At 43.6% G+C, this 57,671-nt stretch carries 55 protein-coding genes (1 of these 55 only partly in view); 16 read left to right on the forward strand and 39 right to left on the reverse strand.

What is annotated here, in order from left to right:
• The 4 genes from norV to R7Q41_RS02160 all read left to right on the forward strand — a co-directional run.
• A protein-coding gene (norV, locus tag R7Q41_RS02145; RefSeq protein WP_053350070.1) for an anaerobic nitric oxide reductase flavorubredoxin crosses the window boundary here: on the forward strand, positions 1-776 show its 3' portion. It extends 727 nt beyond the left edge of the window; only the last 776 of its 1,503 coding nucleotides appear in the window; its start codon lies beyond the left edge, outside the window; its stop codon occupies positions 774-776.
• 10 nt (positions 777-786) lie between these two features.
• A complete protein-coding gene (gene norW, locus R7Q41_RS02150; RefSeq protein ID WP_318144327.1) occupies positions 787-1,935 on the forward strand; it encodes an NADH:flavorubredoxin reductase NorW in 1,149 nt (382 codons plus the stop codon).
• Positions 1,936-1,977: 42 nt separating this feature from the next.
• Entirely contained in the window at positions 1,978-2,316 is a 339-nt protein-coding gene (locus tag R7Q41_RS02155; protein WP_005375231.1) for a DUF1971 domain-containing protein, read from the forward strand.
• A gap of 184 nt (positions 2,317-2,500) precedes the next feature.
• Positions 2,501-3,379 carry an NAD(P)-dependent oxidoreductase gene (locus R7Q41_RS02160; protein WP_017821261.1) on the forward strand — a complete coding sequence of 293 codons (879 nt, stop codon included), beginning with the start codon at positions 2,501-2,503 and terminating at the stop codon, positions 3,377-3,379.
• A 195-nt stretch (positions 3,380-3,574) separates the two neighbouring features.
• On the opposite strand, the gene R7Q41_RS02165 is transcribed toward R7Q41_RS02160, so the two are convergent.
• From R7Q41_RS02165 to malK, 17 genes are all read right to left on the reverse strand, one after another.
• Entirely contained in the window at positions 3,575-5,014 is a 1,440-nt protein-coding gene (locus R7Q41_RS02165) for a catalase (protein ID WP_017821260.1), read from the reverse strand.
• A gap of 291 nt (positions 5,015-5,305) precedes the next feature.
• The gene (locus R7Q41_RS02170) at positions 5,306-5,923 is read right to left on the reverse strand and encodes a glutathione S-transferase family protein (RefSeq protein ID WP_005375238.1); all 618 of its coding nucleotides are present in this window, start codon (positions 5,921-5,923) and stop codon (positions 5,306-5,308) included.
• A 14-nt stretch (positions 5,924-5,937) separates the two neighbouring features.
• Positions 5,938-6,972, reverse strand: coding sequence for an NADP-dependent oxidoreductase (locus R7Q41_RS02175; protein WP_170897551.1), 1,035 nt, complete (start codon positions 6,970-6,972; stop codon positions 5,938-5,940).
• 151 nt (positions 6,973-7,123) lie between these two features.
• Entirely contained in the window at positions 7,124-7,723 is a 600-nt protein-coding gene (locus R7Q41_RS02180; RefSeq protein WP_005385858.1) for a TetR/AcrR family transcriptional regulator, read from the reverse strand.
• Positions 7,724-7,773: 50 nt separating this feature from the next.
• Positions 7,774-8,094 (reverse strand): N(4)-acetylcytidine aminohydrolase, encoded by a 321-nt coding sequence (gene yqfB, locus R7Q41_RS02185; protein WP_318107676.1) that lies wholly within the window; start codon positions 8,092-8,094, stop codon positions 7,774-7,776.
• A 67-nt stretch (positions 8,095-8,161) separates the two neighbouring features.
• Complete coding sequence (locus R7Q41_RS02190; protein ID WP_031781000.1) at positions 8,162-8,557, reverse strand: VanZ family protein; 396 nt, start codon at positions 8,555-8,557, stop codon at positions 8,162-8,164.
• Positions 8,558-8,559: 2 nt separating this feature from the next.
• Positions 8,560-9,867 (reverse strand): oligosaccharide flippase family protein, encoded by a 1,308-nt coding sequence (locus R7Q41_RS02195; RefSeq protein WP_205391388.1) that lies wholly within the window; start codon positions 9,865-9,867, stop codon positions 8,560-8,562.
• A gap of 8 nt (positions 9,868-9,875) precedes the next feature.
• Positions 9,876-10,907: a glycosyltransferase family 4 protein gene (locus tag R7Q41_RS02200; protein WP_206958996.1), complete on the reverse strand. Its 1,032-nt coding sequence runs from the start codon at positions 10,905-10,907 to the stop codon at positions 9,876-9,878.
• A complete protein-coding gene (locus R7Q41_RS02205; protein WP_318144328.1) occupies positions 10,904-11,737 on the reverse strand; it encodes a putative capsular polysaccharide synthesis family protein in 834 nt (277 codons plus the stop codon). Before R7Q41_RS02205 ends, R7Q41_RS02200 begins: the two co-directional genes overlap by 4 nt.
• A 15-nt stretch (positions 11,738-11,752) precedes the next feature.
• A complete protein-coding gene (locus tag R7Q41_RS02210) occupies positions 11,753-12,973 on the reverse strand; it encodes an O-antigen ligase family protein (protein WP_395219570.1) in 1,221 nt (406 codons plus the stop codon).
• Positions 12,948-13,994, reverse strand: a complete 1,047-nt coding sequence (locus tag R7Q41_RS02215) for a glycosyltransferase (protein ID WP_170897549.1) — start codon at positions 13,992-13,994, stop codon at positions 12,948-12,950. Before R7Q41_RS02215 ends, R7Q41_RS02210 begins: the two co-directional genes overlap by 26 nt.
• A complete protein-coding gene (locus R7Q41_RS02220) occupies positions 13,969-14,796 on the reverse strand; it encodes a putative capsular polysaccharide synthesis family protein (RefSeq protein WP_206958994.1) in 828 nt (275 codons plus the stop codon). Before R7Q41_RS02220 ends, R7Q41_RS02215 begins: the two co-directional genes overlap by 26 nt.
• Positions 14,774-16,954 carry a GumC family protein gene (locus R7Q41_RS02225; protein ID WP_005385847.1) on the reverse strand — a complete coding sequence of 727 codons (2,181 nt, stop codon included), beginning with the start codon at positions 16,952-16,954 and terminating at the stop codon, positions 14,774-14,776. Before R7Q41_RS02225 ends, R7Q41_RS02220 begins: the two co-directional genes overlap by 23 nt.
• Positions 16,955-16,969: 15 nt before the next feature.
• Positions 16,970-17,503, reverse strand: a complete 534-nt coding sequence (locus R7Q41_RS02230) for a polysaccharide biosynthesis/export family protein (RefSeq protein WP_005375265.1) — start codon at positions 17,501-17,503, stop codon at positions 16,970-16,972.
• A 12-nt stretch (positions 17,504-17,515) separates the two neighbouring features.
• On the reverse strand, positions 17,516-18,721 hold the full coding sequence (locus R7Q41_RS02235; RefSeq protein ID WP_053307882.1) for an outer membrane beta-barrel protein: 1,206 nt from the start codon (positions 18,719-18,721) through the stop codon (positions 17,516-17,518).
• A 10-nt stretch (positions 18,722-18,731) separates the two neighbouring features.
• The gene (locus R7Q41_RS02240; protein WP_318144329.1) at positions 18,732-20,132 is read right to left on the reverse strand and encodes an undecaprenyl-phosphate glucose phosphotransferase; all 1,401 of its coding nucleotides are present in this window, start codon (positions 20,130-20,132) and stop codon (positions 18,732-18,734) included.
• Between the two features lie 422 nt (positions 20,133-20,554).
• Positions 20,555-21,673, reverse strand: coding sequence for a maltose/maltodextrin ABC transporter ATP-binding protein MalK (gene malK, locus R7Q41_RS02245; protein ID WP_005375271.1), 1,119 nt, complete (start codon positions 21,671-21,673; stop codon positions 20,555-20,557).
• Positions 21,674-22,345: 672 nt separating this feature from the next.
• Here malK and malE point away from each other — a divergent pair.
• From malE to malG, 3 genes are all read left to right on the forward strand, one after another.
• Positions 22,346-23,524: a maltose/maltodextrin ABC transporter substrate-binding protein MalE gene (gene malE / locus R7Q41_RS02250; RefSeq protein ID WP_005375272.1), complete on the forward strand. Its 1,179-nt coding sequence runs from the start codon at positions 22,346-22,348 to the stop codon at positions 23,522-23,524.
• Positions 23,525-23,603: 79 nt separating this feature from the next.
• Positions 23,604-25,178, forward strand: a complete 1,575-nt coding sequence (gene malF, locus R7Q41_RS02255) for a maltose ABC transporter permease MalF (RefSeq protein ID WP_005375273.1) — start codon at positions 23,604-23,606, stop codon at positions 25,176-25,178.
• A 12-nt stretch (positions 25,179-25,190) separates the two neighbouring features.
• A complete protein-coding gene (gene malG / locus R7Q41_RS02260) occupies positions 25,191-26,081 on the forward strand; it encodes a maltose ABC transporter permease MalG (protein WP_005375275.1) in 891 nt (296 codons plus the stop codon).
• 367 nt (positions 26,082-26,448) lie between these two features.
• Here the strand turns inward: malG and R7Q41_RS02265 are convergent, their stop codons facing one another.
• From R7Q41_RS02265 to R7Q41_RS02275, 3 genes are all read right to left on the reverse strand, one after another.
• Entirely contained in the window at positions 26,449-26,694 is a 246-nt protein-coding gene (locus R7Q41_RS02265; RefSeq protein WP_005375277.1) for a hypothetical protein, read from the reverse strand.
• A 171-nt stretch (positions 26,695-26,865) separates the two neighbouring features.
• The gene (locus R7Q41_RS02270) at positions 26,866-27,351 is read right to left on the reverse strand and encodes an acyl-CoA thioesterase (RefSeq protein WP_005375279.1); all 486 of its coding nucleotides are present in this window, start codon (positions 27,349-27,351) and stop codon (positions 26,866-26,868) included.
• Between the two features lie 145 nt (positions 27,352-27,496).
• Complete coding sequence (locus R7Q41_RS02275) at positions 27,497-28,402, reverse strand: DMT family transporter (protein ID WP_017821248.1); 906 nt, start codon at positions 28,400-28,402, stop codon at positions 27,497-27,499.
• A gap of 98 nt (positions 28,403-28,500) precedes the next feature.
• Between R7Q41_RS02275 and R7Q41_RS02280 the strand changes: the two genes are divergently transcribed.
• A complete protein-coding gene (locus R7Q41_RS02280; RefSeq protein WP_318144330.1) occupies positions 28,501-29,289 on the forward strand; it encodes a helix-turn-helix transcriptional regulator in 789 nt (262 codons plus the stop codon).
• A 203-nt stretch (positions 29,290-29,492) separates the two neighbouring features.
• On the opposite strand, the gene R7Q41_RS02285 is transcribed toward R7Q41_RS02280, so the two are convergent.
• From R7Q41_RS02285 to R7Q41_RS02315, 7 genes are all read right to left on the reverse strand, one after another.
• Entirely contained in the window at positions 29,493-31,184 is a 1,692-nt protein-coding gene (locus R7Q41_RS02285; RefSeq protein WP_033906768.1) for an ABC transporter ATP-binding protein, read from the reverse strand.
• Positions 31,181-32,791, reverse strand: coding sequence for an ATP-binding cassette domain-containing protein (locus tag R7Q41_RS02290; RefSeq protein WP_005375287.1), 1,611 nt, complete (start codon positions 32,789-32,791; stop codon positions 31,181-31,183). The genes R7Q41_RS02285 and R7Q41_RS02290 overlap by 4 nt, the downstream gene beginning before the upstream one ends.
• Before the next feature lie 264 nt (positions 32,792-33,055).
• Positions 33,056-35,236, reverse strand: coding sequence for a TonB-dependent receptor (locus R7Q41_RS02295; RefSeq protein WP_318144331.1), 2,181 nt, complete (start codon positions 35,234-35,236; stop codon positions 33,056-33,058).
• Between the two features lie 94 nt (positions 35,237-35,330).
• Positions 35,331-36,299, reverse strand: a complete 969-nt coding sequence (locus R7Q41_RS02300; protein WP_054701806.1) for a siderophore ABC transporter substrate-binding protein — start codon at positions 36,297-36,299, stop codon at positions 35,331-35,333.
• 53 nt (positions 36,300-36,352) lie between these two features.
• Positions 36,353-37,306: an iron chelate uptake ABC transporter family permease subunit gene (locus tag R7Q41_RS02305; protein WP_318144332.1), complete on the reverse strand. Its 954-nt coding sequence runs from the start codon at positions 37,304-37,306 to the stop codon at positions 36,353-36,355.
• Entirely contained in the window at positions 37,303-38,247 is a 945-nt protein-coding gene (locus tag R7Q41_RS02310; RefSeq protein WP_033906772.1) for an ABC transporter permease, read from the reverse strand. The genes R7Q41_RS02305 and R7Q41_RS02310 overlap by 4 nt, the downstream gene beginning before the upstream one ends.
• Before the next feature lie 760 nt (positions 38,248-39,007).
• Positions 39,008-39,928 (reverse strand): M14 family metallocarboxypeptidase, encoded by a 921-nt coding sequence (locus R7Q41_RS02315; RefSeq protein WP_054578652.1) that lies wholly within the window; start codon positions 39,926-39,928, stop codon positions 39,008-39,010.
• A 172-nt stretch (positions 39,929-40,100) separates the two neighbouring features.
• Here R7Q41_RS02315 and R7Q41_RS02320 point away from each other — a divergent pair, with 172 nt between their 5' ends.
• Positions 40,101-41,006: a DUF808 domain-containing protein gene (locus tag R7Q41_RS02320; protein WP_062730918.1), complete on the forward strand. Its 906-nt coding sequence runs from the start codon at positions 40,101-40,103 to the stop codon at positions 41,004-41,006.
• Positions 41,007-41,101: 95 nt separating this feature from the next.
• Here R7Q41_RS02320 and pyrC read toward each other — a convergent pair whose 3' ends face one another.
• Together pyrC and R7Q41_RS02330 are read right to left on the reverse strand one after the other, a co-directional pair.
• A complete protein-coding gene (gene pyrC, locus R7Q41_RS02325) occupies positions 41,102-42,130 on the reverse strand; it encodes a dihydroorotase (protein WP_154203975.1) in 1,029 nt (342 codons plus the stop codon).
• A gap of 155 nt (positions 42,131-42,285) precedes the next feature.
• A complete protein-coding gene (locus tag R7Q41_RS02330) occupies positions 42,286-42,450 on the reverse strand; it encodes a YqaE/Pmp3 family membrane protein (RefSeq protein WP_005375297.1) in 165 nt (54 codons plus the stop codon).
• Between the two features lie 267 nt (positions 42,451-42,717).
• Between R7Q41_RS02330 and R7Q41_RS02335 the strand changes: the two genes are divergently transcribed.
• On the forward strand, positions 42,718-44,535 hold the full coding sequence (locus tag R7Q41_RS02335; protein ID WP_318144333.1) for a hybrid-cluster NAD(P)-dependent oxidoreductase: 1,818 nt from the start codon (positions 42,718-42,720) through the stop codon (positions 44,533-44,535).
• Positions 44,536-44,635: 100 nt separating this feature from the next.
• Here the strand turns inward: R7Q41_RS02335 and nadE are convergent, their stop codons facing one another.
• Positions 44,636-45,466, reverse strand: a complete 831-nt coding sequence (gene nadE / locus R7Q41_RS02340; protein ID WP_053350088.1) for an ammonia-dependent NAD(+) synthetase — start codon at positions 45,464-45,466, stop codon at positions 44,636-44,638.
• 178 nt (positions 45,467-45,644) lie between these two features.
• Between nadE and R7Q41_RS02345 the strand changes: the two genes are divergently transcribed.
• Entirely contained in the window at positions 45,645-46,178 is a 534-nt protein-coding gene (locus R7Q41_RS02345; RefSeq protein WP_318144334.1) for a nicotinate-nicotinamide nucleotide adenylyltransferase, read from the forward strand.
• 14 nt (positions 46,179-46,192) lie between these two features.
• Positions 46,193-46,675: a hypothetical protein gene (locus R7Q41_RS02350; RefSeq protein WP_017635276.1), complete on the forward strand. Its 483-nt coding sequence runs from the start codon at positions 46,193-46,195 to the stop codon at positions 46,673-46,675.
• Positions 46,676-46,793: 118 nt separating this feature from the next.
• Here the strand turns inward: R7Q41_RS02350 and R7Q41_RS02355 are convergent, their stop codons facing one another.
• Positions 46,794-47,402 (reverse strand): hypothetical protein, encoded by a 609-nt coding sequence (locus tag R7Q41_RS02355; RefSeq protein ID WP_005375302.1) that lies wholly within the window; start codon positions 47,400-47,402, stop codon positions 46,794-46,796.
• 191 nt (positions 47,403-47,593) lie between these two features.
• Between R7Q41_RS02355 and R7Q41_RS02360 the strand changes: the two genes are divergently transcribed.
• Positions 47,594-48,703: a 1-acyl-sn-glycerol-3-phosphate acyltransferase gene (locus R7Q41_RS02360; RefSeq protein WP_137283074.1), complete on the forward strand. Its 1,110-nt coding sequence runs from the start codon at positions 47,594-47,596 to the stop codon at positions 48,701-48,703.
• A 74-nt stretch (positions 48,704-48,777) separates the two neighbouring features.
• Here R7Q41_RS02360 and R7Q41_RS02365 read toward each other — a convergent pair whose 3' ends face one another.
• A complete protein-coding gene (locus tag R7Q41_RS02365; protein WP_017821237.1) occupies positions 48,778-49,377 on the reverse strand; it encodes a hypothetical protein in 600 nt (199 codons plus the stop codon).
• A gap of 319 nt (positions 49,378-49,696) precedes the next feature.
• Between R7Q41_RS02365 and R7Q41_RS02370 the strand changes: the two genes are divergently transcribed.
• The gene (locus R7Q41_RS02370) at positions 49,697-49,969 is read left to right on the forward strand and encodes a YnjH family protein (protein WP_005375306.1); all 273 of its coding nucleotides are present in this window, start codon (positions 49,697-49,699) and stop codon (positions 49,967-49,969) included.
• An 88-nt stretch (positions 49,970-50,057) separates the two neighbouring features.
• Here R7Q41_RS02370 and R7Q41_RS02375 read toward each other — a convergent pair whose 3' ends face one another.
• Positions 50,058-50,357: a YfcZ/YiiS family protein gene (locus R7Q41_RS02375; RefSeq protein WP_005375307.1), complete on the reverse strand. Its 300-nt coding sequence runs from the start codon at positions 50,355-50,357 to the stop codon at positions 50,058-50,060.
• A 607-nt stretch (positions 50,358-50,964) separates the two neighbouring features.
• On the opposite strand from R7Q41_RS02375, the gene R7Q41_RS02380 reads away from it, so the two are divergent.
• Complete coding sequence (locus tag R7Q41_RS02380; RefSeq protein WP_005385033.1) at positions 50,965-51,426, forward strand: TetR/AcrR family transcriptional regulator; 462 nt, start codon at positions 50,965-50,967, stop codon at positions 51,424-51,426.
• Between the two features lie 112 nt (positions 51,427-51,538).
• Here R7Q41_RS02380 and R7Q41_RS02385 read toward each other — a convergent pair whose 3' ends face one another.
• Genes R7Q41_RS02385 through R7Q41_RS02410 form a run of 6 tightly spaced genes read right to left on the reverse strand, consistent with a single transcriptional unit; the run spans position 51,539 to position 56,120 of the window.
• Entirely contained in the window at positions 51,539-52,321 is a 783-nt protein-coding gene (locus R7Q41_RS02385; protein WP_005385036.1) for a heme ABC transporter ATP-binding protein, read from the reverse strand.
• Positions 52,321-53,358, reverse strand: a complete 1,038-nt coding sequence (locus R7Q41_RS02390) for a FecCD family ABC transporter permease (protein ID WP_005375318.1) — start codon at positions 53,356-53,358, stop codon at positions 52,321-52,323. The genes R7Q41_RS02385 and R7Q41_RS02390 overlap by 1 nt, the downstream gene beginning before the upstream one ends.
• A 9-nt stretch (positions 53,359-53,367) precedes the next feature.
• Positions 53,368-54,237 (reverse strand): heme/hemin ABC transporter substrate-binding protein, encoded by an 870-nt coding sequence (locus R7Q41_RS02395; RefSeq protein ID WP_182016438.1) that lies wholly within the window; start codon positions 54,235-54,237, stop codon positions 53,368-53,370.
• Positions 54,238-54,265: 28 nt separating this feature from the next.
• Positions 54,266-54,679, reverse strand: coding sequence for an ExbD/TolR family protein (locus tag R7Q41_RS02400; protein WP_005375322.1), 414 nt, complete (start codon positions 54,677-54,679; stop codon positions 54,266-54,268).
• Complete coding sequence (locus tag R7Q41_RS02405; RefSeq protein ID WP_017821236.1) at positions 54,676-55,374, reverse strand: MotA/TolQ/ExbB proton channel family protein; 699 nt, start codon at positions 55,372-55,374, stop codon at positions 54,676-54,678. The genes R7Q41_RS02400 and R7Q41_RS02405 overlap by 4 nt, the downstream gene beginning before the upstream one ends.
• Positions 55,374-56,120 (reverse strand): energy transducer TonB, encoded by a 747-nt coding sequence (locus R7Q41_RS02410; protein WP_318144335.1) that lies wholly within the window; start codon positions 56,118-56,120, stop codon positions 55,374-55,376. Before R7Q41_RS02410 ends, R7Q41_RS02405 begins: the two co-directional genes overlap by 1 nt.
• A 160-nt stretch (positions 56,121-56,280) precedes the next feature.
• Between R7Q41_RS02410 and hutW the strand changes: the two genes are divergently transcribed.
• Entirely contained in the window at positions 56,281-57,651 is a 1,371-nt protein-coding gene (hutW, locus tag R7Q41_RS02415) for a heme anaerobic degradation radical SAM methyltransferase ChuW/HutW (RefSeq protein WP_318107698.1), read from the forward strand.
• Positions 57,652-57,671 lie beyond the last annotated feature (20 nt).

Consider the following 57,671-nt stretch of genomic DNA (forward strand, 5'->3'; position numbering starts at 1 on the left):
TGGCGTGGGCAGACAATTATCAGGAAGATCGCATTACGATTTTCTACGATTCTATGTCAAACAACACTCGAATGATGGCTGATGCCATTGCGCAAGGCATTCACGATGTCGACCCTGGGGTCGCGGTCAAAGTCTTTAATGTCTCTAAGCATGATAAGAATGAAATTCTCGCCAATGTATTCCGCTCAAAAGGCATCTTGGTTGGTTCATCTACCATGAATAACGTCATGATGCCGAAGATCGCTGGCATGCTAGAAGAAATTACCGGTCTGCGCTTTAAAGCGAAAAAGGCCGCTGCATTCGGTAGCTACGGGTGGAATGGTGGCGCGGTGGATCGTATCCATGCTCGATTGACCGACGCAGGTTTTGAAACCGCAGTGAGCTTGAAAACCAAATGGCGACCAGATGGTAAAGCGATGCGTGAATGTCGCGAACATGGTCAGAACATCGCGAAATTGTGGGCAAAGCATGACCTGACAAGTCCCGTTATTTCGCCGGCGATTGCTGCGTCTGCACCACAAGTTCAATCACAACCCGCTGCGCCAGCGACAACACAGGCGGTAGTAGATGCTGCTCCTAGCAACCCTAGTACAGAGGCGCATCCTGCAGATTGTCAATGCATGGTTTGTACGGTTTGTAATTGGGTATACGACCCAGCTAAAGGCGAGCCTAATCAAGGCGTTGAACCGGGCACGGCATGGTCTGAAGTGCCAGATTACTTCTTGTGCCCAGAATGCCATTTGGGTAAAGACGTCTTTGTCGAATACAACGGGTAAGGGGGCGAATATGCAAGCACCTATTGTGATTATTGGTAGCGGCTTTGCGGCTTACCAATTGGTGAAAACAGTGCGTCGAATGGACGCACATATTCCGCTGCAAGTGTTTACTGCTGATGATGGCGCGGAATACAACAAGCCCGATTTGAGTCATGTATTCAGCAACAAGCAAACCGCCCGAGACTTGGTAGTTAAAAGTGGTGAGGCGTTTGCACAGGAACACAACATCGAACTGTTCGCCCATACCAAGGTTGAGCATGTCGACGTGCAAGCTCAGCAAGTGGTCGCCAACGGCCAAACCTATCCTTATTCCAAACTGGTGTTTGCGACAGGCGCGAAAGCCTTTGTGCCACCAATATCTGGCGATGCAGCACCTGAGGTGATAACGCTAAACTCGCTACAAGAATATCAATTAGCGGAAGAGCAAATTAGCCGTGCGAAACGAATTCTAGTAATGGGTGGTGGTTTGATCGGCGTCGAGATCGCCATGGATCTCGCAACCAGTGGTAAAGCAGTTACGGTGGTTGAGCCAAATCCCCGTTTGCTCGCTAACTTGATTCCTGAATTCGTCGCATTGCCGCTTGAAAATCAACTTAAGCAGCAAGGTATTCAACTTGCTTTGGAGACTGGAGTTGTCGCGATCAATCACTCGGATGATTCGCTGGTGGCAAGCTTGAGCAAAGGTAAAGCAATCGAAGCCGATGTAGTGATTTCAGCTGCGGGTTTACGTGCTAACACTTGGTTAGCGAAGGCTTGTGGGTTGAGTGTCAATAAAGGCATCGAGGTGGACGCTCGATTACAGACATCAGCAGCCAATGTGTTCGCATTAGGCGATTGTGCTGAGATCCAAGGTCGAATGATGCCGTACCTCCAACCGATCGTGCTAAGTGCCAATGCTTTGGGCAAACAACTACTGGGGCAAGAAGCAGAGTTGAAACTACCGCCTATGATGGTAAAGGTCAAAACGCCGAGCTACCCAATTCAATTGGCAGGCGATTTTAGTTCGGTGACGAACTGGAGCGTGCAGATTTCTCAAACTGGCATTGCCGCGAAAGCAGAAGATGAAAATAGCCGACTCATGTGCTTCGTCGTGACGGGAGAACAAGTTACGCAAGCATTTCCATTGCTTCGAGAGTTGTCTCAAGCCGCTCAGGCTTAACCGATTTTAACGAAAAGAATTGTAATTAGAGAGGGTATCATTATGTCGCATCTAAGAATTCCTAAAGACTGGACTGTTCAACGTTCAACGCCTTTCTTCACTAAAGACAATGTGCCACCAGCGCTACTGACTCATCACAATACCGCTGAGGGAGTGTTTGGACAGCTTTGCGTCATGGAAGGGCAAGTGACTTACTACGGCTTTGCTGATGAAAATGCCACAGAAGCAGAAGTAGTGGTGGTGATTAATGCAGGCCAGTTTGCTACAAGTCCACCGCAGTACTGGCACCGCATTGAGATGAGCGATGATGCTCAGTTCAACATCAATTTCTGGTCGAACAAGGACAAGAGTGGGCAAGCGATGTTCCATGCTAAGCAGTAGTGAACCTATGTAAGTGCTTTGACTGTTACGCTAATCGTCAAGTAAAGGGGTGTAGAAGGCGCAATAAACGGACTGCAATGCAGGATCATCGAGACCGAGGAAAGAGAAATCACGAGTAATGATTTCAATTCTTTAGTAGCATGTTACGAAACATTTCAGTCAGGTGAACTAAGGGAAGCGTGCAATGGAAAAACAACGAGTAGCATTTATTGGTCTGGGTGTGATGGGATACCCAATGGCTGGTTACCTAAGTAAAGCGGGCTTTGAAACCAAAGTATACAACCGCACAAAAGCGAAAGCCGACAAATGGGCTGAAGAATACCAAGGCGTAGCTTGTGAAACACCACGTGAAGCGGCGGAAGGCTGTGACATCGTTTTTACCTGTGTGGGTAATGATGATGACGTTCGTAGCGTTGTTTACGGTGAAGAGGGCATTCTGGTCGGCTTGAAAGCGGACGCAGTGCTAGTCGATCACACGACCACTTCTGCAGACCTAGCGGTTGAGCTGGCTGAAGCGTGTGTTAAGTACGGTAATCACTTTATTGATGCGCCAGTTTCTGGTGGTCAAGCGGGCGCAGAAAATGGTGTTCTAACCATCATGTGTGGTGGTGAACAAAGCATTTTTGACCGTGTGTCTCCGGCGATGGATGTGTACGCGAAGCAGATGACGCTACTGGGTGAAAACGGTCAGGGTCAACGCTGTAAGATGGTAAACCAAATCTGTATTGGAGGCGTTTTACAAGGTCTGAGTGAAGCTTTGTTGCTAGCACAAAAATCAGGCTTGGACATTGCTCAAGTTGTAGAAACACTTAAGCATGGCGCTGCAGGTTCTTGGCAGATGGAAAACCGCGCAAATACGATGGCTGAAGACAAGTTCGATTTTGGCTTCGCTATTGATTGGATGCGCAAAGACTTAGGTTTCTGTCTGCAAGAAGCTGAGCGAGTGGGTCTAGAACTTCCACTGACTAAGAAAGTGGATGAGCAATACGCAGACCTTCAACGTGATGGTTTAGGTCGCATGGATACATCAGTACTGATCAAAGCGGTAGCTAAAAATCAGTAGTTGATGAATCAGTAATAGATAAACAGTTCTTTGGTATCAAAGAGCTTAAAGAAATCTAAGTTAATCATAATGAATCACCTTGAGCATGTTTTGTGACTTGTGATTAAGGATTAGTGATTTGAAATCAGGAGGTACTGTAGAGTACCTCCTTTTTTTCGTCTTTAAATCACACAGTGTAATGATTGCAGCGTTCGCTTACTTGTTTAAGCCTAGTGCAATTTCAAGACCTTTGCCGTACGCTTCGTCCGCTTGGTATGCGTGTTGAACGTGGCGCTGTTGGATGAACTCTGGCACACCGTCCATTGCGCGAGCTGTGTTGTCGAACAGAGTTTGACGTTGCTCTTCGCTCATCAGACGGAATAGGTCACCCGCTTGGCTGAAGTAGTCTTCGTCTACACGGTGGTCGTAGTGATCAGCGTTGCCGTTGATGCGTAGAGGTGGCTCAGAGTAATCTGGTTGCTCTGCCCATTCTTGTTTGTAGTTTGGCTCGTAGCCTAGTGTTGAACCAAAGTTGCCATCAACGCGCATTGCACCATCGCGGTGGTAGCTGTGAACAGGGCAACGAGGCGCGTTCACTGGGATTTGATGATGGTTCACACCTAGACGGTAACGCTGAGCATCGCCGTAAGCGAACAGACGACCTTGTAGCATCTTATCTGGAGAGAAGCCGATACCAGGTACTACTGCAGCTGGGTTGAACGCTGATTGCTCAACTTCTGCGTAGAAGTTTTCTGGGTTACGGTTCAGTTCAAACTCACCAACTGGGATCAGTGGGTAGTCTTTTTGAGACCATACACGTGTTAGGTCGAATGGGTTGAAGTTGACTTCATCCGCTTCTAGCTCAGGCATGATCTGTACGTACATCTTCCATTTAGGGAAGTCTTGACGCTCAATCGCTTCGTAAAGGTCACGGTGATGGCTTTCGCGGTCTTTACCTACGATGGCTTCTGCTTCTTGGTCAGTTAGGTTTTTGATGCCTTGCTGAGTTTTGAAGTGGAATTTCACCCAGTAACGCTCGTTTTCTGCGTTGATGAAGCTGAATGTGTGGCTACCAAAACCATGCATATGACGGTAAGACGCTGGGATACCACGGTCACTCATTACGATAGTCACTTGGTGGAATGCTTCTGGTAGTGATGTCCAGAAATCCCAGTTGTTGGTAGAGCTACGCATGTTAGTGCGAGGGTCGCGTTTTACTGCGTGGTTTAGGTCTGGGAATTTTAGTGGGTCACGTAGGAAGAATACTGGTGTGTTGTTACCAACCAAGTCCCAGTTACCTTCTTCAGTGTAGAATTTTAGTGCGAAACCACGGATGTCGCGTTCTGCGTCTGCTGCACCGCGCTCACCAGCTACAGTAGTGAAGCGAGCGAATAGTTCTGTTTTTTTGCCGATGTCAGAGAAGATCTTAGCGCGAGTGTATTTTGTGATGTCGTGCGTTACTGTGAACGTACCGTAAGCACCAGAACCTTTTGCGTGCATACGACGCTCAGGGATCACTTCGCGGTCAAAGTGTGCCAATTTTTCAAGGAACCAAACGTCTTGTAATAGTTGAGGGCCACGAGGACCTGCAGTCATAACGTTTTGGTTATGTGCGACAGGGCAACCTGCTGCTGTAGTCAATTTCTTGTTTGTCATTTTTCTTCCCCCTCCAGGGTTCAATACCTTAGAAACTGTAGAGGAGGTTATTACGGAAAAGCTGGGGGAGAAAACTGATATTGCTTATCAATTCAATAGATGGTGACTATGGTCGAAACTATATTAGAATCAGAAATTTACTACATTAGCTTGATTGACATAACAATCGGCGTTCTCGAAAGCGATTTACTGGGGGGGAGCGCTATCCAGTTAGCGTGTCTGCGATGCTAGTAATATCGCCCCTTAAATGAAGTTTTACGTGTCATCAAAGGGGCGAAAGGGGGGAAGTAATTAAGAGTACTTCACTTCAAGTTGTTCAGCTTTTGCAAATGCTGGGTGTGTCGCGAGCTGTTTCCCATAACGTTCAATATTAGGGAAGTGATTAACTAAACCAAACTTTTGAACCAATTCGACAATGAAAGACATCATGATGTCTGCGCCAGTCAGACGCTCTTCTACTAGGTAAGTTTTGCCTTCTAAGGATTGCTCGAAGTAGCCTAGTACATTCATTGCTTCCTTGTCGGCATAGCCTGATAAAAACTGAGTTTCATTTGGCTCTTTGCTTACGAAGATTTTTAGCAACATAGGTAAAATTGCAGAGCTTTCTGCAAAGTGCATCCATTGCAAATATTCTGTGTGTGCTTTTGTACCACGCTCAGGAGCAAAGGCTCCGTCACTGTATTTCTCAATCAAATATTCGGTCATTGCACCTGACTCAATGATAATCTCGCCGTTATCTTCAAGAACAGGTGACTTTCCTAATGGGTGAACACTTTTTAGTTCTGGCGGTGCCATGAAGGTCACGGAATCACGGACATAGGGTACAATTTCGTAATTTACATCTAGCTCTTCAAGTAACCAAATGATGCGCTTTGAACGAGACTGATTGAGGTGGTGAAGTTTAATCATTTACATATCCCTTTTTATAATGGGTCGTTAATCTGTACTACAAGCTTGCCGAAATTCTTACCTTCCAACAGACCGATGAATGCTTCTGGCGCATTATCCAGTCCTTGTACTAGATGTTCGCGGTATTGGATCTTTCCTTCTGCCAACCATTGATTAATATCTTGCGCAAATTCACCGTAACGATGTCCGTAATCATCAAAAATGATGAAGCCTTGCACCTTGATTCGTTTGGTCAGGAGCTTACCCATTAGTAATGGAAGGTGGTCGGTACCTTCAGGCTGCTCTGTCGCGTTGTACTGAGAAATCAAACCACAAAGTGGGATACGCGCATTTGTATTCAGAAGTGGCATTACAGCCTCGAATACTTTGCCACCTACGTTTTCGAAGTAAACATCGATACCTTTGTCACAGGCATTTTTCAGTTGTTCTGCAAAGTCTTCAGCTTTGTGATCAATACACTCATCGAAACCAAGCACCTCTTTAGCGTAACGGCATTTTTCTTCTCCGCCTGCTATACCAACAACTCGGCAACCTTTGATTTTACCAATTTGACCAACTGTTGCGCCTACAGGCCCCGTAGCAGCTGCTACCACGATGGTTTCCCCTGGTTTTGGCTGACCAATGTCGAGTAAACCCATGTACGCGGTAAATCCTGGCATACCTGCAACGCCTAACGCGTAAGAAGGGTTTTGCGGTTCTTTACCAAGTTTAATGACCATCTCACCAGTTGAGATAGCGTAGTCTTGCCAGCCAACAGTGTAGGCAAGAACCCATTCACCCGCTTCGTAATCTGGGTGGTTTGATGTTTCTACCTGACAAACTGTACCACCGACCATTACGTCATCAATTGCAACAGGGTCAGCGTATGATTCGGCATCACTCATGCGACCACGCATGTATGGATCTAGAGATAAATAAACCGTTCTCAATAGCATTTCACCCTCTTTCGGAGTCGGTTTCGTTACCTCTTCTAAACGAAAGTTTTCTTGTGTCGGTGCACCATGGGGACGTGACGCGAGTACGATTCTGCGATTTGTTGCGTTAGTCATATCTATCTCACTTGTTGATTAGACCGGTCGTCTAGTATTTATTTCAAAATATCCCGCTTATTTAAAGCGGGAAGGTTTACTGTGTTAACACTGACGCTTTTTCTGACAGTGAAACGTGTGTAGGGTGTTCATTCTGCTTCCACGCCGCCTGTTATGGACAAGTGCGCGTATTCTGCAGTAAGTGTTGAGTATAGGTCAGACTTTGCGTCAATGCTGCCTGATCTTGATAAAGTTTGTTCAGCAAGCTAGCGCCATTCCAAAGGTAGTATATCTGCCTTGCTAATAACGCACTGTCACCATTGGGGATTGAGCCATCTTGAATGCCGATGTCTATGCAATCCGCTATCGCTTGAATGGTTTTGTCTGCTCCTTGGCGTAATGCCAAGCGCATTGACTCAGAGAGATCGGAGACTTCTGCACTTAACTTGACCAATAAACATTTGTTCGCATTACACACGTCGTCTTCTACTTTGACCATTTCTTCGAAATAGCTCATTAGGCGTTGGTAGCCACTCAGTTCAGTATTGGTAAAGCGTGCGTTTAAACGCTCAAAATACTTAGTAAAGTAGTCTTGAATCATCGCTTCACCAAATTGTTCTTTGGATTTGAAGTAATGATAAAACGAGCCTTTTGGCACTGCGGCCTTTTTTAATAGCTCTGAAAGACCAACACTCGTGAACCCTCGGTTTACGATCAACTCGTATCCGACGTCGAGAATATGTTGGCGTGTGTCATTCGTCTTTGCGTTCATGAAGTGTACTATAGAATGAATTAGACCAGTCGTCTAGTATTTGTTGTGGGTTATTTAATCAGCTCATACTCAATAACAAAGAGCGTGTCGGTATTTGGGTAGATTTCTCGAATTAACTGCTTGAGTTTTGGTAGTTCGATGGCTTCTTGTTCTGTATGAAACTCATTAATATCTTCAAAGTGAAGTGGTTCTACAGAACGTATCTTGATATCGCAGACTTTACGATCCGTTTCTAAGGTAAAAACTTCGACTTCTGTATTGGGAACGTAATGGCTTTCTGATTCATCTCGAATCGTTATCGTCTTTTTGCCTGACGTGATCAACGGGGTTAAGAATTCAAAAAAAGTAATCTTGGTTGGATGAGATGGCATGATGTACTCGTTAGTCTGGTTGTTTGGCGTAATTATATACCCAAATACCCCAGAGATTCCTGTCTTACTAGAACGATCGAGCGCGGATGAAACGAATTAACTTGGCACTAAAGTAACCTGAGATAACGCCTATCCAGTTGGTGCTGAGATCATCAAAACTAAATGATCGATTTGGAATAAAAAGTTGGCTTATTTCTTCCATTGAAACGATAGCCAACAGCAGTAGCAAAAGACGAATCCCAAAAATGTCGGTTTTATTCGAGCTCACCAGAGAAGGGAACGTGAAAACCGATAAAAAGCCGATCAATAAACTGAAAGTAAAGTGAAGCGTACTCGATCCGCCTAAGTAGGTTTCCATTTGCAGGTAAGCAGTATGGTGTAGGTCAGAGCTTTTCCACAAAGAGAGTGAAGCGGTTAGCATCAGGACTAAAACAAAACTCGTGCGTGCCAGTATTAAAGCCATAATTAACCTATTGGAAAGAAGCCTAAGTAACGTTTTACAAAGTACAGTGCAGCTAAATTCTGGATAGCCATGCCAATTGCCATTGCCCACGCTGCACCAATCACCCCAAACATTTGGCAAAGCGTAACAAGTAGGCAGATAGACACCGTACCGGAGGAAATTGTAATGTATTTCATGGTTCTCTCATGACCGCTCATTAATAATAAAAACCCTACTGAACCAGTCGCAACATTGACTAACTGCCCCAGAGAAAGGACGACTAATAGTGGCGCCGCGGCGAGAAACTCCTCACCAAAAAACTGCATTACAAACTCGGGGAAGAGGGTGCAAATAATTACGGGTACAATCGCTAAACCAACATTGGCTCGGCACGCCAAGCGGCTCAGGTTCTGCAGTTTGAGCATTTGACGCTCTTTGTAGAGAGAGGCAAACATCGGGGCGACCACAAAGTTAATGGTAATCAGCACAAAGCCAATCAGTAGTGATGTGCGTTGGGCTGCGGCTAACAAACCGATTTCCGCTGTTGAGATAAAAAAGCCCGCAATAACAAGGCTTCCCCATTGAAGAACATTCGTGAAGATACTGCCAACCCAGACTTGCTTGGCAGAAGAGACCATTTTTTTGTTTGGTACGAAAGCCGATGTTTGATATTGATCTGAGCCAAGCCAATTGGCACTAGATATGACCGCGACACCTATGCTCGCTAAAAGCAGTGCGGTCATTAGATTGTTGATATTTTGCTGACCGATATAGTCTAGGGCAAAGACAAAAATGACCATCAACATGCTTACCCCAAGCTGCAACGCAAACAGAGATGATACGACTTTTCTACATGCTTGAAGCACCCGACTGTTGGTTTGCGCAAGCACCAAGAAAGGTATGCAAAGCAAGCATAAAGTAATCGCATACATTGGTGATTGAGTCTGGTTTAGCTGTTCTGGAAACAGATTAAACCCTGCCAACAAAACGCCTATGGCGAGCAAGCAAAATGCCATACTTCGATAAAGTGCGGTTTTATAGTTTTGGCTTTGTTCAAGCTTCTCTTTGTTATTAAAAGCGATCGCATTGTAACGAACTAACGAGACATCAAAACCTAGCTGAGAAACGATGGCGAGTAGCGAGACTAGGTTGAATAAAAAGAAAAATTGACCGGCCGTCGAAGCGTCACTGGTCTTCGATACAATCAGAGTCAGTAAAAAAGCAAATAGCGCACTCAACACACGTGTGATTGCGGTTTTTAATCCAGTAGATAACAAGCTTTTTTTACCGCTGGGCATCAACAGTAATTTTTGTTGAACAGTGTGAAACATAGGGGCATTTAACCGTAAATATTATTGAGTGCGAGGCGCTGCTTTTCTTCACTGAAGGCATCGTTTAATTGTGCTGTATATTGGCGAAAATCGATCTCTTCATAATGATTGACACAATGCGCGATCTGCTTGGCCATTTCTTCAGGTGTGAGCGCTAAAAACGGGTAGTTGAGATCTTTGGTTGCGCCGATGGTCCGAATAACCATAGGAAGATGTAACTTGGATGCTTCTAGAATGGTTAACGGCATCCCTTCCCATGCTGCAGTGTGTAGATAAAGGTCTGAACCCTTGAGCTTTTCAACTACCTCATCGCGAGGCAGCATACCCGTTACATCCACATTTTCAGTACGTAATTTCTGTTCGAGTACGTGGTCACCGCCACCTATCCATGTGATCTCTATCGGGCGGTTAAGCGCATACCGATTAAGGAACTGCAATGTGTTGATAAGAAACTGAGGATCTTTTTGGGGCGCGACACGACCAAGTACAACGAGCTTCAGCGCTTCTTGCTTGTTTCGCTCTATACGATCTTCACTTTGATAAGACACGTAGTTGTTGAGCAATTCGGCACGTTTCGCACCAATGCTAATGGCTAGGTCACACTCTCGTTGGCTACAGCCTGCAACCACATCAATTTTGCTCAGTTTTACTTTCTCTAGTGCTTTATAGATCTGGCGTGCAAGCTCTGAGATATCTTCACGTTCGAAGGCATAACAGTGCGGTGTGTAAACCAAGCGTGCCTTGCCAAGCTTTAGAAATCGGCCGAGAAATCCTGCTTTACTCGAGTGCAAATGCACGACGTCGGGACCAAGTGATGCAATCATGTGGTTTGCATCGCGAATAAATTGAAGCAAGCCGCCTTCTACCCACTTTGTCTGTACGAAAATGTGGTGGTTGTTCTCATTGGTCAAGTCGTTTTCTCGGGCTCTGGCTAGCAAGAAATGCTGATAAGGCTCGTCTCTGGATGAGTGAACATAACTATAGAGGGCGGTTTGAACGCCACCTCCAAATGCTTCTGTAACATGGAGCACTTTCTTCATGATGATTTTGTCCCTGGTGTTTGCATCCATTTGTGTTTAAAAGCATCACGCTCTTGCTCTGAATAAACGTGGCGATACAAGGGAAGATCGTACATATAGAACAGTTTTGAGAAGTCGTAGTGATTCTTAAAGTGTTGGTGGATATTGGAGTACCACTTGTTTTTCGCTTCGTTGCTGTTTTTCAGTACGAAGTCTTGCAACTCAAGAAACTCACCGATTTCTTTATCAAGAGAACTGAGCTGTTCGCATTTGATTAGCATGACGTTGGCCTGATCGTTCTGGAATGTGAAGAAAGGTTGAGTGTTGTCCAGCTCTTGGCACATCACATCGATATTGAAATTACGCTTTAACTCGTTGTCGAACCAGTCCGCAAAATAGTTGAGATTGATATAGTTATCAAAGCAATGCTCGAGGTGCTGATACGTGACTTCCATATCTCGGTGAATTGCATCATTCTTTTTGCCTTCGATAAATTGCAAATGGAGGTCTTGAAAGAAACGAGAAAAGACAGTTGCGATTGGATCGCGGACCAGCGTAACGATTTTAATCTGCTCGCGTTTTTGTAAGATACGTTTTCGCTGCTTGAGCACTAAGCGATAGAGTGCGCGGTTTCGGAAGTCGAAGAATTTACTCACGTCTTTTTTATTGTGATACATGTGAAATTCTTCGTGATCATCAAAGGTGTGGATGTGATAGCTCGGGATATTTTTCTCCCCTAGCGTGTGCTCAATTGATGAGGAGCCAACTTTGCCCATTTGGTAAACTAAAACAAAATTATCAGCTTGGAGTTCTCGGTTCTTTTCAAATTGTCGAGAGATTGAATACTTCATCTATCCTATCCTTGATTATTCATATTCGTGGTGATGGTTTACCGGAAAAGTATGAGCAATGGCCCTTGAGTCGTTGCTAATGCTGATCATGACGGGTAATAAGAGTATTAAAATTATGGTGGTGTTTACCGCAACGAAAAACACCATGATGAGGGCGTATATCGCAAGTAATAGGCTTTTTCTGTTTTCATTAAGACTACGGAAGCAAAAGCGAATAAAAAGAAAATAACCACCAAACAGCAGACCGATACCAAGCAATCCGTATTCAATTGCGGTATCTAACACAAAGTTGTGGGTGTAGATCGCCAGCTCATCATAATTAAAGTAACTGATCATAAAGTTGGGTAACATTTTCGCGCCGACACCTAACACCGGGTGTTGAAATAAAATATCTAGCCCATTGGCAAGTAAAAGTTTTCTATGAAGATTCGATACCCAGCGGGCTTCACTTTGGTTGGCAAATAAGACGTCTTCTTGGGTTATTTCCAATGTGTCTGCTAGCGTTTCAAACCCAACGTAGAGTGTGGTTGTGACGGCAGTAAACACAATGAAGCTTAAGGCTAATAAAATCGTCCACGTGTACGTTTCGCTGAGCGATTTTCTCATTAAGTTTTTTACGAGCAGTTGGTCAAAGAAGAAAAGCAGACAAAAACCAAGTAGCGCTTTTCTTTCTTGTGACAACACCAGTAATACTAAAGCTACGAGCATCAAAAGGTGGAAAGCGCGAATTTTATCTCGATAAAGGTACAGTAGCGAGCACAGTACACCGAACCCGTATTTACTTACCCCGAGTAACTTAAACCCGCTTTGATAGCCCTGAGCAAAGTGCCATAAGGCAACGAGCGTACAGATGAAAAACAACAGATACGTGAAATAAACCATTACCCGTTCGTCATCAAACACGCCATAGGCGTACATTAGGCTCAGTAGGCACAAAATCGCTAACCATTGCACAGTTTCTATAACTAGCGGCATTAAAGGGACGCGATTTAGCAGACCATTTATGAACACATACCCAGTGAACAATACGAGGAACCCCATACAGGGATGCATGAGTTTTTCAGCTTTTCCTTCCAATACCACTAATGCAGTAAAACCAATGGACAAAAGGCTTGCGATGTCAGAAGGGGCTAGCGCTATTCCTCCAGCACGAAACTTCATAGGAATAAAGAACAATGTTAGTAAGCACGCAGCTATTATCGGAGTTTGGTTATTTATCGGTACAAAGTTCATCATAAATTTTGTAATAGCTGTTCCTAAAGTTATTCAAAGTAAACTGGTTACAACGTTCGACAAAAAAACAGGAAGCAGCTTCATAGGAGCTTTTACTACCCACTATGTGAAGTATTTTTGTTATTAAGTCATCGGATTGACCTTGTTTAAATAAATAAGTTTTATCTCCGATTACTTCATTTAGTCCGGGGACGTCCGAGCCTAGAACTGGTAACCCTTCAGCCATAGCCTCTACAGCCGCAAGACCAAAACCTTCTACTTTTGAAGATTGCACATACAGATCGAGACTAGATAAGAATCGAGGAATGTCAGATGTGATACCATACCAATGTATACGATGATCGCAGTTCAAATCTTTTGCTTTTTTTCTAAGAACTTGTTTTTTTTCTCCGTCTCCAGCTAGATGGAGGTGGTAGTTTTCTGGTAATTTAGCTATTGCACATATTAATGTATCGTGGTCCTTATAGTGATGAAGCCTACCAACCATTCCTATGTTTATAACTCCTTTTTTTTCTAGCGCCTTATATAATTTAGGTTGTCTAGAGAATCGATGAAGATCTACACCATTGAATATTACTTCATAGCGGTCTTTGTATGCTGGTATGAATTTAACTAATGCTTCTTGAACCTTGTGAGTGATGCAAATAGTTTTGTCATTGCTCATATAAAGAAGGTGCTCCATAAACTTAAATAATGGATAGTCCCTGCGTCGATTAGTTGTGTTATGTTCTGTTTGTATTTTCCTTTTTCCAAAGGAAAATAGAGCGAGGTATATAGAAGGAAATAAATGACTATGTACCAAATCTGGCCATTGGAGTATTTTCCATTTTTCAATTAGAGACAGTGACTTCCAAACATAGCACGTCACTTCACTTTCTTTCAGTTTTTCCTCGAAATCATTGTCTGGATTAAGAATGAGAACTCGTATTTTATATTGAGGCATATGCTGGACTACTAGATCTACAAGAAAGCGCTGTGCTCCACCATTGCTAGATAAGTCATTGATTATGTGTAGTATTTTCATTTAAATACTTTTCCTTGAGTGATAGGATTTCAGAGTTTGAAAAGAAACGTTGTGCTAATTTTGATGAGAACATTTCTTCAACGTACTCGGGTGTAGGTTGAAATTGCGTTTTGAATTCTTTCATTAGTGGCGAGTACCATTTGTTGTCTGATTGATTTTCATAAACAACATCCACGGGGTAACCTAAAAAGTCTTCAACTGCGGAGTTAGCCTTCGTTAGCTTGTCACTTCGAATGACCAACAGTGAGAAGTTATTGTTATGGTATGTTTGATAGCCTACTTCGTGATTAAAAGACTCGTTAAACACATCAATCCCTGTTAGTTGTTTGATCTCGTTGTCAAACCACTGCAGCGCATATTGATGATTCATGTGCTTATCAAATGCTTCTTGGAGTAATTGCGGTCGTTCGGTACGTATTGCGCTGTCATCCTTTAGATATTTGTCCGCCATCCAAAAAGGAAGTGCTTGAAAGAACATTGAGACATTTCGTCCGATCGGTTCACGCACCAGCGAGATAATTCGAACTTTTTTCTTACGCTTTAACATGCGGCTCATCGTTATGCGCTTTAGTCGTCGCTTTAACGCATTGATCTGAGGCTTATGCAATTGCGCTCTAACGGGGGATATTTGTTTTTGCGCATCGACGGTCATAAGGTCGTGCAAGTGAATCGAGTCAGGAATGGAATGCTCTAATGCACTCGAACCTACTTTGCCCATTTGATAGATCAATACCGGTTGTTCTTGGCTTTTCAAGGTTTGGTACCAAGATAGGTTTACGTTAGTAGGCGTATTTCTGGACATAAAGCGTCTCTCCTTCCTTGGCCTTGGCTTGTGTGATTAAGACGCCAAGAGATGGAACTGAGTGTTGTATTTGTTTAGATAACGCAAGGTTAACCAGTGATGATTTTGTTGATTCTGAGCGAATGACGGTGATCAGACCATTGGCATACTGACCAAGAATAAGTGCGTCACTCACTGACAGTAGGGGCGGCGTATCGATAATGATCCGGTCATACTTATTTTGAAAATGTTCGAGCAACTTTTTAAAGCGATCAGAAGCCAGTAATTCCTGTGGGTTTGGCGGAATTAGGCCGGCCGATAATACATCTAAGTTGGCTTCTTTTATATGTGTAACACAATCTTTGATTGGCGTATCCATCGTCAGGATATGCGTTAAGCCAGGGCTTGATTCAGCAATACCGAATCGCTTTGCGATGGAAGGTCGACGTAAATCGCAGTCGATGATCAACACCTTTTCCATTTTTGAAAACGACACCGCCATATTGATACTGGTCGATGTTTTTCCTTCTTCTGGAATAGCAGAGGTAAAGGGCAATATCTTTTGCTTCGTGTTGGTTAATCTGAGCAGAAGCGAGGTTCTGACCGAGCGGCAAGCTTCACTAAATAGCTTTTCTTCATCATCTAAATACGCGGTATAACTGACGCCGTTTTTACGCAAATTGCGTTTTTTGACCATAGGAATCACACCTAAACACGTAACACCAAGTTTTTCCTGCACATCGGCTGTGCTTCGGATAACTTCTCGCATCGTTTCTAAGATGATGACTAGAGCGCAAGCAATGGCAAAGCCAAAAAAGGTGGCAATCAGTACCAGTTTGATTCGTTGTGGTGCCACCGGGAATAGAGGAATGATGGCTTTATCAGTAAAGCGAGCAGTGACATTCTTGTAGTCGCTGGTGGCGTTGGTCTCTTTCTCACGATTTAAGAACGCTTCATAGAGTGCCTTATTAGATTCAACCTCGCGTTTTAACTGTTCGTAACGCGCTTTTTGTGACCCTAACGATTGGAAGTCTGACTTTTTGTTATCGAGCTCTGCTCGAAGCATGTCCTCTTGCGCTTTTGCAGCAAGAAGGTCTTGTTGCTTACTGAAGGAAATGTCACGGATGAGTTGCTGGGTTCTTGATTGAATTTCAGCAAGCTGTGCTTTCGCCTGAATCATTCGATCATGTTTAGGTCCGTAGCGCTGTGCCAGTTCAGAGAGATTTTTGGCTGCCTGTGCTTCCGACAATTTTAGATCGCGGATTTGCGCTTGATTAGCGAATTCATCAATTGACAACAAGCTGTCTAAACTTTGCGAAGATTTACGTCGTAACAGTTGGATTAACGTCTGCGCTTCAATACGCTTATTAACAGCGATATTCAGCTTGCGAGTGAGTTCTTCTAGCTCATTTGCGTAAATTTCATCAATACCGTTTATATCGATCAACCCTTCTTTTAACAAGAATTCTTGCAGCGCTTGCTCCGAGTTACGTAATCGCTCCTCCAATTTTTGAGAGTTATTTGTCAACCAAGTAGCCGCATTTTGTGTAACGACCAATTTGGCTTCAAAATTTGCGTCAATGTAGGCTTGGCCGACCGCGTTGGCGATTGTCGTCGCAAGCTTAGGATCGGTAGAACGAAAGCGAATTCTGACTAATTGGGTGTTACGTACTGGCTCAATATCGAGTTTACTTCTGAAAGCTTGAAGTGCCTGATAATAGGACTCTGAAAACTGGGCGGTTTCTTTTGGGCTTGGTGCCACATTCAGTAGGTCTTGAACAAAAGGAATCGACTTTATTTGGTCGATTTTTTTATTTAACCCCCCTGAGCTTGTGAATTCAGGTAATTGGGTGAGGTTCAGCTCTCTAATGACCTTATCTGCAATATGATTCGATTTTAAAATGGCGATTTGCGTTTGAAAGTACTCTTTTTTTGTCGTGTCGACGCCATATACTTCCTCGATTGAAAGGGCGCTTTTTTGCTCCTCTTGGATGAGTAGCGTAGCTGTAGCTTGGTATATCGATGCTTTGGAGTAGATATACCAAGTACAAGTTAATGAGAACAGAAGCGTGAATGCTGCGATGCTTAGCCAATTCTTTTTAATCGCTTTGAAGTGATGGCCAAAACGAATCAGTTCTACTTTGTTCATCTGGAGATTATTTGGATGAGTCCCGTTCATTTGATTCCCTGTCACTTAAAAGAAGCTCTGGTCAATAAATACAATGTCACCAGGTTCAACGTTGCGGTGCATACTGACTCCTTCCATCGTTTGACCTGTTTTATGCTTGGTGAGGTTAATGCCTTTGCGTGAGGCTCTGTCGGTCAAGCCACCTGCTAGAGCGATGGCCTTCTCTATGGTTAACCCTGGACGGTACTCAAATCCACCAGGTTTCCTGACTTCGCCATTAACGTAAAACAGACGAAAGTTATTGATGGTGACCATCACTTTTGGATTGATGAGATAATCGCCTTTTAAGCCCGTTTCTATTTCGTACTTGAGTTGTTTTGGTGTTTTTTTGATTGCTTTAATTCGGCCAAGGTAGGGGTAATCAAAGTAGCCATCTGACGTTATTAGAATATTTTTAATCGTAAGATCTTCTTCACCATAGACCTGCACGGAAATGGTATCGCCAGTATCGAGTAAGTAATCTTCCTCGTTTGAGTCAGCGTTGACCAAAGTGCTAAATAGCAACAACGCTACACTCATGAATTTGATGAATGCCTTCATTAATAATCCTTTTTACAGAGAAAACTGTGCGCTTAAAGTCCAAATATTTTGTTCGAAGCTATAATCCGATCGGCTAGAGTTTTTATCTTGGTATTGCCAATCGGCTTGCAGCTGTATCCAACGTTTGATCTGATAATCGATACCAAAAGATAGAGTGTACCGATCGTCGTTTCTGGAGATTCCCGTGTAATCATCTTGTTGATAAACAGCACCTAAGCGAGTTGCAAGGTAACTATTCCAATCGTGCTTCAGGTTCAGTCGGTAACGAGTTTGTAGGTTGTAATCGCCATCTTGATCGGGGTTAACCGCCGCTTGAGTGGTTTTCACGCTGACTAGAGTTTGTTCTTGAGGCAACCATTCAAAGCCGATATCCCAACTAAAGCCTTTAAATGTCTCTCGTTGAGCGCTGTCAAAATCTTTGATTTGATAACCGAGTCGAGCGATGCCTTTGGTTTTTCCTGTGACTTCCCATTCGGCACCGGTGTAATAGAAACTGGTGTTGTTATCTTTCGATGGCTGCGCAGAATTTCGGTGCTGATAATCGGTTACGATTTGGTTTGTTCCGACTAACCAATAGGTTCTTGGCGTCGCTCTTAAATAGAACTCCAAATGTGCATTGGGAGCTCGAAAATCGTTGTATTTAGTTTTAGCGTTTGGGCGCCCAGGCAAGCCTTCACGATAGTTTTGATAGGTTTTATCACTATAGCCTAAACCGAATTCGAGTCTGCCTTTGGCACCGTTAGATCCAAAGACATAATTGGTTTTTACATCGTTACGGTTGAACTCTATTGGTGAGTCGATTGCGCTACCATTACCTTCGGTAATATCTTCTCCTCGAACTTCATGCTGGGCGCGAAAACGGTAATCAACCACTAAACGATGACGATGATTAAATTCGAAAAAGTTGGAAAACTGAAAAGTGTGGTCGTCGAAGTCGTTGCGATCGTCAGATGAAAAGCCAGCTTTTAACTTATATAAAATATCTGCGCGATAGCGATTCCGTTCTATACGTGCTAATAAGCTTGGTTCTATACCCCAAATATTGACCGATTCTACATTGCCGGATTTTTCCGCTTTATTGATGTTGTCATCTCCCTCGTAGAAAGTTTTTACGAGGGGAATCAACTCTATACCAGACTCGGTTTGGTAAGCCATCGGTTCTGCGAGCAAGTCAGTAGAAAACAGACTCAATGCTATTGCCATTGTCAGTTTCTTCATAATCTCAACCTTAGTAAGCGTTAGCACCAGTGAAGCCTTTGAAAACGGTCATAAAGATGATTTTGATGTCCATCCAAACCGACCAGTGGTGGATGTAATCCAAATCAAATTCGACTCTCTTTTCCATTTTTTCTAAGGTGTCGGTTTCGCCGCGATAACCATTAATCTGCGCCCAGCCAGTAATGCCTGGTTTTACTTTGTGACGTAGCATGTATCGGTCAACAATCTGGCGATACTCTTCATTGTGCGCCACGGCATGAGGGCGTGGACCAACAATAGACATGGTCCCTTGCAGTACATTGATAAATTGAGGCAGTTCGTCCAAAGAGGTGCGACGTAGAAATCCGCCAAAAGGCGTAATACGAGGATCGTTCTTTGTCGCCTGTTTCACGTTGGAACCTTGATCCATGGTTGTCATTGAACGGAACTTCCAGACTCCAATCTTGCGTCCATCAAGACCGTAACGATGTTGTTTAAAGATGACAGGGCCTTTAGAAGTTGCCTTAATGCCAATCGCAATGACGAATAGAATAGGGGCGATTAAGACCAAAATAATGCTCGAAAACAAGATGTCTTCAAACCGTTTTACCCAAGAAGAAATTCCAGCAAAAGGTGTATCAAAGACACTTAGTGTTTGAACTTGGCCGATCTGCGCCCAACGAGAATGTAAAAGGTTATAAGTGAAGAAGTCGGGAATCAGATACGTATTTGCGGTGGTATCTGAGAATTGGTTAAGAAGTGACGCAATGCGCTCTTTTGCGTGCATTGGCATCGCGATATAGACGTAATCTACTTCCCCTTTTTTAGCTCGCTCAAGGGCGTGGTCAACAGCTCCTTTAATAGGATAATCAGAATTTGGCAGTCTGTCGGAAGATCGTTCGTCGTAAAAGCCATCAAAAAGCACGCCGTGTTCTGTGTGGTTTTGAATTTCGTTAGCTAGGGTAATGCCGTGAGGAGTTTGGCCGATGATGATCGCAGTGCGAGTGTTGAATCCTTTTTTTCTCAAATAGGCTAATCCGGTACGGAATGTTACTCGCCATGCTAAAAGCAGAGCGGGCGTAATCGCAAACCACAGCGCTAAAATTGTGTTATCAAATAAGGTATGGACTTCAGAAAAATACAGCACAATAAAGATAAGTGCAGAAGTCACCGCCCAAGCAACACAGACAATAAACATCTGCTCTTTAAACGAACTGGTTCGCCAAGAGCGATAAAGATTGCCGCTTTCTGCCATAAATAGAAAGGAGATGCCTCCAACGAAAGCCAATATGACGTAATCTTTCCCCATCGCAGTATTCATGTCTTTGAACACTAAAAGCAGCATAAAAGAGACGATGACAGCAAGATCTGAGATGCGATATAAAAAAGCGAACTCCATCTCATGAGAGCGGATAAGTCCTTTTTGTTTCATGACTCAGTTTCCCTTCTGACACGCTACCGCCCTTGGGTGTCTTCCCCAATTGCCGTGTCGTGAACGTTATTAGTAGTTAGTGCACAGAGCATTCTGTGGAATGCTGCTGAGTTTTTTGTCACGTGTAATTTCGTTGATAAGTGTAAAAATTTGCTTTGTTGAGGTAAGTGGAAATAAGAATGATATTTAGCCCTTTGGCTAAGTTTGGCGGGTTAGGAAAAAGCTGGTACTTACTTATGAGGAATGAGGAAAAGTATTAAAAATGAAGTATCAGTACAAAGACAATGGTTTATGTGAGGGTAGAAGAAACGGGTGATTTGATTCGTTCACGATTAATGATTTAGTATCGAATTGCTGATATTTATTAAGATAAAAAAATCCCTCTCACTTGAGAGGGATTTTTTTGAGTAAGGACGAATGAACTATTCGACTTCTACGCCGTTTTCTTTGTATAGGCGGCGGCATGCGCGACCATCACTGTGGAACAGGTGACAACGATGAGCTGGAATACCGATCTCGATTTTATCGCCAGTGTCGACTGCAAGCGTGTCCGGCTGACGGAAAATAACGTCGGCGTCCGCGCCTTCTAGATTTAGGTATACTTGAGTTTCGTTACCTAGCTTCTCAACAATCATCACTTCACCGTGAATACTTGCATCAGCTTCAGAAGCGGATAATAGGTGCTCAGGGCGAATGCCTAAAGACATTCGGTCGCCGCGGTTAACGGTTGTACCATCCACCGGAATCCAGAAAGATACGCCGTTAGATAGTTGAACTTTGACGCGCTCTGCTTCTACTTCATCAATGAATACGCTCATGAAGTTCATTTTCGGAGAACCGATAAAGCCAGCTACAAAGCGGTTTTGTGGGTAATGGTAAAGCTCAAGCGGCTTACCAACTTGCGATACATAACCGCCGTCTAGTACAACGATTTTATCTGCCATTGTCATCGCTTCTACCTGATCGTGCGTTACGTAGATCATGGTACAACCAAGTTGGCGCTGAAGTTTCGTGATTTGTGCACGCATGTTTACACGCAGTGCCGCATCCAAGTTTGATAGTGGCTCGTCTAGAAGGAATACATTTGGCTGCGATACCAATGTTCGGCCAATCGCCACACGTTGACGCTGTCCACCAGAAAGTGCTTTTGGTTGGCGCTCAAGCAAGTGGCCTAGTTGTAGGATTTCTGCTGCTTGTTCAACACGCTTGTCGATTTCTGCTTTGTCTGCTTTTGCTAGTTTCAAGCCAAATGACATGTTGTCATATAAGTTAAGGTGCGGGTAAAGAGCGTAAGACTGGAATACCATACCAACACCACGTTTGGATGGTTCGACGTCATTCATGCGCTGGTCACCAATATACAAATCACCTGAAGTAATGTCTTCAAGACCGGCAATACAACGTAAAAGGGTAGATTTACCACAACCTGATGGACCTACGAAAACAACAAATTCACCTTCGTTGATTGTTAGGTCTACGTTCTTAGAAATCAGTACGTCGCCATACGCTTTACAAACATTTTTTAACGTGACACTCGCCATGTAGCTCGTCCTCGATCAATTTTTTATTATTCACCGCTCATCATTATATGAATTATCTAGCGAGCAGTAACAGTAGGAATCGGTAAGTTCTTGCGGTTGGTAAGAAAAGTAGGGTAGCACTTCAATAAAATGTCCTGAATAGAAGTGCTACCCATCATAGCCAAGTACGAGTTTCTCTCCCCCACATTATTCGTATTGTCTCCCCCGTGAAATAATTACCACAAACAACACTAATAATGACATTCCACTCGTCTGGCAATGCAAAACCAGCAAATCTTTTTCCTAATACGTAGGCACTGCTGGGAAAGGGTTCTTACCATCCACTCTTGGATGACTGCAGTTTCTAAGATTGTGCGTAGTGCGACATCCTCCTAATAGAAATAATTGTAGGGGGAGTAGAAAGGGAGGAGTAAAAAAGGAGGAGGAAGAAAGCAGTTGGTCGGAAATCACATTATTGCACCACCTAAAGTTGAAACCGATCACAGGAACTATCCATTTTGTGATTTGAGTCTCTTACCCTTGGCGATTTAGATCACGAAAATACGTCATAATTGTAAGGGCGTAGGGATTAGGAGGATGAGACATATTGGATTATTTCAGATGATATATGTCGAAATACGGCTGAACCTCAATGGACTAGCCCTACATCAAAAATATAAAAAGGATACGAACATGAAAAAGTTAAGCGCTGTAGCACTAGGTACTCTTGTTGCTTTGGGTTCTTTTGGTGCTAATGCTGCCATCGAAGAAGGACAACTTACTATCTGGATCAACGGTGATAAAGGCTACAACGGCCTTGCTGAAGTTGGTAAGAAATTTGAAGAAGACACAGGCATTAAAGTGACTGTGGCTCACCCAGATGGCCTTCAAGACAAATTCCCTCAAACTGCAGCGACTGGCGACGGTCCTGATATCGTATTCTGGGCTCACGACCGTTTCGGTGGTTACGCAGAAGCTGGCCTGCTAGCAGAAATTAAACCTTCTAAGAATATTCAAGAAGGTATCGTTGATTTCGCTTGGGATGCAGTACGTTACGACGGCAAATTGATCGGCTATCCAGTTGCGGTTGAGTCTCTATCTCTAATCTACAACAAAGACCTAGTTCCAAACCCACCAAAGTCTTGGGAAGAGGTTGCAGCATTAGATGCAAAACTTAAAAAAGACGGCAAGTCTGCAATCATGTGGAACCTAAAAGAACCGTACTTCACTTGGCCACTAATGGCGGCTGATGGCGGCTACGCGTTCAAATACACTTCTGAAGGTTACGATGTTAAAGACGCTGGTATCGCGAAAGAAGGCGTTAAAGACGCAATGAGCTTCGTAAAAGGCTTAGTTGATAAAGGCGTAATCTCTGCGGATATGGATTACTCAGTGTCTGAGTCTGCGTTCAACCAAGGCAAAACAGCGATGACGATCAACGGTCCATGGTCTTGGGGCAACATTGAGAAGTCAGGCGTTAACTACGGCGTGACTACGCTACCTAAGTTCCAAGGTCAATCTTCTAAGCCATTCGTTGGTGTTCTAACAGCTGGTATCAGCACTGCGTCTCCAAACAAAGACCTAGCGGTTGAGTTCATTGAGAACTACCTACTAACAAACGATGGCCTACGTATGGTTAACAACGATAAGCCTCTAGGTGCGGTAGCGCTTAACTCGTTCCAACGTGAACTAGATTCAGATACTCGTATCGCTGCGACTATGGATAACGCGATGAACGGCGAAATCATGCCAAATATCCCTCAAATGAACGCATTCTGGGGTGCGGCTAAGAACGCAATCATCAACGTAGTTGACGGTCGTCAAACTGTCGATGCAGCTCTTGCAGATGCAGAAAAACAAATGACTAAATAATTAAGTAAGACCTTTTTAAGGAGGAGGCAACTCCTCCTTACTTTTCTATATTTATTCTATATTCGCTAGCAGGTTCCCTATGCAGTCAGTTCAAGGTACAAATGCTATGACAGCACCAGAAGCCAGCCTTCCGAGCAGCAAAAAAGTGTTCATGAAATGGTCACTTTTAGGCACAGTCGGCATCATCAATGGCTACGCAACAATCCTTATGTATTCTCGCGGTGAGATTGCGTTTGCACTACTTACGCTCATTCTTACCGCTTTAGCGTTGTTCATCTTTGGTAGTAAAAAGACGTACGCACACCGTTACATCTACCCTGGTATAGCAGGGATGATCCTTTTCATTCTTTTCCCTTTGGCGTACACCATAGGTTTGGCGTTTACCAACTATAGCGCGAAGAACCAACTCTCTTTTGATCGCGCTCAGAACGTACTTTTGGACCGAACTTACCAAAGTGGTGATAGCTACCCGTTCACTTTGTATAAAACGGAGCAAGGCCATCAACTTGTGGTTGAAAAAGATGGTGAGCTACTTGCAAGCCCGACTTTTCAGCTTGATAACCTTTCAGCATCGGAGTTTGATCTTTCACCAATTGAAGAAGTAACGGGTGAAAAAGAATCAATCAAGGCGATTGTTAAGAACCGCAGTGCGTTGAGCAGTGTCGATTTACATTTGCCAAGTGGTGATGATATCCGCATGAGTGGGCTGCGCAAATTTGCTGCAGTTGTACCTTTGTACACATTACAAGAAGATGGTGAAACGCTTTACAACAACCGGACTGAAGAAACGCTACGTCCAAATATGGAAGTAGGTTACTACCAGCCTGTCGATGAAAACGGTCAATTTGTTGGTAGCACAGTGTCACCAGGTTTCGTGGTGAACATTGGTACCCACAACTTTGAGCGTGTTTGGAAAGATGATGGTATCAAAGAGCCGTTTATCAGTATCTTTATCTGGACCATTGTTTTCTCTGCGCTAACCGTATTATTTACGCTTGTTATTGGTCTTGTCCTTGCCAGTGTGGTTCAGTGGGAAGCACTTAAAGGTCGCTCAGTTTACCGTTTGTTGCTAATCCTGCCTTATGCAGTTCCGGCGTTTATTTCTATCTTGATCTTTAAAGGTTTGTTTAACCAAAGCTTTGGTGAGATCAACATGTTGTTGGAAGGCTTATTCGGCATTAGCCCGGCTTGGTTCTCTGATCCGTTCATGGCGAAAACCATGATCTTAATTGTTAACACTTGGCTTGGTTTCCCTTACATGATGATTTTGTGTATGGGCTTACTAAAAGCGATTCCAGACGATTTATATGAAGCATCAGCAATTGATGGTGCGAACTTTGTCACGAACTTCACACGTATCACACTACCAATGATGTTGAAGCCGTTAACACCATTGTTGATCGCGAGTTTTGCATTTAACTTCAACAACTTCGTACTTATCCAGTTGTTGACTGGCGGTGGTCCAAACATGATTGGTACATCAGAGCCTGCGGGTTACACCGACCTGCTAGTAAGTTACACCTACCGAATCGCATTCGAAGGTGCTGGTGGTCAAGACTTCGGTCTAGCAAGTGCAGTAGCAACGCTTATCTTCCTATTGGTTGGCGCATTGGCACTTATCAACCTACGCGTAACTAAAGTAGCTCAGGACTAAGGAGAAATTACAATGGCAATGGTACAAGGTAAGTCATTAAAGTATCGTGTTTGGGCTACTCATATTGCAATGTGGGCATTCTTGGCACTGATTATTTTCCCTTTACTGATGATCATCGCGATTTCATTCCGTGAAGGTAACTTTGCAACGGGTAGCCTGATCCCAGACAACCCAACACTTGATCACTGGAAATTGGCATTAGGTTTCTCGGTGACTAATCCAGACGGTACAGTTACACCGCCACCATTCCCAGTAATGACATGGTTGTGGAACTCGGTAAAAGTGGGTGGTATTTCTGCAATCCTAATCGTGGCGCTATCAACCACATCGGCTTACGCGTTTGCTCGTATGAAGTTCAAAGGTAAGAACACCATTCTTAAAGCGATGATGATCTTCCAGATGTTCCCTGCGGTGTTGGCACTGGTTGCTCTGTACGCGTTGTTCGACAAACTGGGTCAGTACATTCCTTTCCTTGGTCTGAACACGCATGGCGGTCTGATCTTCGCTTACTTAGGCGGTATCGCACTGCACGTTTGGACCATTAAAGGCTACTTCGAAAGTATTGACTCGTCTCTAGAAGAAGCAGCGGCTCTTGATGGTGCTACACCATGGCAAGCATTCCGTTTGGTATTGCTGCCACTGTCTGTGCCAATCCTAGCGGTAGTCTTCATCTTGTCGTTCATCATGGTAATTGGTGAAGTTCCTGTAGCGTCACTACTGCTTTCTGATGTAGACTCGTACACACTTGCAGTGGGTATGCAGCAATACCTATATCCACAAAACTACTTGTGGGGTGACTTTGCCGCAGCTGCTGTACTTTCAGCAGTGCCAATCACTGCCGTATTCTTACTTGCGCAGCGCTGGTTGGTTGGTGGTCTAACCGCTGGTGGTGTGAAAGGATAATCTCTTGTGGTCTGAGATTGATAAGAATAACTAGAAAAGGGCGACCACATGGTCGCCCTTATACTTAGCACGGATATTACAATTTTGGTTTGGCCGCCGATCAGTAATATCTTGGCTTTTATTGGCGTTACGCATAGCTGGCTGTTAGCTTAGTTCCTTACGATTCAATCACTAACAGTTTTTGTAACCATAACCTGAGTTTAGACTCAGGTTTTTTTATGCCTGTTAAAGGCAATTGTGCAATAAGTAGATAGAGATTAGCGGCTTTGCAATGGATTACACAGGGCTTGAATAATGCCCTGCGTAGCACTTCACATAAATAACTAGAGCTTAGTAAAAAGCTAAATTGAGGTAGGGAAGGAAGAGATTAAAACTCTCGGCTGGAAGGTGCGCATCCAACGTATTGAAGCAGCGTGTACAAACTTTCTTGCTGCAGTGCGACGCGACGAAATAGATTAGCAAAGGTAACGTCACCGCCAAAGCAAGTTTGAATGTAATGATTAATTTCTGTTTCGTTATACCCCTCGACGTACATGGTTCTCACCCACTGGTACTCGACCGCTTTTAAATTGGTCAACGTCTCTTCACTTAAGGTCGTTTCTTTTAGTCTCAAGATCCAAACTCTATCCAACTCTAAAATAATGGATGGATTTAAGCAAAGCTAGGTGAAGGATTTATGACAGAGAAGGGCGAGCGTGAAACAAATGGCAAAACCATGATGTTGCTCCACACTCTGGGTCTAGGTAACGTTGAGGTACTTAATAGCGTTCTTAACGGATGCCAGTTACTTGAGATATTTAACGTGTGCTTCCATTTCTTCCCCAATCTCTTTACGCATGTTCATAAGACGGATAGCGGATTGCTCTAAGGCTTTGTCTTCATCTGACTCTGGAATCCATTTCGGTACATCGGTTGGTTTTCCGTTTTCATCTACAGCAACCATGATAACGATACAGTGAGTGGTGAGTCTGTTTTTCATTTGCTTTGGATCACTAGCTTGCACGTCAATCGCAATGTGCATTGAGCTTCGTCCGGTATAAATGACTTTCGCGCTAACTTCGACTAAGTTGCCGACATGAATCGGCGCAACAAACCGAATGCCGCCAGCATATGCGGTAATGCAATATTTACCACTCCACGCTGCAGAACAGGCGTACGCTGCCAAGTCGATCCATTTCATTACGGCGCCGCCGTGCACTTTTCCGCCAAAATTTACGTCGCTGGGTTCTGCTAAAAAGCGAAGGGTAATGTCTCTTTGACCACTGCTCATCTGTCTTTCCTTGATGGGTTATTGTTTTCCCAATTTAGCAGCAAGATGAATTTTCGGGAATAGCGAATGAAACAAAATATTAACTTTTATTCGAACGCTGGAAGTGACAAGCCACAGCGTAGTTCTGTGGCTTGGGGTGTAGATGTTAATTGGCGGTAGAGGCAATCTCAGAATTGGATAATGGTTTTCTCTGTCTTACTTTTATTTGCGACAAGATAACGCCAGAGATGACTAACAACCCACCAATAATGTGGTAAGCGTAAATTTTCTCACCAATTAGTGTTGAAGCAAGTATGACGGAAACCACAGGCATTAGGTTCATGAACATAGCACTTGAATCAGCACCAATTGAATCAATCGCTTTGACCCACATCAGCGGCGCGAAAATGGAAGCAGCAATACCAGCATAAGCGATTAATGGTAGCGCGTCTTGGCTTGGTAACAGTTGCTCACTAGAGAGCCAAAGTGGTGTGAGCATCAAAACAGAAAAGAAGCCCTGCATGTAAACCAGAGTCAAACTACTGAATGGCATTTTCCAGCGTTTTAGCAGAACACAATAAGCCGCGTATACCATGGCAGCAACGAGCATTAAGCTGTCACCTTGCGTTAAGTCTTGATGTAAAAAGTAAGTGATATCACCGTGACCAAGCATAAATGCCAAGCCGCCGAGCGAAATGACACCACCGACGATACTTAACATTGATATAGATTTACCGAGCAATGGGACACTTAAAAACACACTGATCAAAGGAACTAAAGAGGTGATCAGGGCCATATTAGAGGCCGTTGTTGTTAAACCGGCATAGTATCCAAGTGACTGGTTGAGAACCATACCAAGTAACGCAAGAAACGCCAACTTAGCTAAGTAAGGTCGAATAATGTGTCGTTGTTTGATGATTGCAGGCAGGCAAAATGGCGTTAGGAGTACCATTGCGACAAACCAACGGTAGAAACTCATCGCACTTGGTTCAATGGCGCTCGCAGCCATCTTGTTCACAATTGAGTTACCACCCCAAATCATAACGGTGAAAAACGGAAGTAAATAAATCATGAGAACCCTATAGCACAATTATTGATGGCGCTAGTCTGGCAGGTCTTTATAATAAAAAGTATCTCTTAAAAGACATCGTAAGCGATAGGAAGACAATTTTGAAAAAGAGCGCCAGAAATCTTCACCCCTCCTTATCAATCGATCGTGCGCCATCAGATGTATTTATGAATTTCGAAGCGTTTCTCTCTAATACAGAAACACGAATTCATAGCCACCCTTGGGGGCAAGTGCAACTGATCAGCGGTGGGATTCTGGAGATGGATGCAGAAGACACAAGATTTCTAGCACCTCCACATCTTGCTATTTGGGTTCCCGCCGGAGTTCGTCACACTAGCTACAACCGTAAGCCAATCGAATATTGTTCTTTGAACATTGCCCCTGAATTGACGGCGCATTTTCCAACCAAAACCAGTTTAATCAAAGTCACCCCCATCGTTTCTGCCATCATTGAGGACTTTCGTCAGCGTGACATTAACGTCGCGCAGAGCGATGAAGACAAACGCTTGGTGCGAGTGTTGTTGGATCAACTGGCGAAACAAGAAGTGGAACATCACTTTTTACCGACTACCGACAATAAGTATCTTGAACCGATTTTAAAAGCAGTAGAAGAATCGCCGACGGATGAGATCAGTTTGGCGGAATGGGCAGAGAAAGTGCACACCACTGAACGCACGTTAGCGAGGCATTGCCAGAGTGAGTTGGGCATGAGTTTTACTGAGTGGCGCTTACGTGTGCGATATTTACATTCTATGGAGTTGCTGCGTAAAGGGCAGACCGTAAAAGAAGTCGCTCTGACGTTAGGTTATAACCAAGCTAGCCCTTTTATCGCGATGTTCAAGAAATACTCCGGCATGACACCGGAGCAATACAAGAATCGATTGTTGTAAAAGTGTAGAGTCTATTTTAAAAAAATTGACAATGCGCTGTATGATGACCGACTCGAAAAGCTGATGGTATTGGAAAGACTTACGTCTATCTTGTGTCAGATTGAGTCAGAATTATAACCTTGAGAATTCGCTTTATTATTATTGCTTTACAACATGCCTGTAAGATTCTTTAGATGATACAATGTGCTAAAGTGACAAAAAACTCAATTGACACCGCTTAGATTTAAGTATTGATTGTTATTAGTTTCTTCAGCCGCCAATTTGTCCCTACTTTTCAAGGAAGTAGAGTTGTACTGTGCAACTATAACTCTTCTACCCTCAATCGTGAGTTCCAATGTGGGTGACCATATATTCTGATCGCGATGCGTCACAATAATCACGGTCGAGTTCAATGTTTGAATATGTTGAGCAATACTTTTTTCGGTTGCTTCGTCTAATGCTGCCGTCGCTTCGTCGAAAATGAGGATTGGCGCCTTTTTAATGAGAGCTCGCGCAATTGCGACTCTCTGTCTTTCACCTCCTGACAACCCTGAGCCTCTTTGTCCTACTGTTTGATGTATTCCTTTAGGAGATGAGTCAATAAGTTTGTCCAATTGTGCGTGTCTTGCAAAGCTCTCAACTTCATAATCACTTGCATTGGGATTACCTAACCGAATGTTATCCGCCAATGTGCCAGTAAAAATGACCGGTTCTTGAGCAACATAGGCTATATGCTGGGTGAGCACGTCATAAGGGATATTCTTTAGATCTATCCCTCCGAGCGAAATAAGACCTTGGTCAGGATCATCAAACCTTAGAAACAGGCCCAGTAAAGTGCTTTTGCCACTGCCACTGACTCCATTGATGACGACGGTATCACCTTGTTTGATCTCCGTGCTAGCATCTTCAAAGAGATCTAAATGGCCCACAAGGTTCAGTTCGAACTTATGGTTTTTGGGGGAGGTTGCAAATTGAGGATTAGGCTCAGGCAGAACAGGGACATTCGTTAACTGAGCGTAATTTTTAATTGAGGATTTTACGTCGTTAATCGCAAAGCCTGCCAACGCGAGTTCACCCAAAGGTGCAGCTGCACGGGTAATCAATATCAATAAAGCCAAGACTAATAAGGGTTGAGTAATCGGCTCTAAGACGAGATAGATGGCGATACCTGCAAGGGGTAAAATCGTTGCCAATCCTGATACTAAGGTTGCGATAGAAGCGTTACGATTAATAGTTGAATGAGCTTCTTCTTGTGCGTGCCAACTCTGTTCAATACGCTCGATTGAGCGCTCAGGCCCCGCTGTTGAGCGAAGTAACTCAAGGTGATCTATGAGCTCAAGTGTTGATTTAGTCGCTTGAAGCTCTGCGTCATGTCGGTCGCTATCTGAGCGACTTAGGTATCTTTGCGCCTTGTACTGAACGAGCAGTGCAACTAGTAACAGTACGGCACTGAGTAGTGCAATTTCACCTCCTCCAACGACCCCAATACCGATAATTAAAAATATGGGTAACATTGGAGCGTGTAAAAATGTTTGTAGCTGATGAGCAGGAATGGCCATAAAGCCAGGTATTCCTCGTTCTGCTAGTTGAGTGAGCTGAGTTCTATGCTGATCATTAAACCAAGCTAACTTTGCTTTACTGAGCGAATGACCTACTGATGAATAAAGATCCCCAGCCAGTTTCGCACCAGAGAGAAATCCAGAACGAGTTACAATAACGGTAACTATCACAGTTAGAACAGCAGCTATTATGACGTTCAATGGTGAAGCTTGTTCGACAATAGATATTGCAAGAAATGTGTAAGCCGTTGCCTCAAATAATGCAACTAGTCCCCAACCTATAGCGACTCGATATAGACGGTGCTTTGCACTTTGTGGAATTGTCGAATTGGAATAGAGGGTATTGTGAGCCGTCATACTTCTTCATCCTGTCGTTGAGCCTTTCTGTTGAGCATCAATGTAGTGTCTGCAAGTTTCGCGAGTTCTGAGTCGTGAGTAATTATGATCAATATCTTGTCTTGTGTTTTCGCAAACTTCGCGAGATTTCTGATCACAGTGAAGGCCGTATTTTTATCGAGAGCACTGGTTGGTTCATCCAGTAATAGAACGTTGGCTTGAGTTAGAAATGTGTTAGCTATTGCGACACGTTGTTGCTCGCCTCCTGAAAGCACGCTTGCATCAGAATTGAGGTCAATCTTTAATTGAGCTTGTTGCAAAGCTTGGTTCAGCTCGTCGTCACTTGAACTTGGCGTTGATAGTTTCAAATTCTGCCTAATGGTAGTTTTGAGTACACCGATATCTTGGGGTACATAGCGTATGGCGGAGTATCGGGATATCTCAGAGAGTTTAGACAGTTGATTGCCTCCTAAGGTAACGAAGCCTGAAAGAGGTGTTTCTTGACCTGCTAATAGACGTAGTAACGTACTTTTGCCTGCTCCGCTAGGCCCCATGATGGCTGTAAATGAACCCCGTGGGAAGTAGTGGGAGAAGTTATCAATAATATTAACAGTTCCATTAGCCACTACGATATTTGATGCTTGTAGTGATAGCGGTTTTTCTCCCGCGCTCAAACTGCCACTTTCTATTTGTGGTTGCTGTAAAAAGTCGCTGATGTTCTTTGCAGCATTCTTTCCTGCGTTAACGTAGTCCAATCCATGGCCAAGCTTCAGTGCGGGTGATACGACGGCCAAACCAAAAAAGAATAGCGACGCCATTGCCACGGGACTTAATTCATAGCCAATGGTATAGGCCATTGCGAAAGTCGAAACCGCTTGAAGTAATGCGGTAGCAATTGCTGCTGGAAGGGCAACGCTACCAACCCATTTCACTATGCCGTGAGTAAAGCGTCTTGTGGCATCATTATAGCTGTCGAGTGCTCCTGCTTGCGTGCCGTAAATTCGATTTACTCGGATACCTCTTGTGTAGTCGTTTACTGCGGTAACGATATCACCCATTATTGTCATGCGCTCTTTGCCATGTTTAGCGGCGAACCTAGGTAAAAAGAGTAGGTAGTACAATGATGCAATTAGACCAGGGAGCAGAGTAAGCATCGCTACCGGACCTGTGAGATTCAACATGATAAAAATAGAAGTTGCGGGTACGACAATGAATGTCACGAGTTCTGAAGGCAAATGCGCAACCATGTGGTGAAGCGTGCTGATGTCTTCGGAAACTATGCGACGCAGTTGATTATCACCATATTGAGAGATGGTCTTGCTTGGCAAGCGCGTCAAGTGCTGAGCAACTTGGCGACGTAATCGAGTGGAAAACTGCGACTCGGCATCATGAACTAACCACGAGCCCACTGATGAGGCAAGTGCGCTAGCCGCCCAAAGTCCTATGGCACCGTAAATCCATTGGTTTGCAAATTTATCGATAAGGTTTATCAAGCATAGCAGTGCACCAACTTTTGCCACAGCGGCAAGTGCTTCACAAAACGTTCCCAAAGCAAGCTTCTTAATCGATGGCTTTAAGGCTGGCATTAAGCTAGGCGTAACGTAATGTTGGCTGATTTTACTTATCATATTGTCACCTTATCTAGCCTATCAAGCGAAAATAAGGAGAACGTGGTAGAGCATATTGAGCTCTTATCGTTTTTCATATAAAGCCTATGGAAGTGGACGTTGATGGATTATGTTTTGAATTAACTTTGGCCGTAGGTGTTGCGAGCTCTTTGTCTGCTTGAATGTTGAAGATGAGTACTTCCTTTGATTTGTTGTGAATTTTCATGAACAGCCAAATGGGAGTAAGTCCCCCTTAGAAGGCAGGCTAAAGGGGAGGTGGAGGGATTAGAAATCCGCAGTAGCTGACAGCATCACTGTACGTGATGCGCCAAGAGCTAGGTCCGCATAGTGGGTGGTTGTCCAGTAATCTTTATCCAGTACATTGTTTACGCTAAGGCGCCAAACCACGCTTGTTTCAGCAATTTTTGAGTTGTAGCGTGCGCCAAGATCAAGAATAGTCTGTGCAGGTAATGCCTGAGTGTTTTGTGCATCAATGTATTGTTCAGACATATAGTTCGCTTGGCCGATAAGCGTGAGATCACGCATCGCAGGGAGGTTCCATTCTAATGCGAGTTTAGCTTGTAAATCGGGTAGCTTAGTTGCTTGTTTCCCCTCCTCTGTCACATCTGTTGCTTTTGTAATCTCTGCATCTGTATAGGCGATACCACCGATGAGTGTATAGTCCTTTGATAGTGTGCCGTAGAACCCCCATTCAATACCGCGATTGCGCTGTTCACCACCGAAAGAAAAAATGTTGGTATCCGGATCTTGGTACCCATTTGGCTTTTTAATCTCAAATAAACTGAACGTATGAGCAAAGCCGTCCAGGTCAAGCTTCACGCCTGCTTCAGTCTGTTTGGTTTTTTGGGGTTCAAAAGCCTCTCCTGCGTTTGCAGCGCTAGAGCCTGCTGTTTTCCCATTCGTTAAGCCTTCGGTGTAGTTACCATAAAGCGAAACTGAGCTCGAAACTTTGTATAATGCTGCAAGTGCGGGAGTGTAAGTACTTTCCTTAAACTTGGTGGTAGGAAGCGACATTCCGTTCATTATTATTCCAGATTCATAATCAATGCTCTGGTAACGCAAGCCGAGCGTGATTTGGTATTTCCCATCAACAAAAGATAACGTATCGGCAATGCCATAGCTGACCTGAGTTGAATCGATAGGTAAACCATAGTAGTTGTCGTAAACTGAATTTTCTGGTCCCCAAACAGGATCATAAATATTCGAGTTCCAAGGGGCTGGATTATTATTACCTGTTGGAGAATCATTTTTATCTTCTCTAAAGTAAGTACTATTCAGTACAAGGTGGTGTTCTACTGGGCCAGTGTCAAAGTTGCTACGAACACCTATCTCACCTGAAGTCCGTTTGTTCTCAAGCTTAACTGATCCGAGAGATACCTCTAGGTTACCCTCGTTATCGATGATTTTGATTCGTTGCGGTACATTTGAATGAAAATCTGTACGGCTACCACCCAATGCGCTGTATACAGTTACAGAGTCACTAACGCTTAGCTCCCCGCGAATCATCATCCCTTTATCTTCGCTATCATTGTAGGCCCAACTTGGCGTCAATAATGTGTCAGATGGAGGAGGTGATGGGATTTTGAGACCAGAAGCGATGCTTAACCCACGGTTTGCACCTTCAACTCGCTCTGTACTGTAGTAAAAATCTGCTTCAAGGAAAGCAATGTCATTACGCCAATCAAGGCTTAATGATGCAAGTTGAGTTTTGTTGCTTTGGTTGTTTATCGCGGTGTCTCCATCTTTAAATGCACCGTTGAAACGAATACCAAATTCTTCATTTGTACCAAAGCGACGTCCAATATCGATATGTCCTCCGAATTGAGTGTCCGATAAGTAGCTGCCGGTGAAAGATGTGATTGGTGTTTCTTGTGCTCTTTTTGTCACTAAGTTGATGGTGCCACCAACAGATCCATTCGGTGGCATACCGTTGAGCAAAGAAGCAGGACCTTTAAGTACATCAATACGTTGATACATTTCAGGAGAGGTTCGGTAATAAGGAGCGATACCATACAATCCATTAAGCATAACGTCGCTAATGTCTGAGTTGAAACCTCTTATTTTGAAACTTTCTTTGTTTAAGCCGGTTTCACCGCTGGTGAAAACAGAGGGATCAGAAGCTGAGATTACATCTGAGATATCGCGTGCTTGTTGGTCTTGAATGTGTTTTTCTGTGTATCCAATCGTATTGAAAGGCGTTTCCATGAAGTTTTTGTCGCCAAGCATTCCTATATTACTCGCGTGAGAAACTTTGCCAGCGGCATAAACTCTGTTTGCTTCACCATAAACTGTCATTGATTCATCTACGACTTCTTCAGCTTGAGCGATACTAATTGGTACGACAAAAGTACTAAATTGAAGTGAAATAAAGAGGGCGATATGACATGGGCTTGGTTTGTTTTTCTGTGAAGAGTCCATCGCTATCTGATGATAGTCATGAGTCATTATAGATTCCTTTTCTTTGTTTGGGCTAGCTCACATCCGTTCTGACGTCGATTGAGTGTTGAATTACTTAAGATCCAACTCATTGTTATTAGATTTAGCTTTGGTAACCTTTTAGGATGTCTTCAATTATGATTTTCAGAGATGTGATGCTTGCTGAAGTGATGTACCAAGCATCGGCATCAACAAAAACGACGTTGTCGTTTTTCCATGCTTTGGTTTGACGGAGTAGTGGGTTTGCTAAGTGTTCCGCATCAATGACAGGCTTTCCTTCCATTACTGCTGTTCGATCAATGATGTAAAGAATGTCTGGATCAGCTTGGCTAATGAACTCGCTAGAAATTGGCTGACCATGCAAACCTGTCTCCACTTTTTCACTCGCTGGTTTTACCCCCAGAACATCGAAAACGAAGCCATAACGAGACTCAACGCCAAATGAGCTGAAAGCACCATTGTTATGCATGACAACCAAAGCTTTTTCAGAACGCTCTTTCGTAACAGCGCGCACTTCTGCGACTTTTGCATCGATTTCGGCAACTTTCTGTTGGGCTAGCTCCTGCTTTTCAAAGATCTCACCAAGCTCTACAAGGTGTTTCTTAATGGTATCGACGTGATGGTCACGACTATTACGGTAGTTGATGTCAAAATGTAAAGTCGGAGCGAGTTGAGAGAGTTCTTCATACTGATTAGCATGTAGCGGAGTCATCAATACGAGATCTGGTTTTAGGGCATAGATCTTTTCCATATTAGGCTGAACTATCGCACCAAGATCCGCTATCTCAGGTGTGTCTTTGTATTTCGCTAGAAAGTGAGGAACAAAGTCTTTCACCATTCCTGAGATTGGAACATTTAGCTGATCTAAAAAGTCCACTTCGTTCATATCTAATGCTGCCACTCGTTGAGGGCGATGAGAAATAGTAGTTGCTCCGAGATTGTGTTCAATCACGATGAGCTTTTCTAATGGCTGAGTATCTTCAATTTTAGTTATTTCCGGCTCGCAACCTGATAAGGTTCCTAGAGCGCAGCAAGCAAGCGCGATACTCAAACGTAGGGGGCTCTTAAACATGGGGTATTTCCTTTTTGTCAGTGAGTTGTCTTTAAACAGGCGAGTAACAGTTTTCATATTTGGCTTCTTGTTCTTATCGTGATGGCTAGGAAATATCCCCCACAAAGGACATTCACCAAAATAGAGACGGTGGTTTTAAAGTTAAATAAGTGCTCTACCAGAAGTTGACCAGACAAGAACATGACAATTGCAATAGCACAAGCAACGAGCAATATGTGTCTGTAGTTCGGTGCGCTAGTAACGGAATAAGCAATATTGGCAATAAAAATTCCCATAAAAGCCGTTGGGCCAATCAAGCTCGTCGAAATTGCTACTAAAATGGCGATTACAGCAAAGAACTTTGGTACATATTGCTTATCATTTAGTCCTAATGACATCGCTTGGTCTCGACCTAGACCTATCACATCTAGCTCGCGTGACCATCTGTTAGCAAAGAGTACCAAAACGCTTAACGCAATACTGGAAAAAAGTAACGTAGAAGGTTTCGCTCGCTCAAACGAGGTATAGCTGAGCCCTTGAAGGATAGAGAATTCTCCAGGGCTTATTCTGAGCTGGATAAATTGAGCAAGAGTTGTCAGCACCATTGTCAAAACAAAGCCAATCAGCAGAACTTGGTGCATGTCATGTTTAAATCTATTGAGTACCCAAGATTGAATCGCTAAGGAATACAACAGAATGAGTATTGCAGAGACAGCGAAATTACCGACAACACCTAATGTAGCAATGCCAGAAGTGCCCCCTAGTAATAAGAGTAGGGTTTGCCAAACCAGATAAACCGACTCATATCCCATAATGGATGGCGTAAGAATACGATTACCAGCTAAAGCTTGGAAAATAACAGCAGAGATGGCCACGCAGCTGCCCCCAATAACTATGGCACCAAGTTTAATCAGCCTCTTAGGGATGACGTAATCAAAATCCCACCCAGAGCTTGTAAAGATAAAGGCGATAGACAGTATGCAAACGAGTATAATGCTCACTCGCATGTTTGAGTAATGTGATCTCATACTCGTGCTCCTTTCAAAAGAAACACAAGAAACATGACTCCCCCGATAGCACTGGCTGTTAATCCAATTGGGACTTCAAAAGGAAAGGCAACAACTCTGCCTATGACATCGCAAAAAATAAGTAACGAAGCGCCGCCTAGTGCAACGATTGGTAGGGTGTTTTTAAGGTGATCGCCATATTTTAGTGCGACTAGGTTAGGTATGACTAAACCGATAAAATGAATGGCACCTACGGTCACCACTGTTATAGCAACTGTCACGGAAACTAGCATTAGACCCAAGGCGGCAGTGAACGCAATATTAATTCCTAAGTTGGACGCAACATCTTCGCCCATTCCCATCACAGTAAACTTATGTGCATATAAGTAAGTCAGTAGGGTGATGGGTAAAATCAAGAAAATTATTTCATAGTGTTCTTGGACCACTTTGGAGAAATCTCCCATTAACCAACCGGACATACTCTGTAAGATGTTGTTTTGATAAGCATAAAACTCCGCTATAGCACTTAGTACACTACCAAACATAAGCCCAATCACAGGTATTAACGCAGAGTTACTGAATTTAATTTTTCGTACGATGGCAATGTAGATAAGGCCAGCGGCGAAGCAAAATAGTACGGCGAAGAGCATACGTTCAAGCTTGTCTGAGGATGGAAGCATGACGATAGATACCAAAATACCGAGCTTTGCCGCATCGATACCGCCTGTGGTGCCCGGCTCAACAAAACGATTTCTAACAATATGTTGAAGAATAACACCACATATTGCGAGACCAGATCCGGTAAGAATTAGTGCGATTAGCCTTGGTAATCTGCTAGCAGTAATCGGTAGCCAAGCTTTGTCATCCATGGTCAGCAATAACGACCAATCTAGTTGGTTTGCGCCGACGAAAATTGAAGTTAAGCACAGTATAAAAAACAGGCTTACTACGTGAATACTCATACAGAATCTGCCCCAAAATAAAGTGAGTTTCTCTTAACTTATGACTTGGGGATGGAATACGAATAATGAATATCTATTCGCATATAGGTTCTAAATTCCAACAAAACATAACCAAGTTATTTTTTATAAACATTAAGGTCACAATCCAGCCCTCAAAGTATCACTAGGCCATACCTAAAAATTCAACGTGCTGATTTGGCTTTAAAACTGGATTAACTAGCAAAAGAAAAGTGCCGCTTTCAATGCAAAGAGAAAGAGGTTCTCGATTTAAAATTAAAATACAAATGATAATTATTTTCATTATATCTTTGTTTTTTCGGTTAAGCAATGAGGTTTATATGTGTTTCTCTAAAAAGATCAATCGCGTATAAAAACAAGGCAATGGCTAATGCATGTGCTTTTGGGTAAGTGATTAAAAAATAAAGCCAAAGAGCATTAAGCTTTCTTATTGTTTAAGGATGTTTTTCGCTTCAGAAGCTCGTTGGTTGAGGTTTGATTTAAATGGTATGACGATAGTTTGTTCAGGAAGAGGAGTTAGTAGTGACGATGATGTCTAGATGTCATTTGTATTTTAGGATTTATTAGATACCGCATTAAAATAGCGTCATAAAGTCGTGATGCTTCGCATCTTCAGTGTTAGCGATGTTAATGCGGTAATTTCTAATAAACTAGCGGATTAATGTCTCAACTTGCTTTTGGAGCAAAGTAAAGCTGATTCACAATTCAAAGACATCGTCAGTTGCTTTATTGTTAACCTGTGTTATTCGAGCTTACTTAGTACGTAATTCAAACCACCAACTACGGCTGCAACTTGCGCATCGTTGCATTCTTCGTCGGTCACCGTTGGGCTGTCTGGGTACACTTCCGTTGTCGTGCCGTAAACGCAATTTGTTACGCCGCCACACAGGCCCAGTTTTACCATTGGGTAGTTGATAACGCCAAACTGTACGACGGGTGAACCAATGATTTCGCCGTTTTCATCTGCTGGTGCAATGTGAGTCACTTTTGCAACTGACTCAATGACCGCTTTTTGGAAGTCAGGCTGAGGGTTTTCACTATCTCCCACCGTGTAAAAGCCATCTGGGATCATACCTTCAATGTACTCAATACCATCACGAGCAGCTAAGGCTGGACGGAACTCAGTTTCGTCAGAATCTGTCGTTTCATGTAGATCAATGTGCATTAACACATCGCCTAAAGTTGCAACTAGCTTTATGAGGTTAGCGGATTCTTCGGCAGGACTATCCTTATAGAAAGAGCGGTTTGGATCAATCGCGTTTGGATTCCAGCGGTTGATCACCTCGTAACCCCAAGGGCTTACGCAGGGGGCAACGACAATATTGAAATGCTCTGCATAGCGCTCTGCTTCCGTTTCTACAAACTTTAATGCGCCATGTACACCGCTGGTTTCGTAACCGTGCACGCCGCCTGTGACCAACACAACAGGTTTAGTTGAATCCCAATTGCGTGTTTTGATACAAAACAGAGGGAAGCGTGCCTCGTTGTATGAGAGCGCACCATATTGTTCAACATCAAAATGCCCGCGTAGGGCATCGATTTTACTGACGACTTCATCTTGGTAGCTACGTTTTACTTCTTGCGTTGCTAACCAAGCTTTACGTTCTTCTTCGGTCCAAGGTTGGCCAGGAGTACCGATCGGGTAAATGTATCCACTTTTCATCTATACTTTTTCTTTTGACTGCTGAAAGGTATCACAAGACTAGACCCGTCTTATCTTTACGGCAATATAAAACACCATTTGGGGTGGTATTCTTTGCAAAATCATCACTTTGATGAGTGATTCATTGGTGTTACATTTTGTTACTTACTCAATTTCATATAAGAGACCAAAAATGGCTGGAGCAAGTTTACTCACACTGTTGGACGATATTGCCACGGTGCTTGATGATGTCGCCTTAATGTCAAAAATGGCGGCAAAGAAAACCGCAGGTGTGTTGGGAGATGATCTAGCGTTAAACGCTCAACAAGTGTCTGGTGTTGCATCTGAGCGAGAGATTCCAGTAGTTTGGGCGGTTGCAAAAGGCTCATTCAAAAATAAATTGATTTTAGTTCCTTCAGCTTTACTTATTAGCGCGATTATTCCATGGCTTATCATGCCATTATTGCTAATTGGCGGCTTATTTCTCTGCTTTGAAGGGGCAGAGAAAGTACTTGAGAAAGTGTTTCCTCACTCGCATCCGCACGAAGAAAAAGAGGAGCTAGTTAATACTGGCGAGTCGATAGAAGAGTATGAAAGGCGTAAAGTTTCTGGTGCAATTCGAACAGACTTTATCCTTTCCGCAGAAATCATCGTGATTGCGTTAGGTACCGTGACAGGAGCCAGTCTTGTTACGCAAATTTTAGTTGTCAGTTTAATTGCAGTAATTATGACGGTTGGAGTTTATGGACTAGTCGCTGGGATTGTGAAGCTAGATGATTTAGGCCTTTACCTTGAAAGTCGCTCAAACGGTAAAGGTTGGGTGGCGAAAGTCGGAGGGGCCTTGGTCGCTTTTGCACCAAAGTTGATGAAGTTGTTAACCATTGTAGGAACTGCTGCGATGTTTTTGGTGGGTGGGGGAATTGTGGTGCACAACGTGCCAGCCATTCATCACTTTGTAGAGCCGATTATTATGAACTTTAGTGGTCATTCGGTTGCTACAGCCATTTTGCCTATTTTATTGAACGGTATTATCGGCTTTGTGGCGGGGTTGGTTGTGGTTGCGGTATGGACGATGGTTGAAAAGCTTCGTGGTCAATAATCACATCTAAAACATGAGACGATAATAACAAGGGTCATGACTTCTTTTTACAAAAAGCATGACCCTGTTTTATGGGTGAAACGTCAGTAAAGTACTTACTTCACTTTCCACTCGATCTGTTCATTTGCTCGAATAGGCACAACGATATCATTGCCAAATGGCATCGTTTCTGGCACATCCCAAGCGGATTTTTCTAACGTTACTGTATCTGTGTTACGTGCAATGCCGTAAAAATCAGGACCGTTGAAGCTTGCGAAAGCTTCCAAGTTTTCCAACTTGCCTTCTTTTTCGAAGACTTCTGCATAAAGCTCTAGCGCAGCGTGTGCAGTGTAAGAACCAGCACAACCGCAAGCCGATTCTTTTGCCCCTTTCGCATGTGGCGCTGAGTCTGTACCTAGGAAAAACTTCTTGCTACCACTAGTTGCTGCTTCGATCAGCGCTTGCTGGTGGGTTCCGCGCTTAAGAATTGGCAAACAGTAGAAATGAGGTTTAATACCACCCACAAGCATGTGGTTACGGTTGAAAAGAAGGTGGTGGGCAGTGATGGTAGCCGCTACGTTGTCTGAGGCGTTGCTAACGAAGTTTGCTGCGTCGGCGGTGGTGATATGTTCTAGAACGATTTTAAGATTAGGGAAGTCATTGACGATAGGAGCGAGGACAGTATCAAGGAATTCTTTCTCTCGGTCGAAGATATCAATATCGTGATGTGTTACTTCGCCATGAACTAGAAGTAACATTCCGACTTCTTCCATTGCTTCTAAAACGTGATAAATGTTTTTCGCATTGGTCACACCGGAATCTGAGTTTGTTGTGGCGCCAGCAGGATAGAGCTTGGCAGCAACAATGTGTCCGGTTGCTTTAGCCTTACGTATTTCGTCTGGTGTCGTGTTATCTGTAAGGTAAAGCGCCATTAAAGGCTTAAACTGTTCGCCATGTTGCTCTTTGAGAATTCGGTCACGGTAGGCTAGGGCGAGCTCAGTTGTAGTAACAGGTGGGACGGTATTTGGCATAATCAGCGCACGGCCATTGTAGCGGCTGATGTCGCGAACGGTGTCTTTAAGAACTTCCCCATCGCGTAAGTGAACGTGCCAGTCGTCAGGACGAGTGATAGTCAGTGTTGTCATTAATTGCTCCCACCATTGAAAAGTTGTCTGATTGGAGCCTAAGCGCCGTATTTGCTTTTGAGCAAACGCTTGCGCTTAGGCGACAGGATGATAGAGGAATTGCCCTCATATTTCATCCCATTTTTCAATTTTATAAAGAGTGAGAGTGTAAGTGGTTACTTCATTGTTAACCAAAGCGCGTGGATCGTACCTGGTAGAAAGAAGAAACACGTCAATATTAGATTAATCAAAAAGTCTTTATTTAGACCTTTCTCCATAAACACCGCGACAGGCGGAAGAAAGATACATAACAAAATCAGAACCAGTTTTCTTGTATCCATAATTAAGCTCCAAATCGATAAATGGGAGTAGTGATAACTTGGGTGAATTATGTGTGTCGTATCACACTTTATCAAACGGTATTTGGTCAGAACGGTGTTAAAAAACGCGAATATTGAGTGTAGTAAATACTTGTCACTAAAACCAAATTTATAAGAATATGGTTTCGAGAAAGTTGCGATGGATGAAGAGGCAGTAGACTCTGCAACTTAATGTGATTTGAGTATACAATACCGCAACAAATAAAAAACACCCGTAGGAAGAAGGCCATGTCGCAACCCGTTTTATCCCAAATTAATGTTTTTCCGGTTAAGTCAGTTGGCGGATTATCGCTGTCGTCCGTATGGGTTGAGAAGCAAGGATTGAGCTTCGATCGTCGCTTTATGATTGCGAAAGCTGATGGCTCGATGATCACTGCGCGAAAGTATCCGCAAATGGTAACCATTAAGTCTGCCTTATTGTCCGATGGAGTGGTGTTTAGTAGTTTGGGTATGGAGCCACTTAAAATCCGTTACCAAGATTTCAAAATGCAGGAGACACCTGCAACGGTTTGGAAAGATACGTTTACTGCCTATACCACGACAGATGATGCAGATGACTGGTTTAGTCGTGTGCTGGGGCAGCGCGTTGAGTTGTTGTTTAGTGGTGAGCAATCGAATCGTGTCCGTGAAAAGCTAGGTCAAAACGTCAGTTTTGCTGATGGTTATCCGGTTTTAGTGATCAGCCAAGCTTCACTTGATGAGCTGAACCGAAGAAGTTCAGAGCTACACTCAATGGATCAGTTTCGTACTAACTTAGTTGTCTCTGATACTAAACCATTTGAAGAAGATTCATGGAAGCGCATACGAATCGGTGAGGTAGAGTTTGAGTCTCTCAAACCTTGCGAGCGCTGTATCCTGACTACGGTGAATACCCAAAGAGGCACATTCCGTGAGAGCAAAGAGCCGCTCAAAACCTTGCAACAGTTCCGTGCAAACGATGTCGGTGGTGTGTTCTTTGGCCAGAATCTTGTCGCGCGAAATGAAGGCATTATTCGTCAAGGCGATAAAGTTGAAGTATTGGAGTACAAAGAGCCGGAGTTTTACGTAGATAACTCGCCAGTGCGCATGAAGCTTACATGTGTTGAGCGTGAAGAAATTGCCCAAGACTTTGTGACCTTATGGTTAGAGCCAAACAAAGGTTCGTTGCCTAATTACTTGCCAGGACAACACCTGCCAATAGAGGTGAATATTGATGGTAAGAAAGTGGGTCGACGCTATACCTTATCATCCAGTCCTTCTCGCCCGGGTCGTTATGCTATTTCTGTAAAGCGTATCGCGGGTGGAAGAGTCTCTAACTCACTCTTGGACAACTTACAAGTCGGTGATGTTTTAGAGGCAGAACAACCTGACGGTCAGTTCCACCTTAAAACGCATGAAGCGCAGCCTCTGCTGTTACTCTCTGCGGGTAGCGGAGTAACACCAATGTTATCAATGGTGCGTTACTTAGCGGATCACAATCAGTTGGATAATGTGGTTTTCTACCATCAATGTCGCACCGAGAATGATATTCCTTGTCGCTCAGAGTTGGAGCAGTTAAAGCGTGAGCACCCAGGGCTAGAAGTAAAAGTCTGTTTAACGCAACCTGCTGTTGATTGGTTTGGTTTGAAAGGGCGTTTAAGTTTGTCACACATTAAGCAAATCAAAGATGTTGAACAGCGGCAGGTGTTTGTGTGTGGTCCTGATGGTTTTATGGAGAAAGCGAAAAATCTCCTGCTAAGAAAAGGGCTGCCAGAGGAAAACTACCATCAAGAAGCGTTTGGAGTTTCTTCTCTTACGTCAAAGCCAGAGAAAAGTCTCTCTATTGACTTTAATGGAACGAAAGTCGTAGGCAACAACCGAAAAACGTTGTTAGATCAGCTCGAAGATGCTGGGAAGGTCATCAGCAATAGCTGTCGTGCAGGCTTATGTGGTGCCTGTAAAGTTCAGCTTACGTCGGGTCAAGTACATCATCCGGACGTGCCCGCGTTGACTGATGAGGAACGTGCACTGGGAACCGTATTGGCGTGTTGTGCTGTGCCAGAGACGGACGTAACAGTAACCAACTAGGCGAGAGCAACTTTGTCCTTCGACAAAAACTGTTCCTAGACAAAAAAACGCTGCTATTTTTAGCAGCGTTTTGAGTTTTAAAGAGAGCTGAAAATATCGCTTAGTCGTAAATCGTCGGGATTGGCTGGCGTTTGTGCTGCGTTGCTTTGTAAATCGCTACCAGACGGTCACTAACTTGCTGTGGAACAGGTTTGCCCTCTAAGAAGTCGTCGATTTGCTCGTAAGTTAGGCTTAGGGCATCTTCATCTGCTTTTTGTGGAGCAAGCTCTTCTAAGTCTGCTGTTGGCACTTTCTTCACTAGTTGCTCAGGTGCACCCAATGTAGCAGCCACTTCACGAACTTGGCGCTTACTTAATCCGAACAATGGTGCCATGTCACAAGCGCCATCACCAAATTTAGTGTAGAAACCAGTGATGTTTTCTGCTGAGTGATCAGTACCAAGAACAAGGCCGCCTACGTAGCCCGCGATCTCGTATTGAGCAACCATGCGAGCACGCGCTTTTACATTGCCTTTTACGAAGTCGACTTTTGCTGCATCAGTTGGTAAAAGACCTGTACCTTCTAATGCAACGTGAGAAGCCGAATGAAGCCCATCAACACCTGCTTTGATGTTTACCGATACAGAATGGGTTGGCTGGATAAAAGACAGAGCGAGCTGAGCCTCATCTTCATCTTTTTGCTCCCCATAAGGCAGGCGAACTGCGATAAATTGGTAGCTGTTGTTGCCCGCTTCTTCGTTCAGTTGGTCTACAGCCAACTGAGCTAAACGACCGCATGTCGTTGAGTCAACGCCACCGCTGATGCCAAGAACAAGAGACTTACAGCCCGCTTCTTGCAATTTACGCTTAATAAAAGCGACACGGCGTTCAATTTCAAAATGCGGATCAATTGAAGGGAGTACGCGCATTTCGTCACGGATGGATTGTTCCATTTAGGGTTCCTTTTCCTGCAAATATTTCAGACTCTAAAGCACATTTGCTCAAATGGTGATAAACCATACAGTTGAGGCTCATTAAACGCGACTTTAGGGTCAAAAGCTGTAAAGATTAGTAGTATCATACCGAAATCATCAGATTAGAAAACTCTCTTCAACCAGGTAATCACCGGATATGAAAAAAATCGCCATTTTTGGTAGTGCATTTAACCCACCTAGTTTAGGGCATAAAAGTGTTATTGAGTCATTGAGCCACTTTGATCTTGTGCTACTTGAGCCAAGCATTGCACACGCTTGGGGCAAGAACATGCTTGATTACCCAACTCGGTGCAAAATGGTTGATGCGTTCATCAAGGATATGGGGCTTTCTAATGTTCAGCGTTCTGATGCAGAGCAAGCTTTATACCAACCTGGACAAAGTGTGACGACCTATGCGTTGTTAGAAAAAACTCAAGAAATCTACCCAACTGCCGATATAACTTTTGTCATTGGTCCTGATAATTTCTTCAAATTTGCTAAATTTAGTAGAGCTGAAGAGATTACGGAACGTTGGACTGTTATGGCATGTCCTGAAAAAGTAAAAGTCAGAAGCACAGATATTCGCAAAGCACTGGCCGAGGGTGAAGAGATCGGCGCCTATACAACACCTTCCGTCCGTGATTTATTGCTTAATAAGGGCTTATACAGAGAAACATTGTCTGGGAACTGAGAGGTCAGATTTTCATGGTCAGAGTCGTTTTATTTAGTGCATGTGCGCTGCTTGTGGTGACACAAGCTCATTCCGCGTGTAACTATTTTTCTGATCGTTCCGTGGTGTTTGAAGATAACACGCTTCCAATCTGTGAAGAAATTTTAGATTCCATCGGCGTGTTAAGTACTGAAGCATTGATTTGGTATGCAGCGGAAGCGAAGCTTGAAGGACCAACAGAAAACTATTGGGAGGAGTGGGCGATTAAGCCGGAAGACACCCCACTTCTAACTCAAAACTTAGAAAAGAATTACTTTGGTCTTGGTTTTTGGATGCCGGAAGAGCTTCGAGACGAAGAGAGTAAAATGGATACAGAAGAGTGGCTTCGTAGTCACGGGTTGATGTTCAGCGTCGGTTTTGGTGATAAATCCGACGGACAGCCAAGAATGCGGTTTGATTATCGTTGGCACGAATATTATGACGCTGACTGGATGATGCAGATAGAAGTACCTTTCTAGGCATCTCAAGCAAATGAAAAAAGGGCGTACATTATCAATGTACGCCCTTTTTGTTTTAATCTACTTTCTGTGTCCGTAATTCTACGTAATGCTGAACACGTAGCTTGTTGAAGAGCAGTTATAGCGCTTCTCCAAAGACTAAAAAGCAAAGCTGTTCATATTCTTCGGTGTTACCAGCAAAAAGAGAGTCAACAATTTGCTCTTCCTTCTTCCCAGACAGTTTCATTTTTCTTGCTTCACGTAGTGTTAGTACCAAGCAAAGCTCTTTAGAAATATTCATGTCACAGCCAGGAGTCCATTGATTGATGGTTCTCGTTAACGTTGAGTGCGCTAGTTTAGGAGACAGCGTCAATACTTCATGTCTTACTACTGTCAGTAGATCGGTTTGCAGATCCGAGCGTTCGGCAGTTGTTGCTAGCTTCTCGACGAGCGCTTTTAGTAGCGGTGAAGGCTTCACAAAGCCCGCCTGTTGTGAGAAGTCGTCATTTAAACGCACAGAAAAATCACAACGATATACACGAGAATTAGGTAAAAAGGTGAGGGAGCTCAAACATCCTTGAGGAATCCAAAAATATTGGCCTGGTTCAATGGCATACTCCTGCTTACCCAATTTAATGACGGCTAACCCTTCGATGACAGACAGTAGACTGTGCTTCAGTGCTTTTTTACGCGCAGCTACATCAAGGAAGGGGTATTTAGCGTCGTGAAATTCAATTGCGTAGTTCATTATGAGTACCAGTGTTTTTTGGCGCTAAGGGTAACGTTAAACCCATATGATTCCAACCTGCTGAGAGAATTTTTTAGCATGATAAATGGTGGCTTAACTGGTATGACCATGTTAAAAGTATGGGTTGAAATGCTGCTTGTCAGCAAAACTATGCGTAAAATGTGCCAGCTTTTTTTGATATGTAATGAACAATGACAGCCAATACCGATCCTTATATTGAAATTCGTCCTTACAACGACGAAGAAATTCCAGCAGCGCTGGATCGTCTAATCCAAGATGATGAATTTATCACTGCTATCCTAGAACATCGCTTTGCTAATAAAGCAGCATGGTTCAAAACGCTAATGAGCCCGATCCTGCGCATCTACCTGAAAGCCAAGTGGAGCAAGCTTGATTCTGTCGAAGCAATTCAGATTGAAGTGAAGAAGTATCTGAAAGATACATTGCATAAGACAACGGATGGCGTCACTTTTTCTGGTTTGGATAAGCTGGATAAAAACACGTCATACCTATTCGTTTCTAACCACCGTGATATTGCGATGGACCCTGCGCTCGTAAATTATGGCTTGTACCAAAGTGGGCACCGTACAGTTCGTATAGCGATTGGCGATAACCTGCTGAAGAAGCCATGTGCGACAGAATTGATGCGACTCAATAAGAGCTTCATCGTTAAGCGCTCTGCTAAAGCGCCTAGAGAAATGATGAAAGCATTGGGACAACTGTCAAGCTATATCAAACATTCGCTTGATACTGGCAATTCAATTTGGATTGCCCAAAAGGAAGGCCGTGCTAAAGATGGAAACGACTTTACTGATCCTGCGATTTTAAAAATGTTCCATGTTGAAGGTCGTAAACAAAAGATCAGCTTTGGTGAGTACACGCGTTCTCTGAAAATCGTTCCTGTCTCGATTGCCTATGAAAATGATCCATGTGACATTGCCAAAGCAAAAGAGCTGTACGAAAAAGCAGAAAATGGCCGCTATGAAAAAGGCGAATTTGAAGATATCGAAAGCATCATTCAAGGTATCGTTGGCTATAAAGGCCGTGTACATGTTGCGTTTGGTGATGTGATTGAGCAAGAGTTTGAAACGCCGGAATCTCTTGCTGGTGAAATCGACCGCCAAATTCACAACAACTACAAGTTGTACCCAATCAACTTGTTAGCTGCTGGGCATGAAGATTCGAGCATCATTACGGAAGCAGTTAAGCGTCATCTCGCGGATAAGTTGGATCAGCTACCTGAAGGCGCAAGATCTTATTTGGTGGCGAGCTATGCCAATCCTGTGAATAACCAAGAGTAACTTTCGTCACTGAACTCTGTTGATTCAGAATGCCTTAAAGCCTCGGCCTGCCGGGGCTTTTGTTTATCTGCTCTTTAAGGTGCGACGGCGCCACCAAGGGTTAAATTGCTAGGCCATTTGGTGATCCTGTTACCACCTAAATAGATATTCCCTTTCACCGTCATTGTGTCTGGAAATACTTTCAGCGCTGATCCTCCAATATAAAGATTACCATCAACCACCAATCCTTCAGGAAGTTCAGAAATGGGAGTGCGAATAACACTTAGATCACCTTTTACTCGAAGTTTAGCTGGAAGCGCTTTTAACGGTGTATCTGTCAGATTTAGGTAACCGCCTAGTTTGATGCCTTTAGGCCAGTTTTCGATCTTACTACCTAGTAGGTTTGCATAGCCTTTTATCTTTGTTCCTGAGCGAATAACTTTGAGTGCGCTGTTAGTTGCTTCCAGACTGCCTTCAACATCAAGCCCTTTAGGCAAGGTTTTGATAGGGGTTTGTGAGATGTTTAAGTTGCCCTTTACCACTAGGCCAGAGGGTAGTTGGGTGTAAGGCTTGTTTCTAAGATCAAGATTGCCGTAATTATCGATGTGACCAAACTTAGAATAGTAATCTAGCTCATATGCCAAAGGAGACGAGCAGAGTAGGATTGAAGTAAGGCATAGGGAAACAAAACGCATAGTCAAAGAGTTAGTTAAATACCGAGATCAACAGGTGCTTATCTTATACTTAAATAAACCTATTATGCATTTTTTGCTCACAGTTTTTGATTCATAACTTAAATATTCAAATTAGAGATACACGTTAAAAGTGTGCGCTTCTTTACTGAGCTAAGTAACTTCAAGCTTACTAAAATGAGATAAATTAAATGATTGAATGTGAAGCAGACCCATGTGTAGAGGTGAGAAAAATATCAGTAGATATTTGAATAATATGAGATTCTTCCAAGAACTTCACAAGGGTCCTTGTTAGTATTATTGAGGTTTGAGGGAGATTTTCATGAAGTTAAAAAGTGTATCTATTTTTACCGCTGGTGTTTTTGCAGTACTGCTGTCGGGTTCCGTTTTTGCTAAATCGTACAGTACACCAGAAAACAAAGCGCTAATAGTTGCTGACGGTAAGGTAGGTCAGCGTATCTGTTACTACGATGATAAAGCCTACACCACAGGGGCCGTGATTAATGTTGAAGGCGTATTACTGATGTGTACCGCTGAGAACGATTTTGAAACCAATGGCTCGTTAAAGTGGGTCGTGTTCAAAAAAGATAAATAAACGCGCCGAAGTTGTCTGTTTCATTTAGAGCGGTTTAAGATTAAGAGATTGGAAAAATAAAAAGCGAGCATCATGCTCGCTTTTTTCATTAACGCGCGAGTGAGCGAGTTTTTAACTCAAAGATAAGTTTTTCAGCACTTACTTCAAATTTGAATCGAGCCGTCGCTTGGTTCGATTCTTCGGTTATTTCTGAAACATTGTATTCAACATCAGCACATACTGATTTAGCGAGCTCGATGTATTTTTGTAGTTCAGACTCTAGCTCTGTTTTTGTCTGTGCGAAAACCGTTACGTCGGCAACTTCGTCACCTTCTTTGATGATAAAGCCAATCTCGCCAGCACAGCCGCAGGCCTCACATACTTGGTTTTTTTCTAATTCGACACTCATAACGAATCCTCTTGTAAATACTAAGGGTATTCTATCAGGTATTTGATCTGTATCTACAAAAATGACGACTTTTGCGTAAAAAAGGAACAGAATAGGCACTTGTTAAGTAAGGGTTAAAGATTGGATTACTAAATCATCAAGAACGTTAATGTGATATATATCAACATTTAAAATCAATTAACGAACATAGTGACGAGATTTTGCTCAGTCCAGTTGAACTAATGGTTAATTTATAAGACTATTTCTTGATTGATTATTTTTAATAATTATCATTCTTGGTCTTTGAATAGTTTCGATGAATAATTGGCGCAAGGTTTTGATGAGACTAACTTTTCGCCTTATTTTGAGTAGCATGTATTGACAAAAACATAACTGAAAATTACACATTACGCAGTGTAAAGACGTTATGGTTTGGAACTCGACATGATATTAAATAGTCGCAATACATATACCCAAAGCGCTTTAAAGTGCAGCGCTTAGCAACCTGATTTCTAGGTTTTCGCTAATCGAACCGCATCGGCGAGCCGGGTATAATGCTAAGAATGATTTCATTCTGGCCTCATTTAATAGTGAGTTAGATGGATTTACAAAGAGAAGAGCTTAAAATATGCCAAAGCGTAGTAAAGAAGATACCGAAATCACTATCCAAAAGATCATGGATGCCGTTATTGATCAGCTACTCAGATTAGGTTACGACAAAATGTCGTACACGACGCTAAGCCAGCAGACAGGTATATCGCGTACCGGTATTAGCCATCACTTCCCTAAGAAAACGGACTTCACCGCCGCACTGGATGGCCGTATCTTTAAAATGTTTATTGAACACTTAGAGTTTGATAAAGGATTAAATGCATTTTCACAAAGTTGGATTAAAGCGCTGGAAGATGCTGAGTTCCTCGCGATTTTACGACTGCTATTCCATCACATTGTCACCGCTGAAAATGCGCAAGAATTTGCTGCTAATGGTATTGACCGCTTATACAAAATGGTTGAAAGCCAGTTTGGTGCGGGTGGTGACAAAGAGCTTGAGTGGTTGATTGGTCGTTCATTGATCCAAATGAGCAAGTAATAGCGTTTAAAGCAACAAATTCTGCCAATATAAAAGCAAAGGCCCGCAACTCTCATATTGCGGGCCTTTGCGTATCAAAGTGTTTTCGAGACGGCTTTAGAGGAGATACGCTTTATGCTGCGGCATGCACTTGAGGGAAGTCTAGCGTCGGATGTTTTGTCACAATAGAGCGATAGCCATAAACTTGTTCAATGCGCTCTGACGTTAGTGCATTCCATGGCGTGTCATCACAAACTAGTTTCCCGTTATGCAAGAGTACAAGGCGGTCCGCGTACTGAGAGGCTAGATTCAAGTCATGTAACACCACAACCACCGCAGCGTTCTGTGCTTTTGCCGTTTCACGAGCAATTTTTAACGTGTTGTGTTGATGGGCGAGATCCAACGCTGAGGTAGGTTCATCAAGCATTAAGATTCGTTTTTCGCCAGATTGATGTAGTTGTGTCATCACTCGTGCTAGATGCAGTCGTTGCTTTTCTCCACCAGATAAAGACGGGTACAGGCTTTCTGCTAAATGCAATACGTCGGTTTGTTCCATGTAATGTAAAGCCAGTTTAGTGGTTTCTTTATTGGACAGTGATAGCGGTATTGCCCCCAGCTCTACGACTTCTCTGGCTAGAAATGGGAAGGTTAAGGTGCTGTGCTGCGGGAGCATTGCAATATGTTTGGCGCTTTTTTCAGGCTCCCAATCATGCTTTTGTTTACCGAAGTAGGTGATGTGATGATTCGAAGAGATCTCACCGCATAGAAGCTTGAGTAAAGTACTTTTACCTGCGCCATTGGGGCCGAGTAGGGCGGTCACTTCACCAGCTCGGATATCAATGTTGATGTCATCGAGCACCACACGGTTGCCATATGTCATCGAAATGTTTTTCCCCGATAAAACGATCTGGTTCATTACAAAATCTTCCCTTTTTGCTGGAACAATAAGTAGATGAAAAAGGGCGCGCCAATCAATGCGGTCACGATTCCAACTGGTAATTCAGCTGGTGCCACGGCAACACGAGCAAACATATCTGCGGCAGTAAGAAGCAGTGCTCCCATTAAGGCAGATATTGGTAATAGCGTTCGATGGTCAGGCCCAGCGAGCATGCGCCCTAAGTGAGGAATCACGAGCCCAATAAAGCCAATTGCACCACTGATGCTCACCGTAATACCAACACCCAGTGCAGAAAGTAAAATAAGCTGACGTTTGAGTTTTTGAACCGGAACTCCTAAGTGTCTTGCTTCTGATTCCCCTAACAACAGAGCATTCAGCGCCATCGACTTCTTCTGGAACCAGAGTAATAGGATGACGAGTGTTACAGCAGATAGAGCAATCCCTGACCAATTTGCACCAGCTAATGAGCCCATCGACCAAAGCGTCAAGTCTCGCAGCATCTGATCATCTGCGATAAAGTTCATGTAGCCAATCGCAGCACCCGAGAGCGCACTGATGGCAACGCCGGCTAACAACATAATTGTAACTGAGGTACCAAACTTACTTGTGCCGAGTTTATAAACGAGAATAGTCGTTAGTGCACCGCCAAGGAAAGCAAAAAGAGGCAAAGCCGCTAAGTTCATTAGTTGCGGATAGTTTTGGCTAAATTCAGCAAATACAACAATAGCGAATGCACCACCAAGAGCAGCGCCAGCAGACACACCAATGATACCTGGCTCGGCTAATGGGTTACGGAACAAGCCCTGCATAACCACACCACAAATTGCCAAAATGGCGCCGATGAACATACACAAAATGGTGCGAGGCAATCGGATTTCGTTAATGACCAACTGAATGTGAGGAGCGAGATCAGAACTGCCTCCCGTTAGGCTACGCAAACTGTCAGCAAAGCTAATGTTCATTGGGCCAACGGTAATAGAGGCGATAGCAATAAATGCTAAAAATCCACTAAGCACTGATAACGTCGTTGAAAGGGGGATACGTCTTAACAACATGTCATGTCTCTATGGGTAAAGCAGTGCATTCAAGCGTTTAGCTTCTGCAAGGCTTTTAAGGCCCAAACCACCTACCAGAGCATGGCCATCAATCGTTATGATGTCTTTGTTCTTTCCAGCGGGTGTTGCAGCAAGAAGCGGCATTGCTTTTAAAATTGCATCGGCACCACCCAACGTTTCATAGCTGCGACCACTAACAAGAATCACGTCAGGCTGCATCTCTACCATCGCTTCTGTGGATAGAGGCTTGTAAGACGAGAGTTGTGTAGCGGCTGGGTTTTGTCCGCCGGCGAGTTGAATAATTGCATCGGGTGTCGTTTGTGAGCCCGCAACATTTGCAGGTCGCCCTTCATGGATCAGCAGAAAGAGCACTTTCTTTTTCTTTGCTTGATCAGGCTGGTTTGCATTGAGTGCTTGTACTTGCGCCTGGACATCTTGCTTTAAGCTTTCAGCTTGAGCTTTGCGATCCATAAGGTTCGCAATTTGATCAATACGTTGATAAAGGCCCTCGACATTTGCATCAGTATTAACGATTTCTACCTCTACGCCAGCCGATTTCAATTGGCTCAATGTTGTTTTCGGCCCCATCTCATCAGAACCAATGACTTTTGTCGGACGTAAGGCGAGCAACCCCTCCGCTGAAAGACGACGATGGTAGCCCACTTTAGGCAGTTCCATTCCTTTTGGTAATTGACTGGTGACGTCGATAGCAACCAAGCTATCTTTAGCGTCGAGTTCAAGCAAGAGTTCAGTGACGGCGCTGCCTGCGCTAACAACGCGCTCTGAGGATGGCGTTTCATTGGCAAAAAGTTGACTACTCGCAAGTAGGGAAATGGCTGCCGTGACAACAGCATGAATAGTGATGCGTGTGTTCTTCATTTTGAAAGGATCTCTATCTTACTTATTTTTATGATGGCTCTTCAGTGAGTAACTGAGTTGCTTGAATTCCGTTTTCTTGTAAAAAGCCGAGAAGTTGTACTAGCGACTGAATATTCGCGGTTTTTTCTGCTCCAATTACAATCGGTTTATCGCTTGACTTACTCTCTTCTAACAGCGCGAGGGTAAAGTTGTCCCAATCGATATATGTCTTGCCGTTAATAGCCCAGTAAGGCTCGTCTTTAAGAATATTTACCGTGATGGATTGCTTATCGACATCTGCAACAGCCTGAGATTCTGTGCTCGGTAAATTGACGTCTAATGAATCGAGTTTGACCGCTGCGGTTAACATCAGGAAAACCATGACGATAAAAATAATGTCTAACAGCGGTGTTAAATCGGGGGTTAAACCGTTACGACTATTTTCTTGTGGTGTTTTAATCATTGACTTGCGGCCTCAATCTTCCCAGAAGAGCGCAGTGTTACTTTTGAGTGGTCTGGCGATACATGCTGTAACGAGATGCCTTCAAGCCATAAGTTGACGTAGTTTAAAGTGTGCTCAAGCTTGGCGATTACACGATCCGCCCACAAACCAATGATCTGCGCTCCTGAAATGGCAGGAAGTGCGATAATGAGACCCGCGGCAGTGGTGCGCATAGCAAGACCTAGGCCGTCAGCCAAATCATTCGGAGTGATATTCCCCGTTGAAACCGCGATGCCTTTAAACATGTCAATTAAGCCAAGTACCGTACCAAGCAAGCCAATTAAAGGGCTGATGACGCCAATCAGCGTCAGCAAACGAAGGCCGGAATGCAACTGATGGCGTTTTTCTTGCAGCCAAATACCTGCGGCATCTTCTCTTAAAGATTTCGAAAACGAATGATGAGCAAGCAACATCGCAACACCACGGTACAGAAGCGGCCGCTTATTCGACAACTCTTCAGCAAGTGCTTCAAGTTCGCTCCCATTTGTTGGGTCTAATCCTGTGAGCTTTTGGCGAATGGCTCGCTTTCCTACACCAAGGCTAATTAACACATGGAATAATCGCTCGGCGATGATCATCACGGTTAGAGCTGAGCAAATGATCAAAGGCCATGTCATCAGCCCAAATTGAGTTTGTAATTCTTGTAGTTGTTCCATTATCCATCCAACTTAAAACGAACAGGTACGTGTACTCGGTGAGCGACTTTTAGCCCACCTGAAATATGTGGTGTAAATTGCCACTGTTTGATCGCACGAAGTGCTGAGGCATCTAGCGACTCTGTGCCGGAAGACTCAATCAAAACCTGTTTAATCTGGTTACCATTCTCATCTAGCCATATCTCATACAAGGCTACACCTTCAATACCGCGTCTTTGTGCAGACCTTGGGTAACGGGGTTGTGTTGGTTGACTCACAAACGTTGGTTTGTCTACCAAGACAGGCTGAGACGTTGCCCCTTTGGATTGGCTCGCAGGTGCGGATTGTTGAGCTACCGTCTCTTTCTTCACTGGTTCCGTTTTTTTCTTTGGTTTCGCTTCGGGCTGAACCTTTTGCTTTGTTACGGTTTTGGTGGGCTCGACCGCTTTAGGTTTAGATTGTTTAACCGGTTCAGGTTTTTTCTCTACTACCTTCTTCTTAACAGCGTCTTTCTTGACGACCTGTTTTTTTACAATCTTCTTTTCTGGTTCAGGTTGGTCTTGAGGCTGCTGCTCTTTTGGTGGTGCTACATTTTCTGGTGTAGATTTTTCGACAGCTGGAGGAGCAGACACAAGATTTAGACTTACCGAACTTGCTGGGTTTCCAGCCGGCATCGCGAACACCTTTGTCTCTTGAGAAACAAAAAGAAGTGCGGCATGGATGGCAAGGGAAGCACCTCCTGCAATGACATATCTTTGTACGTTCACGGAATATCTCGGGAAACTATGAAAACTTGGGCAGATTATTACTTACAATGGAAATAAGATCAATTATCAATTGCATTATCATTACGCTCAAATTATGATTCTTGCAGAATTTTCAAGATCAGCTTCCATCCCTTACATGATGGGAGTTAAGCGAGTATATATGAGCGTCGATATCGATAAGCTTGATGAATCAGTGTTGGGCAGTGATAGTCCTGATCCATTGCGATTTGCTTTTGTTAAGAAGCATTCTGTACATGCCGGGGGAGCGAGCGTACCTGTGCCCTCGTCTCAACAACAGGCGATTTTTTCGAGTATTACGGCTAACTCAATTAAAGCGACCAATAAACGCTGTCTTTATATTCATGTTCCGTTTTGTCGCGTTCGTTGCACTTTTTGTAACTTCTTTCAAAATGCTGCAAGTCGCACACTGGTTGATGAGTACTTTGAAGCATTAATGCAGGAGCTTAGAGAGAAAGCGGCATTACCTTGGACACAAAATGGTATTTTTCACGCCGTATATATCGGGGGCGGAACGCCAACGGATTTATCTCCAGTACAGGTTCGTGTGTTAGGCCAGGCTATCCGAGACCACTTTCCTTTGGCTGCAGACTGCGAAATCACCTTAGAAGGTCGCATCAATCGTTTTTCTGATGAGTTGTATCAAGGCGCTTTAGAGGGTGGGTTTAATCGTTTCTCTTTTGGTGTGCAAAGTTTTAATACACAAGTGCGCCGCAGCGCAAAACGTTTAGATGATAGGGAAGATGTCCTCAAACGAGTGAGCGAGATCGCCAAAGAAGACAAAATTCCGGTCATTATCGATTTACTCTATGGCTTACCTTATCAAACCAAAGAAGTGTTAGAGCAAGATTTAAATGATTTCCTCTCGACTGGTGCACACGGACTGGATTTGTATCAGTTAGTGGTTGGTGGGTCCGCTCCCATGCTCAACCTCGTAGAAAAGGGAAAAATCCCGCCACCTGCGACCACACCAGAAAAAGCGGGAATGTATGAGCTCGGTGTGAACTTTATGGCCAAACACCATATGAAGCAACTGAGCGTGAACCATTGGGCAATCGATAACCGCGAGCGTAGTTTATACAATAGTTTAGCCAAGACTTATGCAGAGGTATTGCCAATTGGCTGTGGTGCTGGAGGTAATATCGGTGGCTACGGGATGATGCAACACCGCACACTAGAGACCTATATTAAAGCGGTCAAAGAAGGTCAAAGCACCATCGCGATGATGATGAAACAAAGCCCTCTAGAACCACTTTTTTCTGCACTCAAATCTGCGTTTGACCGTGGCATTGTTCAAGCAAATCAACTTCCATCATTTATGGGAGAGGACGCGTTCGGGTTTTTATTGCCTCTATTTAAAGTGTGGCAAGCGAAAGGCTTAGTACAGCTACATGAACGTAGCGCAGTCCTTACTCTTGCAGGCAGCTTCTGGGCAGTGTCATTGGCTCAAAGTTGTATTCAGGTACTCACATCAGAGATGAACGAAACCGTACCGAAAGCATCCAATAATTAATGAAAACAAATTGAACAAAA

Source organism: Vibrio sp. 2096, from assembly GCF_033339595.1.
GTDB lineage: Bacteria > Pseudomonadota > Gammaproteobacteria > Enterobacterales > Vibrionaceae > Vibrio > Vibrio alginolyticus.

What these genes read in the sequence shown, in the direction of transcription:
- norW (WP_318144327.1), top strand. Translation starts at nt 787, where the DNA reads ATGCAAGCACCTATTGTGATTATTGGTAGCGGCTTTGCGGCTTACCAA.
- R7Q41_RS02155 (WP_005375231.1), top strand. Translation starts at nt 1,978, where the DNA reads ATGTCGCATCTAAGAATTCCTAAAGACTGGACTGTTCAACGTTCAACG.
- R7Q41_RS02160 (WP_017821261.1), top strand. Translation starts at nt 2,501, where the DNA reads ATGGAAAAACAACGAGTAGCATTTATTGGTCTGGGTGTGATGGGATAC.
- R7Q41_RS02165 (WP_017821260.1), bottom strand. Translation starts at nt 5,014, where the DNA reads ATGACAAACAAGAAATTGACTACAGCAGCAGGTTGCCCTGTCGCACAT.
- R7Q41_RS02170 (WP_005375238.1), bottom strand. Translation starts at nt 5,923, where the DNA reads ATGATTAAACTTCACCACCTCAATCAGTCTCGTTCAAAGCGCATCATT.
- R7Q41_RS02175 (WP_170897551.1), bottom strand. Translation starts at nt 6,972, where the DNA reads ATGACTAACGCAACAAATCGCAGAATCGTACTCGCGTCACGTCCCCAT.
- R7Q41_RS02180 (WP_005385858.1), bottom strand. Translation starts at nt 7,723, where the DNA reads ATGAACGCAAAGACGAATGACACACGCCAACATATTCTCGACGTCGGA.
- yqfB (WP_318107676.1), bottom strand. Translation starts at nt 8,094, where the DNA reads ATGCCATCTCATCCAACCAAGATTACTTTTTTTGAATTCTTAACCCCG.
- R7Q41_RS02190 (WP_031781000.1), bottom strand. Translation starts at nt 8,557, where the DNA reads ATGGCTTTAATACTGGCACGCACGAGTTTTGTTTTAGTCCTGATGCTA.
- R7Q41_RS02195 (WP_205391388.1), bottom strand. Translation starts at nt 9,867, where the DNA reads ATGTTTCACACTGTTCAACAAAAATTACTGTTGATGCCCAGCGGTAAA.
- R7Q41_RS02200 (WP_206958996.1), bottom strand. Translation starts at nt 10,907, where the DNA reads ATGAAGAAAGTGCTCCATGTTACAGAAGCATTTGGAGGTGGCGTTCAA.
- R7Q41_RS02205 (WP_318144328.1), bottom strand. Translation starts at nt 11,737, where the DNA reads ATGAAGTATTCAATCTCTCGACAATTTGAAAAGAACCGAGAACTCCAA.
- R7Q41_RS02210 (WP_395219570.1), bottom strand. Translation starts at nt 12,973, where the DNA reads ATGATGAACTTTGTACCGATAAATAACCAAACTCCGATAATAGCTGCG.
- R7Q41_RS02215 (WP_170897549.1), bottom strand. Translation starts at nt 13,994, where the DNA reads ATGAAAATACTACACATAATCAATGACTTATCTAGCAATGGTGGAGCA.
- R7Q41_RS02220 (WP_206958994.1), bottom strand. Translation starts at nt 14,796, where the DNA reads ATGTCCAGAAATACGCCTACTAACGTAAACCTATCTTGGTACCAAACC.
- R7Q41_RS02225 (WP_005385847.1), bottom strand. Translation starts at nt 16,954, where the DNA reads ATGAACGGGACTCATCCAAATAATCTCCAGATGAACAAAGTAGAACTG.
- R7Q41_RS02230 (WP_005375265.1), bottom strand. Translation starts at nt 17,503, where the DNA reads ATGAAGGCATTCATCAAATTCATGAGTGTAGCGTTGTTGCTATTTAGC.
- R7Q41_RS02235 (WP_053307882.1), bottom strand. Translation starts at nt 18,721, where the DNA reads ATGAAGAAACTGACAATGGCAATAGCATTGAGTCTGTTTTCTACTGAC.
- R7Q41_RS02240 (WP_318144329.1), bottom strand. Translation starts at nt 20,132, where the DNA reads ATGAAACAAAAAGGACTTATCCGCTCTCATGAGATGGAGTTCGCTTTT.
- malK (WP_005375271.1), bottom strand. Translation starts at nt 21,673, where the DNA reads ATGGCGAGTGTCACGTTAAAAAATGTTTGTAAAGCGTATGGCGACGTA.
- malE (WP_005375272.1), top strand. Translation starts at nt 22,346, where the DNA reads ATGAAAAAGTTAAGCGCTGTAGCACTAGGTACTCTTGTTGCTTTGGGT.
- malF (WP_005375273.1), top strand. Translation starts at nt 23,604, where the DNA reads ATGCAGTCAGTTCAAGGTACAAATGCTATGACAGCACCAGAAGCCAGC.
- malG (WP_005375275.1), top strand. Translation starts at nt 25,191, where the DNA reads ATGGCAATGGTACAAGGTAAGTCATTAAAGTATCGTGTTTGGGCTACT.
- R7Q41_RS02270 (WP_005375279.1), bottom strand. Translation starts at nt 27,351, where the DNA reads ATGAGCAGTGGTCAAAGAGACATTACCCTTCGCTTTTTAGCAGAACCC.
- R7Q41_RS02275 (WP_017821248.1), bottom strand. Translation starts at nt 28,402, where the DNA reads ATGATTTATTTACTTCCGTTTTTCACCGTTATGATTTGGGGTGGTAAC.
- R7Q41_RS02285 (WP_033906768.1), bottom strand. Translation starts at nt 31,184, where the DNA reads ATGACGGCTCACAATACCCTCTATTCCAATTCGACAATTCCACAAAGT.
- R7Q41_RS02290 (WP_005375287.1), bottom strand. Translation starts at nt 32,791, where the DNA reads ATGATAAGTAAAATCAGCCAACATTACGTTACGCCTAGCTTAATGCCA.
- R7Q41_RS02295 (WP_318144331.1), bottom strand. Translation starts at nt 35,236, where the DNA reads ATGACTCATGACTATCATCAGATAGCGATGGACTCTTCACAGAAAAAC.
- R7Q41_RS02300 (WP_054701806.1), bottom strand. Translation starts at nt 36,299, where the DNA reads ATGTTTAAGAGCCCCCTACGTTTGAGTATCGCGCTTGCTTGCTGCGCT.
- R7Q41_RS02305 (WP_318144332.1), bottom strand. Translation starts at nt 37,306, where the DNA reads ATGAGATCACATTACTCAAACATGCGAGTGAGCATTATACTCGTTTGC.
- R7Q41_RS02310 (WP_033906772.1), bottom strand. Translation starts at nt 38,247, where the DNA reads ATGAGTATTCACGTAGTAAGCCTGTTTTTTATACTGTGCTTAACTTCA.
- R7Q41_RS02315 (WP_054578652.1), bottom strand. Translation starts at nt 39,928, where the DNA reads ATGAAAAGTGGATACATTTACCCGATCGGTACTCCTGGCCAACCTTGG.
- R7Q41_RS02320 (WP_062730918.1), top strand. Translation starts at nt 40,101, where the DNA reads ATGGCTGGAGCAAGTTTACTCACACTGTTGGACGATATTGCCACGGTG.
- pyrC (WP_154203975.1), bottom strand. Translation starts at nt 42,130, where the DNA reads ATGACAACACTGACTATCACTCGTCCTGACGACTGGCACGTTCACTTA.
- R7Q41_RS02330 (WP_005375297.1), bottom strand. Translation starts at nt 42,450, where the DNA reads ATGGATACAAGAAAACTGGTTCTGATTTTGTTATGTATCTTTCTTCCG.
- R7Q41_RS02335 (WP_318144333.1), top strand. Translation starts at nt 42,718, where the DNA reads ATGTCGCAACCCGTTTTATCCCAAATTAATGTTTTTCCGGTTAAGTCA.
- nadE (WP_053350088.1), bottom strand. Translation starts at nt 45,466, where the DNA reads ATGGAACAATCCATCCGTGACGAAATGCGCGTACTCCCTTCAATTGAT.
- R7Q41_RS02345 (WP_318144334.1), top strand. Translation starts at nt 45,645, where the DNA reads ATGAAAAAAATCGCCATTTTTGGTAGTGCATTTAACCCACCTAGTTTA.
- R7Q41_RS02350 (WP_017635276.1), top strand. Translation starts at nt 46,193, where the DNA reads ATGGTCAGAGTCGTTTTATTTAGTGCATGTGCGCTGCTTGTGGTGACA.
- R7Q41_RS02355 (WP_005375302.1), bottom strand. Translation starts at nt 47,402, where the DNA reads ATGAACTACGCAATTGAATTTCACGACGCTAAATACCCCTTCCTTGAT.
- R7Q41_RS02360 (WP_137283074.1), top strand. Translation starts at nt 47,594, where the DNA reads ATGACAGCCAATACCGATCCTTATATTGAAATTCGTCCTTACAACGAC.
- R7Q41_RS02365 (WP_017821237.1), bottom strand. Translation starts at nt 49,377, where the DNA reads ATGCGTTTTGTTTCCCTATGCCTTACTTCAATCCTACTCTGCTCGTCT.
- R7Q41_RS02370 (WP_005375306.1), top strand. Translation starts at nt 49,697, where the DNA reads ATGAAGTTAAAAAGTGTATCTATTTTTACCGCTGGTGTTTTTGCAGTA.
- R7Q41_RS02375 (WP_005375307.1), bottom strand. Translation starts at nt 50,357, where the DNA reads ATGAGTGTCGAATTAGAAAAAAACCAAGTATGTGAGGCCTGCGGCTGT.
- R7Q41_RS02380 (WP_005385033.1), top strand. Translation starts at nt 50,965, where the DNA reads ATGCCAAAGCGTAGTAAAGAAGATACCGAAATCACTATCCAAAAGATC.
- R7Q41_RS02385 (WP_005385036.1), bottom strand. Translation starts at nt 52,321, where the DNA reads ATGAACCAGATCGTTTTATCGGGGAAAAACATTTCGATGACATATGGC.
- R7Q41_RS02390 (WP_005375318.1), bottom strand. Translation starts at nt 53,358, where the DNA reads ATGTTGTTAAGACGTATCCCCCTTTCAACGACGTTATCAGTGCTTAGT.
- R7Q41_RS02395 (WP_182016438.1), bottom strand. Translation starts at nt 54,237, where the DNA reads ATGAAGAACACACGCATCACTATTCATGCTGTTGTCACGGCAGCCATT.
- R7Q41_RS02400 (WP_005375322.1), bottom strand. Translation starts at nt 54,679, where the DNA reads ATGATTAAAACACCACAAGAAAATAGTCGTAACGGTTTAACCCCCGAT.
- R7Q41_RS02405 (WP_017821236.1), bottom strand. Translation starts at nt 55,374, where the DNA reads ATGGAACAACTACAAGAATTACAAACTCAATTTGGGCTGATGACATGG.
- hutW (WP_318107698.1), top strand. Translation starts at nt 56,281, where the DNA reads ATGAGCGTCGATATCGATAAGCTTGATGAATCAGTGTTGGGCAGTGAT.